Origin of the sequence: Vibrio mimicus CAIM 602, from assembly GCF_000338875.1 — a bacterium.
Classification (GTDB): domain Bacteria; phylum Pseudomonadota; class Gammaproteobacteria; order Enterobacterales; family Vibrionaceae; genus Vibrio; species Vibrio mimicus.
Map to the genome: position 1 here is coordinate 115,343 of NZ_AOMO01000033.1, position 50,236 is coordinate 165,578.

General features: G+C 48.8%; 34 protein-coding genes, 6 tRNA genes, 1 rRNA gene and 5 pseudogenes. 18 read left to right on the top strand and 28 right to left on the bottom strand.

Features of this window, described 5'->3' with window-relative positions; all coding sequences use genetic code 11:
• Positions 1-27 precede the first annotated feature (27 nt).
• Positions 28-168, bottom strand: a complete 141-nt coding sequence (locus D908_RS20490; RefSeq protein WP_080551398.1) for a lipid A biosynthesis lauroyl acyltransferase — start codon at positions 166-168, stop codon at positions 28-30.
• Between D908_RS20490 and slmA the strand changes: the two are divergent.
• The 3 genes and pseudogenes from slmA (at position 124) to lpxN (ending at position 2,662) form a co-directional block, all read left to right on the top strand.
• Positions 124-713 (top strand): annotated as a pseudogene (gene slmA / locus D908_RS0119470) (nucleoid occlusion factor SlmA). The gene D908_RS20490 and the pseudogene slmA sit on opposite strands and share 45 nt — an antisense overlap.
• A 5-nt stretch (positions 714-718) precedes the next feature.
• A complete protein-coding gene (gene lpxL / locus D908_RS08315; RefSeq protein WP_005524905.1) occupies positions 719-1,666 on the top strand; it encodes an LpxL/LpxP family Kdo(2)-lipid IV(A) lauroyl/palmitoleoyl acyltransferase in 948 nt (315 codons plus the stop codon).
• 18 nt (positions 1,667-1,684) lie between these two features.
• The gene (lpxN, locus tag D908_RS08310; protein ID WP_005524906.1) at positions 1,685-2,662 is read left to right on the top strand and encodes a lipid A biosynthesis myristoyltransferase LpxN; all 978 of its coding nucleotides are present in this window, start codon (positions 1,685-1,687) and stop codon (positions 2,660-2,662) included.
• 85 nt (positions 2,663-2,747) lie between these two features.
• Here lpxN and pyrE read toward each other — a convergent pair whose 3' ends face one another.
• Positions 2,748-3,389, bottom strand: coding sequence for an orotate phosphoribosyltransferase (pyrE, locus tag D908_RS08305; protein ID WP_005524907.1), 642 nt, complete (start codon positions 3,387-3,389; stop codon positions 2,748-2,750).
• 198 nt (positions 3,390-3,587) lie between these two features.
• Positions 3,588-4,304 (bottom strand): ribonuclease PH, encoded by a 717-nt coding sequence (gene rph / locus D908_RS08300; protein ID WP_001247181.1) that lies wholly within the window; start codon positions 4,302-4,304, stop codon positions 3,588-3,590.
• A 163-nt stretch (positions 4,305-4,467) separates the two neighbouring features.
• On the opposite strand from rph, the gene D908_RS08295 reads away from it, so the two are divergent.
• Both D908_RS08295 and D908_RS08290 read left to right on the top strand, forming a co-directional pair.
• A complete protein-coding gene (locus D908_RS08295) occupies positions 4,468-5,334 on the top strand; it encodes a YicC/YloC family endoribonuclease (RefSeq protein WP_005524909.1) in 867 nt (288 codons plus the stop codon).
• Between the two features lie 65 nt (positions 5,335-5,399).
• Entirely contained in the window at positions 5,400-5,888 is a 489-nt protein-coding gene (locus D908_RS08290; RefSeq protein WP_000440283.1) for a TIGR00645 family protein, read from the top strand.
• A 141-nt stretch (positions 5,889-6,029) separates the two neighbouring features.
• Here D908_RS08290 and murP read toward each other — a convergent pair whose 3' ends face one another.
• Together murP and murQ are read right to left on the bottom strand one after the other, a co-directional pair.
• The gene (gene murP / locus D908_RS08285) at positions 6,030-7,475 is read right to left on the bottom strand and encodes a PTS N-acetylmuramic acid transporter subunit IIBC (RefSeq protein ID WP_005524913.1); all 1,446 of its coding nucleotides are present in this window, start codon (positions 7,473-7,475) and stop codon (positions 6,030-6,032) included.
• Between the two features lie 30 nt (positions 7,476-7,505).
• A pseudogene (gene murQ, locus D908_RS0119475) lies at positions 7,506-8,407 on the bottom strand (N-acetylmuramic acid 6-phosphate etherase).
• Positions 8,408-8,636: 229 nt separating this feature from the next.
• Here murQ and D908_RS08280 point away from each other — a divergent pair.
• Complete coding sequence (locus D908_RS08280; protein WP_005524914.1) at positions 8,637-9,485, top strand: MurR/RpiR family transcriptional regulator; 849 nt, start codon at positions 8,637-8,639, stop codon at positions 9,483-9,485.
• Between the two features lie 27 nt (positions 9,486-9,512).
• On the opposite strand, the pseudogene fhuB reads toward D908_RS08280, so the two are convergent.
• The 7 genes and pseudogenes from fhuB to recQ form a co-directional block, all read right to left on the bottom strand.
• Positions 9,513-11,473 (bottom strand): annotated as a pseudogene (gene fhuB / locus D908_RS0119485) (Fe(3+)-hydroxamate ABC transporter permease FhuB).
• Positions 11,470-12,429 (bottom strand): iron-siderophore ABC transporter substrate-binding protein, encoded by a 960-nt coding sequence (locus tag D908_RS08275; protein WP_005524915.1) that lies wholly within the window; start codon positions 12,427-12,429, stop codon positions 11,470-11,472. Before D908_RS08275 ends, fhuB begins: the two are co-directional and overlap by 4 nt.
• Complete coding sequence (locus D908_RS08270) at positions 12,420-13,205, bottom strand: ABC transporter ATP-binding protein (RefSeq protein WP_005524916.1); 786 nt, start codon at positions 13,203-13,205, stop codon at positions 12,420-12,422. Before D908_RS08270 ends, D908_RS08275 begins: the two co-directional genes overlap by 10 nt.
• Before the next feature lie 138 nt (positions 13,206-13,343).
• A pseudogene (gene fhuA / locus D908_RS0119490) lies at positions 13,344-15,442 on the bottom strand (TonB-dependent siderophore receptor FhuA).
• A gap of 278 nt (positions 15,443-15,720) precedes the next feature.
• Positions 15,721-16,296, bottom strand: a complete 576-nt coding sequence (locus tag D908_RS08265) for an MSMEG_1061 family FMN-dependent PPOX-type flavoprotein (protein WP_000078445.1) — start codon at positions 16,294-16,296, stop codon at positions 15,721-15,723.
• Between the two features lie 160 nt (positions 16,297-16,456).
• Entirely contained in the window at positions 16,457-16,756 is a 300-nt protein-coding gene (locus D908_RS08260; protein ID WP_005524920.1) for a DUF3630 family protein, read from the bottom strand.
• Positions 16,749-18,585, bottom strand: a pseudogene (recQ, locus tag D908_RS0119495) (ATP-dependent DNA helicase RecQ). Before recQ ends, D908_RS08260 begins: the two are co-directional and overlap by 8 nt.
• A gap of 167 nt (positions 18,586-18,752) precedes the next feature.
• Between recQ and rarD the strand changes: the two are divergent.
• The 4 genes from rarD (at position 18,753) to D908_RS08240 (ending at position 23,329) form a co-directional block, all read left to right on the top strand.
• The gene (rarD, locus tag D908_RS08255) at positions 18,753-19,661 is read left to right on the top strand and encodes an EamA family transporter RarD (RefSeq protein ID WP_005524922.1); all 909 of its coding nucleotides are present in this window, start codon (positions 18,753-18,755) and stop codon (positions 19,659-19,661) included.
• Between the two features lie 184 nt (positions 19,662-19,845).
• Positions 19,846-21,600 (top strand): gamma-glutamyltransferase, encoded by a 1,755-nt coding sequence (gene ggt / locus D908_RS08250; protein ID WP_005524923.1) that lies wholly within the window; start codon positions 19,846-19,848, stop codon positions 21,598-21,600.
• Positions 21,601-21,770: 170 nt separating this feature from the next.
• Positions 21,771-22,574, top strand: a complete 804-nt coding sequence (locus D908_RS08245; protein ID WP_005524924.1) for an AraC family transcriptional regulator — start codon at positions 21,771-21,773, stop codon at positions 22,572-22,574.
• Between the two features lie 74 nt (positions 22,575-22,648).
• Positions 22,649-23,329: a LysE family translocator gene (locus tag D908_RS08240; RefSeq protein ID WP_005524925.1), complete on the top strand. Its 681-nt coding sequence runs from the start codon at positions 22,649-22,651 to the stop codon at positions 23,327-23,329.
• Positions 23,330-24,045: 716 nt separating this feature from the next.
• Here D908_RS08240 and uvrD read toward each other — a convergent pair.
• Both uvrD and prlC read right to left on the bottom strand, forming a co-directional pair.
• Positions 24,046-26,217 (bottom strand): DNA helicase II, encoded by a 2,172-nt coding sequence (uvrD, locus tag D908_RS08235; protein WP_005524926.1) that lies wholly within the window; start codon positions 26,215-26,217, stop codon positions 24,046-24,048.
• A gap of 135 nt (positions 26,218-26,352) precedes the next feature.
• Entirely contained in the window at positions 26,353-28,395 is a 2,043-nt protein-coding gene (prlC, locus tag D908_RS08230) for an oligopeptidase A (protein ID WP_005524927.1), read from the bottom strand.
• A 278-nt stretch (positions 28,396-28,673) separates the two neighbouring features.
• On the opposite strand from prlC, the gene D908_RS08225 reads away from it, so the two are divergent.
• Entirely contained in the window at positions 28,674-29,513 is an 840-nt protein-coding gene (locus tag D908_RS08225) for a 23S rRNA (adenine(2030)-N(6))-methyltransferase RlmJ (protein WP_000954218.1), read from the top strand.
• A gap of 105 nt (positions 29,514-29,618) precedes the next feature.
• Positions 29,619-30,974: a glutathione-disulfide reductase gene (gene gorA, locus D908_RS08220; protein WP_005524928.1), complete on the top strand. Its 1,356-nt coding sequence runs from the start codon at positions 29,619-29,621 to the stop codon at positions 30,972-30,974.
• Positions 30,975-31,053: 79 nt separating this feature from the next.
• Here gorA and D908_RS08215 read toward each other — a convergent pair whose 3' ends face one another.
• From D908_RS08215 to D908_RS08170, 10 genes are all read right to left on the bottom strand, one after another.
• Positions 31,054-31,998, bottom strand: coding sequence for a hypothetical protein (locus D908_RS08215; RefSeq protein ID WP_005524929.1), 945 nt, complete (start codon positions 31,996-31,998; stop codon positions 31,054-31,056).
• 175 nt (positions 31,999-32,173) lie between these two features.
• Positions 32,174-33,112, bottom strand: coding sequence for an ABC transporter permease (locus tag D908_RS08210; protein WP_001277190.1), 939 nt, complete (start codon positions 33,110-33,112; stop codon positions 32,174-32,176).
• 2 nt (positions 33,113-33,114) lie between these two features.
• Positions 33,115-34,092: an ABC transporter permease gene (locus D908_RS08205; RefSeq protein ID WP_000490814.1), complete on the bottom strand. Its 978-nt coding sequence runs from the start codon at positions 34,090-34,092 to the stop codon at positions 33,115-33,117.
• 155 nt (positions 34,093-34,247) lie between these two features.
• Positions 34,248-35,804, bottom strand: a complete 1,557-nt coding sequence (locus D908_RS08200; RefSeq protein WP_005524930.1) for an ABC transporter substrate-binding protein — start codon at positions 35,802-35,804, stop codon at positions 34,248-34,250.
• A gap of 93 nt (positions 35,805-35,897) precedes the next feature.
• Positions 35,898-37,613 carry a dipeptide ABC transporter ATP-binding protein gene (locus tag D908_RS08195; protein ID WP_005524932.1) on the bottom strand — a complete coding sequence of 572 codons (1,716 nt, stop codon included), beginning with the start codon at positions 37,611-37,613 and terminating at the stop codon, positions 35,898-35,900.
• A 740-nt stretch (positions 37,614-38,353) separates the two neighbouring features.
• Positions 38,354-38,430 (bottom strand) — tRNA-Pro (locus tag D908_RS08190).
• A gap of 61 nt (positions 38,431-38,491) precedes the next feature.
• Positions 38,492-38,567, bottom strand: a tRNA-His gene (locus D908_RS08185).
• Between the two features lie 71 nt (positions 38,568-38,638).
• A tRNA-Pro gene (locus D908_RS08180) sits at positions 38,639-38,715 on the bottom strand.
• Between the two features lie 62 nt (positions 38,716-38,777).
• Positions 38,778-38,853, bottom strand: a tRNA-His gene (locus tag D908_RS08175).
• 36 nt (positions 38,854-38,889) lie between these two features.
• Positions 38,890-38,966 (bottom strand) — tRNA-Arg (locus D908_RS08170).
• A gap of 292 nt (positions 38,967-39,258) precedes the next feature.
• Between D908_RS08170 and D908_RS08165 the strand changes: the two genes are divergently transcribed.
• On the top strand, positions 39,259-39,666 hold the full coding sequence (locus tag D908_RS08165) for a c-type cytochrome (RefSeq protein ID WP_005509770.1): 408 nt from the start codon (positions 39,259-39,261) through the stop codon (positions 39,664-39,666).
• 61 nt (positions 39,667-39,727) lie between these two features.
• Here the strand turns inward: D908_RS08165 and rep are convergent, their stop codons facing one another.
• Positions 39,728-41,743, bottom strand: a complete 2,016-nt coding sequence (gene rep, locus D908_RS08160) for a DNA helicase Rep (RefSeq protein ID WP_005524938.1) — start codon at positions 41,741-41,743, stop codon at positions 39,728-39,730.
• A gap of 170 nt (positions 41,744-41,913) precedes the next feature.
• Between rep and vexR the strand changes: the two genes are divergently transcribed.
• The 4 genes from vexR to ubiK all read left to right on the top strand — a co-directional run bounded on the left by vexR (position 41,914) and on the right by ubiK (position 47,103).
• The gene (gene vexR, locus D908_RS08155; protein WP_000929643.1) at positions 41,914-42,486 is read left to right on the top strand and encodes a TetR family transcriptional regulator VexR; all 573 of its coding nucleotides are present in this window, start codon (positions 41,914-41,916) and stop codon (positions 42,484-42,486) included.
• Positions 42,487-42,504: 18 nt separating this feature from the next.
• Positions 42,505-43,611, top strand: coding sequence for a multidrug efflux RND transporter periplasmic adaptor subunit VexA (gene vexA / locus D908_RS08150; RefSeq protein ID WP_000759343.1), 1,107 nt, complete (start codon positions 42,505-42,507; stop codon positions 43,609-43,611).
• A gap of 11 nt (positions 43,612-43,622) precedes the next feature.
• Positions 43,623-46,733: a multidrug efflux RND transporter permease subunit VexB gene (vexB, locus tag D908_RS08145; RefSeq protein ID WP_001212856.1), complete on the top strand. Its 3,111-nt coding sequence runs from the start codon at positions 43,623-43,625 to the stop codon at positions 46,731-46,733.
• A 118-nt stretch (positions 46,734-46,851) separates the two neighbouring features.
• Positions 46,852-47,103, top strand: coding sequence for a ubiquinone biosynthesis accessory factor UbiK (gene ubiK, locus D908_RS08140; protein ID WP_000458935.1), 252 nt, complete (start codon positions 46,852-46,854; stop codon positions 47,101-47,103).
• A 140-nt stretch (positions 47,104-47,243) separates the two neighbouring features.
• Here ubiK and ilvC read toward each other — a convergent pair whose 3' ends face one another.
• Positions 47,244-48,728, bottom strand: coding sequence for a ketol-acid reductoisomerase (ilvC, locus tag D908_RS08135; RefSeq protein ID WP_005524939.1), 1,485 nt, complete (start codon positions 48,726-48,728; stop codon positions 47,244-47,246).
• 138 nt (positions 48,729-48,866) lie between these two features.
• On the opposite strand from ilvC, the gene ilvY reads away from it, so the two are divergent.
• Positions 48,867-49,763, top strand: a complete 897-nt coding sequence (ilvY, locus tag D908_RS08130; protein ID WP_001022802.1) for an HTH-type transcriptional activator IlvY — start codon at positions 48,867-48,869, stop codon at positions 49,761-49,763.
• A gap of 111 nt (positions 49,764-49,874) precedes the next feature.
• Here the strand turns inward: ilvY and D908_RS08125 are convergent.
• Both D908_RS08125 and rrf read right to left on the bottom strand, forming a co-directional pair.
• A tRNA-Ser gene (locus D908_RS08125) sits at positions 49,875-49,965 on the bottom strand.
• 47 nt (positions 49,966-50,012) lie between these two features.
• A 5S ribosomal RNA gene (gene rrf, locus D908_RS08120) occupies positions 50,013-50,128 on the bottom strand.
• Positions 50,129-50,236: the final 108 nt, after the last annotated feature.

The window sequence follows — 50,236 nt, forward strand, 5'->3', positions numbered from 1 at the left end:
CACGCTTCGAACAACCTCTGAGCTTAGTTAAACTTGAAGGGTTTCATCTCCGTCGCAGACTTTCTGGCTGCGGCGGCGTATTTTTTGTTCATCAGCAGTGATAACCAAAAGGAAAGACGGGGCATGGCCGGCAATAAGAAAATCAACCGACGCGAAGAAATCCTGCAAGCTCTGGCAGAAATGCTTGAATCCAATGAAGGGGCTTCGCGCATTACTACCGCAAAACTGGCCAAACAGGTTGGCGTTTCAGAAGCAGCGCTCTACCGCCACTTCCCCAGCAAAGCTCGTATGTTTGAAGGCTGATTGAGTTTATTGAAGAGTCGCTGATGTCGCGCATCAACCGTATCTTTGATGAAGAAAAAGACACGCTCAATCGCATTCGTTTGGTGATGCAACTCTTGCTCGCCTTTGCAGAACGTAACCCTGGCTTGACACGCATTCTCTCAGGACATGCTTTAATGTTTGAGAATGAACGCTTGCGCGATCGCATCAACCAGTTGTTTGAACGCATTGAAACTTCTTTGCGCCAAATTCTGCGCGAACGTAAAATCCGCGAAGGAAAATCCTTCCCGGTCGATGAAAACATTCTTGCCGCGCAATTGCTCGGTCAGGTGGAAGGCAGTCTGAACCGCTTCGTGCGTTCCGATTTCAAATATCTGCCGACCGCCAATTTTGATGAGTACTGGGCACTGCTGAGTGCACAGATTAAGTGAGAACAATGAGTCAAGAAAAATACAGCAAACCTGCATTCACACTCTCTTTATTGCACCCTAAACATTGGGGTGTCTGGTTTGGTTTTGGCTTGTTAGCCCTGTTGGTTAACCTACTTCCTTACCCTGTTTTGCTAAAAATCGGCCGCGGCTTAGGCCAATTTTCGATGCGTTTCGGTAAAAAACGCGTTCATATTGCCAAACGCAATCTGGAATTGGCTTTCCCGACCATGAGCCAAAGCGAGATCGACGCTTTTGTGCTGGAAAACTTCAAAAATACTGGCGCGGCTCTGATTGAAACTGGGATCACTTGGTTCTGGCCAACCTGGCGCTTTAAGCGCATTTTGATTGATAAAGATACCCAAGCGATTCGCCAACATTCCGAAGCAGGCAAAGGGGTTTTGCTCTGTTGCGTGCATGCGCTCAATCTGGAAATTACCGCGCGCGCTTTTGCTGTGCTAGGCATCGGTGGCTATGGCGTGTATCGTCCGCACAGTAATCCTGCCTATGAATTCATCCAGTACCGTGGTCGGACACGCAATGGCAATAAGCTTATCAACCGAACCGATATTAAGCAGATGATCCGCGTGTTACGCCAAGGCGAGCGTCTGTTCTATTTGCCGGACCAAGACTATGGCCACAACAAATCGGTGTTTGTGCCTTTCTTTGCGGTACAAGAGGCGTGCACCACAACAGGCACCAGCATTTTGGCTTACACCAGCCACTGCGCGATTGTGATTGGTTCTGGCTTCCGTAACGCTGAAGGGCGCTATGAGATCATGGCCGATAAATCAATTGAAGCGGACTACCCACAAAAAGATGAAACCGCAGCCGCGGCTTACATGAATAAATTTGTCGAAGAGATTATACTGCGCGCCCCCGAGCAATGGATGTGGCTGCACAAACGCTTCAAATCCTTGCCGGACATTGAACTGACTAACTCGCGCTATCAGTAAAGCAGTAAAGGTGAATTTGTGAGCGATCAAGACAACGGCGTGACTCGCCATCTACATAACCCGCAATTTGAGTGGCGCTTTTTGCATCCAAAACATTGGGGGACTTGGATTGGCATCGCTTTCGCGGCACTGTTGGCCTTTATTCCTTGGCGCTTGCGTGATCGACTGGCGAAACCTTTGGTGCCACTCATCATCAAGAAAAATGGCCGCGTAGTACGCCGCGCTCAGGTTAACCTCGCCTACTGCTTTCCAGAGAAAAGTGAGCAAGAGCGCGAGCAGATCCTGCATGATACTTTTGTGAAAGCCTCGCAGTTTATGCTCGGTTATTCAGAGCTGTTGGTGCGTTCAACTCGCTACAATAACTCGCGTGGCGAACTGATTGGCGAAGAGAACTTGCTGCCGCTGCTGGATAGCGGTGAGCGCGTGATTTTGTTAGTCCCACACTCTTGGGCGATCGATTATGCCGCCGTCATGCTGGCAGCTCGTGGCTATAAAGTCGCGAACATCATGAAGCCACAGCGCAACCCGATTGCCGATTGGCTAATGCACGTCCAGCGCATGCAGTATGGTGGCCGTATTTTTACTCGCGAATCTGGCATCAAACCTTTCTTGCGTTCGATTCAATCTGGCTATGTTGGCTACTGGGTGCCGGATGAAGACCACGGCCCGCAAAACTCAGTATTTGTACCGTTTTTTGCTACCGAAAAAGCCACGCTCAAAGGTTTTGGCAAAATGGCTAAGCTGTGCAAAGCGCACGTGGTGCCTTTAATGTCATGCTACAACAGTGACTCAGGCCGTTATGAAGTGCACATTTTGCCTGCGCTGCAAAACTTCCCAACCGGCGATGAAGAAGCCGATGCACTGGCGATGAACCGAGCGATTGAAGCGCTGGTCACACCGCAGCCTGAGCAGTACATGTGGAACTTGTCTTTGCTGAAAACTCAGCGTGATGGCAGTGAAATTTACGACAACTCCCACCATGGCGATCAAAGCTAAGCGTTTTGTTCTTGAGCTTAGTGCTAAAAAAACAGCCTCAATTGAGGCTGTTTTTTCGTTTTAGGCTTGGGTTGGATGAATGCGCTTAAATGCCGTACTGTGCGCGGTACGCTTTCACCGCCTCTAGATGCTCAGTGTTGTTACCTTGCTGTTCAAGATAAGTGATGAGATCCGTCAGGCTCACAATCGAAATCACCGCACAACCGAAATCACGTTCCACTTCTTGAATCGCAGACAGCTCTCCCTTGCCTTTCTCTTGGCGATCAATCGCCACTAGCACACCGGCTAAATCGGCGTGGTTGGCTTGGATAAGCTCCATCGATTCACGAATTGCAGTACCGGCAGTGATCACATCATCCACCAGCATAATACGGCCTTCTAACTTGCTGCCAACCAGATTACCGCCTTCGCCGTGATTTTTGGCCTCTTTGCGGTTAAAGCAGTATGGCGTATCCACATCGTGGTGATCCGCCAACGCGACTGCTGTGGTGGTAGCAATCGGAATGCCTTTGTAAGCAGGGCCAAACAGCACATCAAACTCAATACCTGAATCAACTAACGCTGCAGCGTAAAAACGGCCCAAGCGCGCTAAATCACGGCCAGTATTAAACAGACCAGCGTTAAAGAAATAAGGACTTTTACGGCCTGATTTCAAAGTAAATTCGCCAAACTTCAGCACCTGTTTCTCTAGGGCAAACTCAATAAATTCACGCTGGTACGCTTTCATCACATCTTCTCTAATTTACGATTTAAGAACAATTCATCTTCTAAGATATTGCCGTGAGGGCAAGGCAGCAAAACTTTGAGTCCCTAGGAGCTTACTGAAGTAAGTGACTAGTGCAAAAAGTACTTGCTAACGCAGCCATCGCGTCAATATCGACGAAGATGAGGGCAAAAAAATAGCCCCCAATTGGGAGCTACTTGATCAATCTAATAACGATGCCTTCTGCACCGCGACAATATCCGCAATGCCTTTTTTGGCCACGGCCAACAATTCCAGCAACTGCTCATGACTGAACGGCTCACCTTCGGCGGTGCCTTGGATTTCAATCATCTTGCCTTCTTCGGTCATTACCACGTTCATATCCGTGTCAGCGGCTGAATCTTCAACGTATTCCAGATCGCACAGCACGTCTTCACCCAAGATACCAACCGAAACCGCAGCCACATGGCCTTTCATCGGGTTCTTCTTCAGTTGGCCTTTAGCCATCAAATGAGCAAAAGCATCAGCCAGCGCCACGCTTGCACCGGTAATCGAAGCAGTACGCGTACCGCCATCGGCTTGAATCACATCACAATCAACCGTGATCATGATTTCGCTCATCGCTTCCAGATCCACCACCGCACGTAGGCTGCGCGCGATCAGACGTTGGATTTCCATGGTACGACCGCCTTGCTTACCATTGGTCGCTTCACGGCGCGTGCGTGAATGGGTTGCGCGTGGCAACATGCCGTATTCCGCGGTGACCCAGCCTTTACCTTGGCCTTTTAACCAACGTGGCACACCTTCTTCAATGCTGGCATTACACAACACTTTGGTGTTGCCAAATTCCACCAACACCGAGCCTTCTGCGTATGCAGTGTAGTTGCGGGTGATTTTGATGGGGCGAACTTGGTCCGCAGCGCGGTTATCTGGACGCATAGGGTCTCGACCTTCTCGTGGCTGTATCAATTCGGTTGGGGCGAGATTATAGCCCAAAGCCCCTACAGGCGCTAGGTTAACGAATTCAGCACGGTAGCGCCGTTTTGCCTGCTTTGCTACTATTAGCGCCAGTCACAAAGAGATGAAAGCAAAGGACATCCTGATGATTTACAGCATGACTGCGTACGCACGCAAAGAAGTCAAAGGCGATTGGGGCAGCGCCGTGTGGGAAATTCGCTCGGTTAACCAACGTTATTTAGAAACGTACTTCCGCCTGCCTGAGCAGTTCCGTGGTTTAGAGCCACTGCTGCGCGAGCGTTTTCGTCAACGCCTGTCACGCGGTAAAATCGAGTGTCATTTGCGCTTTGAAGCCAATTCAGCCGCGCAAAGCCATCTCACCATCAATGAAGCACTTGCACAGCAAGTGATTAATGCAGCAAGCCAAATCATGCACATGACTGGTGAACTCAGCCGCATTAACCCATTCCAAGTGATGCAGTGGCCGGGCGTGATGGAAACCCCAGAGCAAGATATGGATGCCATCAACCAAGCGCTACTCAGTGCGTTTGATGAGGGTGTGGATGAGTTTATCGCCGCGCGTGGCCGTGAAGGCGACAACATGAAAGCGCTGATTGAGCAACGTTTGGAAGCAATCAGCGCCGAAGTGGTCAAAGTGCGTGCACGTATGCCAGAAATTCTCGAGTGGCAACGCGAGCGTCTATTCAGCAAATTTGAAGAAGCGAAAATCGAGCTCGATGCGAGCCGTGTAGAGCAAGAGCTGATCCTGCTGGCTCAGAAGTCAGATGTGGCCGAAGAGCTGGATCGCCTCGACTCTCATGTCAAAGAAGCGCGTGAAGTGCTGAAAAAAGGCGGCTCATGTGGCCGCAAACTTGATTTCATGATGCAAGAATTCAACCGTGAGTCGAACACGTTGGCCTCGAAATCCATCTCGACCGATATCACTGCCTCCGGTGTGGAGCTGAAAGTGCTTATCGAACAGATGCGCGAGCAGATCCAAAACATCGAATAATCCTAAAGCCTCGTTGATTCGAGGCTTTTATCTAATGTCCTTTACCTCTTATTGATTGGAACCCCATGGAACGACTCATAGAAAAGCTTCTCTACTCTGCACGTTGGATTATGGCGCCGATTTATCTTGGTTTAAGCCTGATCCTGCTTGCGTTGGGTATTAAATTTTTCCAAGAGATTTTTCACCTACTGCCGAATATTTTTACCATCAAAGAAGTCGATTTGATCCTGATTGCGCTCTCGTTGATTGACGTGTCACTGGTCGGCGGTTTGATTGTGATGGTGATGTTTTCGGGCTATGAAAACTTCGTCTCTAAGCTCGATATCGATGAGGGTGAGGACAAACTCGGCTGGCTAGGCAAGCTCGATACCAGTTCGCTGAAAAACAAGGTTTCCGCTTCAATTGTGGCGATCTCTTCGATTCATCTGCTCAAGGTGTTTATGAACACTGAAAACATCGCCAGTGACAAAATCAAATGGTACTTGCTGCTGCACATTACCTTTGTATTGTCGGCTTTTGCGATGGGCTACCTAGACAAGCTCACCAAGAAATAAGCTGATTTCGAGTATCGACATGCAAAGAAAACGCCCTCATTGAAGGGCGTTTTGACTATACCGAAACAACGCTTTGTCGCTGGTATGAAAGGGCATCCTCTTCCTCGAATGAATAAGAGGATAACCTATAGGGTTCAACGGTCAGCTTAGATCGACGTCTTTGCAACCAAAGAAGTAAGTGGTGATGAAGCCGACAGCATAGGAGATGAGCAGGCCACCGACAAACACCGCCATACCAGCAAAAATACCTTCGGCTGAAGTCATCAGAGGGATCGCCACTACACCGGATGGGCCAAACACGGTATTGAGGCCAACCGGCAAACCCAAATAAGAGATGAGGCCAATAAAGAACCCGCCCGCCGCACCACCGATACAAGCGGTGACAAAAGGTTTCACGCGCGGTAGCGTCACACCATAAATCAGCGGTTCACCGATGCCAAGAATCCCCGGGATGATCGCTCCTTTAATTTGGGTACGAATCGTTGTCTCTTTTTTGGCTCTGGCATACAGCGCCAGTGATGCGCCTACTTGCCCAGCCCCCGCCATCGCAAGGATTGGGAATAGTGAGTTAAAGCCTTGCGCTTCCATCAACGCAAAATACACAGGCACAAAACCTTGGTGAATACCAAACACGACCGCAATCAAAAACAACCCAGCCAAAATCGCTGCACCTAACGGGTTATCGTTGAGATTTAAGAACAACCATGACATGCCTTTAAACAGCTCACCACCGATTGGCATGATGATAAGGAAAGTCACAGCGCCCATGATCAGCAAAGTCACAACGGAAGTCAGGATCATGTCCAAATCATCCGGCATGTATTCACGGACTTTACGCTCCACTTGCGTACCTAAAATCGCCGCCAGTAGTACACCGATAATGTTGCCACGCGGGTCAATCGCAAAACCAAAGAACTCACTCATGCCGGAGTAGAAACCTTTGGTTGCCTCTGGATCATAACCGAGCACAAACAGCGAAGCCAGAATCGCCCCGTTCACACCGGAACCGCCAAATGCCTGCTGAGCGTTATAACCAATCAAGATGCTGAGAAACGCAAACAGTCCTTTGCCAAACACCTTGAGATAAGCGATCAAATCGACCATAAACACACTCGGTGTTTGCCCGACAACAAAGATTTGCTCTAACAAAGTGGCAATGCCCAACATTAAACCCGCAGCAATAAATCCGGGGATCAGCGGGGTAAAAATGGTGGCAAACTTGCTCAAAAAGCGTTGTACCGCGCTGGTTTGCTTGCTCTTCATCTGCTTTTTCTGCTCCGCGGCAATCGTGGAGAGATCGGCATCCGTCGCCGCTGGCGCAATATTTTCGCCCGATTCAATCAAGGCATTCATCATATCCGCTGCGGTTTGCGCTTTACCGGGACCGAGGATGATTTGCAATTGGGCATCGCTCTCAACCACCCCCATTACCCCCGCGATTTGTTTCAGGGCGGCGTGATCGGCCAACGCAGAATTATTCAGCGTTAAACGAAGACGGGTCATACAGTTTCCACATTTGGCGACGTTACCACTGCCGCCCACCAGTGACAGCACTTGTGCCATCATGGTTTGGGTTATTTTGGCCATAGCTGGCTCCTTGTGTTGTCTCTTCCTGTTTTATTCTTGGTTGAGCGCGGCACGGATAAAGCCTTGGTGCTGCACCAGTTTTTGAGCCGCTTGCTCTGCCGTAAAGCCACCCAAAATCATCAAAATTGCAGTCTTACAGTGGCGATTACAGGCGGCTAATGCGGCTTCGGCTTGCTCAACACTCACGCCTGTGGCTTCCACTACAATATTGGTTTGACGCTGGATGAGTTTGGCGTTGGTTGCCTCTACATCCACCATCAGGTTGCCAAATACTTTGCCGCTTTTGATCATCGCGCCCGTGGTCAGCATATTGAGTACCAATTTCTGCGCAGTACCAGCTTTCATGCGTGATGAGCCCGTTACGACTTCGGCACCGACCACTGGTGTAATCACAATATCGGCGCACGCTCCATTGGGCAGCCCGGATTGCACGCCAGTGAAACCACGGTGGCACCAACCGAGCGCGCGTATTCCATTCCCGCAATCACATACGGTGTGCGGCCACTAGCAGCGATACCGACGACGGCATCCTGCGCCGTCACATTCAGTGCTTGTAGATCGCGCATGCCTAATTCGCGATTGTCTTCGGCATTTTCGACCGCTTTCAAAATCGCAGTGTGTCCACCCGCAATCAAGCCAATCACTTGCTCAGGCTTACTGCCGTATGTCGGTGGGCATTCGCTCGCGTCCAAAATCCCTAAACGGCCAGACGTGCCTGCGCCCATATAAATCAAGCGTCCACCTTGGGCAAAAGCGGTCGCGATCGCCTCCACCGCTTGCGCCACTTGCGGCAAAGTCTCTGCGACCGCAAGTGCGACCGTTTGATCTTGCTGATTAATCACTCGCAGCATTTCGAGAGTTGGCAAGGTATCAATCTGTTCGCTGGCTGGGTTACGGCTTTCAGTCACTAAGCGAGTTAAATCGATCTTCATAGGGGTTCTCATGCAATTTCGAATTGAGGTGATTCTATGGAATAAAATATTCCACTTTGGTGATAATAATCACAGTTAAGGTTATTCTTTAATCAGTCATTTTTTGGAATAATTGCCGAAACGCACTAAAAAATTAGAGCAAGCTCGATTAATTCATTGATAGACAAAGTATCAACAATGAGGCTCATTATTCTGGCTTTGGAATATTTTATTCATGGAGAATGTAAAAATGTCAGTCCTACAACGCATCGTCAGCCGTCGAACCCAACTTTCGGAGAGTGGACGCCAAATTGGCGATTGGGTACTGGCTAACGCCACACAAGCTGCGGCGATGACCAGTCAGGATTTAGCCGCGTGGGCCAATGTCAGCCAATCGAGCATAGTCAAATTCACGCAACGACTTGGTTTTAAAGGCTACAGCGAATTTAAACTCGCTCTCACTGAAGAACTTGGTCGCAAACAAGCTATGGCTGGGCAACCCTTGCACAGTAATATTTTGGCTGATGATCCCGTCGCTGTAATTGCGCAAAAACTGGTACAAACCAAAACCGATGCCATGTTACACACCACCAACACACTGCGTTTTGATGAATTTAGTGAGGCGATCAACTGGATTCAACAAGCGGTTCGGGTGCAGATCATCGGGCTTGGTGGCTCCGCACTGACTGGGAAAGATCTGGCGTTTAAGCTGCTCAAACTCGGCATTACGGCATTAACCGAACAAGATAGCCATGTGCAAATCGCCACCGCCCGCACGTTAAACAGCCAAGATGTGCTGATTGCGATTTCATTTTCGGGAGAAAAGCGGGAAATTCTGATTGCGGCGGAAGCGGCCAAACAGCAAGGCGCGAAAGTGATTGCCCTGACCACACCAAACAAAAATCGCTTACGCGAGCTGGCTGATCTGGCGCTCGATACCATTGCTGATGAAAGCCAACATCGCAGCTCTGCGATTGCTTCACGAACTGCGCAAAACGTGCTGACCGACCTGATTTTCATCACTCTCGCTCAGCAACGTGAGACTTCCGCACGACAATTAATCGATACTATCTCTTCCGACATTCGCCAGATGCGTTGAGAGGTAACCTCCTCTCAACGCTGAGGTTTATCGTGCACGCTGACTGAGTAACAGCAGCAGAAAGTAGCTGCCGCCAATGATCGCGACCAACGTGCCTGCGGCGATCTGAGCGGGGAATAACAAGGCTTGCCCCAACCAGTCCGCCCATAGCATCAAGGTACCACCGACCAACGCCGCGAGCAGAAGTTGAGATGGAGCGCGCTGCGCGCCGATCATCATAGCCATGTGTGGCGCAATCAAGCTACAAAGCTCACAGGTCCCATGGTGGCTGTGACCAAGGCGCACAAAGCTGCCACTAAGATCAATAGCACCAAGCTGGCGCGACTTGCACTCAAGCCGCGGGCAGCAGCAAAACCACGCCCAATCGAGATCAGGGTAAGCCAACGTGACAAGCCAAGCGCCAACAGTACTAACCCCACCACACCCACGCTGAGTAGCAGCGCTTGATCGCCAGTGACACGATAAGTTGAGCCCGATAGCCACAGCAAAATCTGATAGCTGTCGCCCGTTCCTTTGGCCAAGGTAAATTGCACCAAGGCTTCTAACAGTGCGGTAATGGCAATTCCAGTCAAAATCAGGCTAGAAGGCGCGTAATGATGACGTCGCCCAAGCAGCAATAGCGTCACCAATACCACAGCGCTGCCAAACAGCGCCGTCATCCAGTGCGTGCTCTGTAAACTTTGCCCAAGAAACAAGCTGGCAAACACCAACGCAAAAGTGGCACCAGAAGACACGCCCAAAATATCAGGGCTGGCTAACGGGTTATAAATCAGCCGTTGCAATAAGGTGCCTGCGATCGCCAATCCCACACCGGCAAACAGCGCAGTGAGCATACGCGGCCAACGTAGCGGCCATTGAAACTCACTCGGCAGCGCCCAGCTTGCACTTTCCATCTGCCAACCAATATGTAAACCCAGAGCCAAAAATAAAGCCGCCGCAATGAGCATCACCGCCCATCGAGAAGGCGAACGGCGATGTGAAGACAAGGAGATAGAGAGCGAATCCTGCGCTTGGAGCGGACGGCGACTAAACCAGATCAGCGCCGGAGCGCCAATCACTGCGGCGGTAATGCCGCTGGGCACCACTTCCTCCGCCCACACACTGAGCCCCATCGCCAGTATATCGGTAGCGAGCAGCAGCAACGCGCCAAGCAGCGCACTGCTGTACAACTCCATTTTTGGGGTGCGCGCCCCCAGTGAACGGGCGATATTCGGGGTTAACAAACCAATAAAACCGATCACCCCAACGGCGGTGATGGATGCAGAGACCAACCAAATCCCACCCGCCATCAAAAGTAAAAAGGCAGGCAATACCGCTAAACCACGTGCCGCCGCACCTTCATGGCCGAGTCGCAACAAAGTCAGCACTCGCGGTGCAAACAGCAGTAACGGGAGCACCAAAGCCAAACGCGGCAGCAACCAACTGAGCCACTCCCAGCCGTTTTGCGCTAAATCGCCCGCGCCCCACATAAACACATTCTGGGCGAACTCTTCGTTCAGCAGCACCAACGCCGTGGCAATTGAACCCAGCAAAATGTTCACCACCATGCCGGAAACCACCAGCGGTAGTCCGGTGAGATTGCGTAACCCCGCGATCGAAATAATCAGCGCGAAAGCGAGCAGCGCTCCGGCCATCGCAGCCAATGCGCTGTGATCAGCCACCCAATCACTGAACCAGATATTGACGATAATCAGCCCCAACCAAGCACCGGATGAAGTCCCCAACGTCAGCGGTGAGGTAAGTCGGTTTTGGGTCAACTGCTGCATCAAGCTGCCCACCAAACCAAGCACAGCGCCCACCACTATGGCCATCACCGCACGTGGCAGTTGTGCGTAGACAAAATTCACCTGCGCAAAATTTTGCGCGGCTTGGTTACCTAGCACCAGTTGCCACTGCTCATTGAGGGTTAAACTGTGCCCCCACTGTAAGCTAACGAGCGCCAACAGCAGAGTCAGCGCTCCCAAACAGGCTAAACGCAGAACGCTCATGATTGCGGAGCCACCGCCAGCAAGCTTTCGGTGATCGCTTCTGCGCTATAACGCAGTGACATCGCCCCGCCATAACTCCACACTGAACGCACTGAATTGACACGCCCCGCTTGGACAAACGGCATCGCTCGCCACAACAACGATTTCTGCACTTTTTTCTCTTCCGCAAACGGTAAGAAATAGAGCACATACCCTTGCACAACATGCTGCAACTCACTCAAGCGTTTTTGCACTATGCCCCACTCTTTTGGCGGCTGAGGCAGCGCTGACGACAAACCGAGTTGCTCTAGCACGTACTGCGGCGTGGAGTTTTCGGTATATAAAAACGCCGAGGTTGGGTTGGCAAAACGCAGCGTCACCACCGAAGGTAAAGTGTCACCAAAGGCGTGCTGTAGCGAGGCTTTCAGCTCAGCAAAACGAGCAAACATCGCCTCCAGTTTTTGCTGTGCCACCGCCTCTTTGCCAAATAAAGTGGCTAGGGTTTTAAAGTGGGAAATCGCCACTTGGGCAGCGTTATCTTGCTCGGAAAAATTGGGTAGATACACCACAGGAGCAATGCGCCCTAAGGTGGCCAGCAAATCTTGTTGCGGCCCTGCGGCTAAAATGACATCCGGTTTGAGCGCAGCAATTTTCTCTAAATTTGGCTCCGTACGAGTGCCAATATCTTGCACCGAACTTGGCAGAGCAGGTTGCACAACCCACTGCGCGTAAGAGCTCAATTCTGGCGCGCCCACTGGCTGAATGCCAAGTTCTAGCACTTGCTCAAGCAGATCCCAGTTCAGCACCACCACTCGCTGTGGAACCTCAGCAAAAGTGTGCGCACCTTGGCTATCTGTCACCACAATTTGTGCTTGCACTGGCAGTGCGAATAGGCAAAGCGCGGCAAGCCAGCCGAAAACCGTCTTCGATCGGCAAATGTTCCGTAGACGAACACTCCATAGACTCATCAAGCACATACGATCGCAACCTTATTAGTAGAGGAGTGGGAAATGGGATTCGGGTGATCAATCAAACGAATCGGTGAGTGATACAGATCCGACAGCCGCTGCTCATCGAGCAGCAACTCAGCACCGCCTTCAAAAGCGATCTGCCCCTGCTTAAGCGCCACAATGTGGGTCGCGTACCGCAGCGCCAAATTGAGATCATGCAAAATCACGATAATGCCCACACCTTGGGTTTGATTGAGCTCCGCGAGCAGCGCCATCAATTGATATTGGTGATGCACATCAAGCGCTGAAGTCGGCTCATCCAAAATCAGCACCGGAGATTGCTGCGCAAGCAGCATCGCCACCCAAGCACGTTGACGCTCACCGCCGGAAAGCTCATCCGCCAGGTTATGCGCAAAACCACTCACACCCGTTTTTTCGAGTGCAGCATCGATAATCAGCTCATCTTCCTTGCGCCAACGGCCCAAGGTGCCACGCCACGGAAAGCGCCCTAAACGCACCAACTCACGCACGATCAATCCAGCACTGGTCGGCAATTTCTGCGGTAAAAATGCCACCGCCTTGGCGAGCGTTTTACTCGGCAGCGATGAGAGTGATTGACCATTGAGGGTCACTTGACCGCAATCGGGCGACTGTTGGCCCGACAGTAAACTGACTAAGGTGGATTTGCCGGAACCGTTGTGACCGAGCACGACTGTCAGCTCATGGGTTGGAATGGTCAAATGATCGATCGCCAAAATGGCGCGCCCACCGCGAACCATTTGAATATCAGCCAACTGAAACATTGATCCCCCTAATAACTTGCACTCAATAAAAACAACAAATCCCGCCAGAAGCGGGAGTTGAACTACAACCACTCACCCTTGAGTGTGGGTGAGTGGCTGCCGCCAAAAAGCGGGATAAATCGTAAGGACAATCACGGATTACCAGCGATAGTTCGCACTGAGCACAGCACTGCGTGATTGGCCGTAGTAACACCAGTAATCACACCCAGAAACAAATTCGCGATCAAACAGGTTGTTGATGTTGAGCTGCGCTTGCCAGTTTTCTGTGATTTCATAGCCCGCCATCAGATCGACCAAGGTTACACTCGGCACAGTACGATCGCTCGAACGCGGGTTATCTTTTGACTCACCGACATAACGTACGCCGGAGCCAAACGTCCAGCCTTGTAGGCCAAGCTGCGCCGCATCGTAATCCAGCCACGCTGACGCTTGATGTTTCGGGATCAAACCGGCTTGTTGCGTACCCTTGCCACCCGTTTCATCGGTTTTGGCATCCGTGAAGGTGTAGCTGGCGGTCAGTTTCAAGCTATCGGTGACATAACCCACGCTTTCTACTTCAATGCCTTGGGCGGTCATTTCGCCCGTTTGCGTCGCAACAAAAGTGTCCGGATTTGTAACCAGCGCATTTTGTTGGGTGATATCAAACCAAGCCAGGTTGATGTAACCGTCATAAAACTCTGGCTGATACTTCACGCCCACCTCGGTTTGTTCCCCTTTCAGTGCTTATACAACTCACCCGTCGCGCTATCGATGGTGCTTAGAACATCAAACGATTGTGAATAACTGAGGTAAGGCGATACACCATTGCTGGCCAGATACATCAAACCGGCATTGAATGAAAACTCCGCATCGCTGCGGCTTTTACGCTGCATGTTCTTTTGGCTTTCGTTTTCGGTATCGACCCAATCCATGCGCCCACCAATCAGACCAATCCACTGCTGATCCAGCTTGATTTGGTACTGCGCGTACAGGCTCGCTTGCTCTTTGGTAATAGTGCGATCCGCTGCGGAAGATTCATCGATAGGCGTGTAATTGCCATAGATCGGGTTGAACGGATTGATGGTGCCGAAGCTGTAGTTATCTAACTCAACACCTTGAGTTTGATGGCGTTGCAGCTCTAAGCCCATCAACAGCGTGTTTTCAAGACGGGCAGAATCCCACTTCGCCACTGCTTTGTTATCCAAACTCAGGCTTTCGATTGAACCATCACGAAACACAATACCTTGGGTTAGAGTGTCTTTGCTTGGTTTGTCATTAGAAAAAGCATAACTACTGCGTAGATAGAGATCGTTATCGCCGTAATTGAAGGTCTGTGACAGCGCCCAGACATCATTGAGATCATGTTCGAACAAGTAACCTAGTGACACCTGACGACGCTCATACTTGTCGTAATCCGGTTGTCCTAAGTTGGTGGAGGGATCGATATGGCCAAAGTTGGAATCGATTAAGGTTCCCGCCGCAGGGAAAAATGGGTTAGTCGGCACACCGCTGTCTTCCAAAAAGCTCGCCAACAGCGTTAAACGGGTTTGCTCAGAAATATCGATGCTGAGACTTGGCGCAAGATAGTTGCGGCTGGTTTGCGTGCCATTTAGCTGACCATCATTCTCTTTCATCATCGCGACTAAACGGTAACGCACGGAACCTTCTTGGTTCGCGTAATCGGAGATGTCTAAGGTTAAGGTGCGCAGCGCATCATTACCCACTTGTAGACCAACCTCACCTTGTGGAATGTCGGTCGGTTTCTTCTGTACCGCATTGACCACCCCACCCGGAGGCGCCTCACCATACAAAATCGAAGCAGGACCTTTCAGCACTTCAATGCGCTCTAAAGCATAAGGCTCGACCAACCACGTGTAGTAACCATCACGGAACAGGCGGCTGCCATCTTGGTAGGTAGCAGCATCAAAGCCACGCACTTTGAGCCAATCAGTATCATTGTCCGCACCATAAGGTTGAGCCGTCACGCCAGAGGTATAACGCAGCGCTTCATCCAATTTTTGTGGCGCGCGAGCCACAATATCTTCTTGAGTGACAATCGATAGCGCTTTTGGCGTTTCTTGCGCTGGCGTTTCGACTTTTAATGCTGATGCGGTAACCACTAGGGTTTCTAGCTGTTGAGTATCTTGTTCTGTGTTGGCCATGGCCGTTGGAGCAACGACCAAAACCGCTGGAATGAAGTGCAAGCGAAGCGCACGACGGATGTATTGTCCGAGTTGGCTCGGGCGAATATCAGCCATGATAGAAAACCTCTTCTGTGAATTATGAGAATTATTATGATTACTATTTCTTCGGCTGGATTTTACTGACAATTTGATTGATTACAAGAAAAATGAAAACAGTTATCAATTACATTTAAAGAGTAATTTTTATTGTTGAAGTGCTTTGCTCAAACAGGAAATGACGCCGTAGAGATCACTCTAAAGTCGAAAGGAAATGAGACTAGACTTGGGAAGGAGTGAATAATCGAAGGATTAAATATCCCTCAATTATCCATTTAAGTTAGCAAAGTGCCCTTTTAATTCTGGTTACGCGCTTGTTTCTCGGCTTGCTGATCTTTAATGATGCTGAGCAAAGGGGGTAAAAAGCTTCGTTCGTTGTGAGCCGCTGAATCCCAGATTTTGGAAAGCATAAGAGCTTTAGGACAGTGGAATAACAACGACTCCACCTCAATTTTTACCACTAATTTTGGTTTGGTTTTCCCATCGAGACACTGCTCTCGGCTGCTTTCATCAATGTGCAATGAAGCTTTGCCTTTGATTCTGGCTACATCTTCAATACCAGGCACCACAAACAACATACCGACATTTGGGTTAGCCAGTACGTTGGTTAACGTGTCTAAGCGGTTATTTCCCGGGCTATCTGGAAAGGCAAGGGTTTTATCATCTAACACTTTCACAAATCCCGCTTCACCACCTCGTGGTGAAATATCGAAAAATCCATCCGAATTTTGAGAGGCGAGGAAGAACAAAGTGCTGGTTTCGATAAATTTTTTTGTGTGTTTATCAATATGATAAACATCTTTAGTTGTCACTAAAGGAGCTGGCATGCTGTATATTTCCCGGAGTTGCTCCAGGGTTGTAATTTGCGACATGGTGAGCTTCTCTTTGTCTGTCGTGATTGGAACGTAAACTTACAAAAATGTAAATAAGAAACGTTATAAATTGAAAGTGGTTCACATTATCACAATTTCAATCATGACGCAGAGCTTATTGCAGATGCCAGATGCTCCTAGAATGGAGAAAGAATTAAGTTCAGCCTCGACGCAGGAGCTGAGCAATAAACGCCAGCTCCTCATCACCTTGACCAGCTGTGAGCGTTTCTAGCCACAGTGATTGGCTGTAATGCTCGCCGCGCAGCAGTAAATGACAACCTTCGAAATCAACCAACCAAGTGTGCAGATCTGCATCGCACTGCTTTTCCAACACCCGAGCGGAAAGTAGGGCCACCAAACGCTGACCTATCTCAGAAAAAGCATCAAAATCGAAGTTTTCTACGCGCACAATCAAGCGCCCTTCGGCGGCAAGGTATTCGCTTAAGCCAAACTCAGCCATGGTAAGTCAAATGCTCCTGAATCAGATCCAAAAACGGGTCGGCATATTTTTCCAACTTACGCTGCCCTACCCCGTTCACCGCAAGCATCTCGCCATAGGAGGTCGGCAAGATCTCCGCCATATCAATTAAGGTCGCGTCACTGAACACCACATAAGGCGGTAAGCCTTCCTCATCGGCGATCGATTTACGCAGCTTACGCAGTTTGGCAAACAGCTTTTTGTCGTAGTTTTTGCCCGACAATTTGTCGGATTTCGCCGCGCGCGCCGCGGTATCTAAACGCGGTACCGCCAGCTCAATATTCATCTCACCGCGCAGCAGTGGGCGTGCTTCTTCAGTCAGTTGCAGAGTCGAGTTACGCGTGATGTTTTGGTAGAGCATGCCTTTGTGGATCAGTTGGCGGAAAATACTCACCCAGTAATCGTGGCTGTGATCGCGGCCAATCCCATAAGTGGTAATTTTGTCGTGACCATGTTCGCGAATGCGGATGTTCTGCATACCACGCAACACTTCCACCACATAGCCAATCCCGAAGTTTTGATTGACGCGATACACACACGACAACGCTTTGCGCGCCTCTTCAGTGGCATCAAAACGCTTGGGCGGATCGAGGCAGATATCGCAGTTGCCACACGGCTTATCGCGATATTCGCCGAAATAATTGAGCAGCACCTGACGGCGACAAGTTTGCGCTTCAGCAAACGCGCCCATCGCGGTTAGCTTGTGGCTTTCTACTTGCTTTTGCGCGCCATCGGGTTTTTCATCCAGCATGCGGCGCAGCCAGTTCATGTCAGCGGGGTCGTACAACATCATAGCTTCAGCAGGCAGACCATCGCGCCCTGCGCGGCCGGTTTCCTGATAGTAGGACTCGATGTTGCGTGGAATATCAAAATGCACCACAAAGCGCACGTTGGGTTTATTAATCCCCATGCCAAACGCCACAGTCGCCACCACAATTTGCAGGTCATCACGCTGAAACGCCTCTTGTACCCAAGCGCGTTCATCGGCGTCCATCCCCGCATGGTAACTGGCAGCACGAATGTGGTTGCCGCACAGCTTTTCGGTGAGCATTTCCACTTTTTTACGGCTGCCACAATAAATGATGCCGCACTGCCCGCGCTGAGTTTCCAAATAACGGATCACTTGCGAAACTGGCTTGTGCTTTTCCACCAGCATGTAGCGAATATTCGGGCGATCAAAACTGCCCAGATACTGATGTGGCTCATTGAGCTGCAAACGCTGCATGATGTCGTGACGCGTCGCGTCATCAGCTGTCGCAGTAAGTGCCATCACAGGGATATTGGGGAAACGCTGCTTAAGCTGGCCTAGCGATGCGTATTCGGGACGAAAATCGTGTCCCCATTGCGAAATACAGTGCGCTTCATCGACCGCAATCATGGCTAAAGGCAGATTGCTGAGACGCTCGATAAACTCTGCCGTCAGCACTCGCTCCGGCGACACATACAGCAGCTTGAGCTGCCCAGCGTGCATGCGGTTGTAAATCGCGATCAGCTCTTCGCGCGCCAAAGTAGAATTCACACACTCTGCCGCCACACCGTTGGCTTTGAGTTGGTCAACCTGATCTTTCATCAGAGAAATCAGGGGAGAAATGACTAAATGTGACCCCTTCACGCACTAGCGCAGGGATCTGATAGCAGAGTGATTTTCCGCCGCCGGTGGGCATGATGACTAAGCTATCACACCCCGCCAACGCCGCCTCAATCACCTCTTGCTGACCGACGCGAAATTGCTGATAGCCAAACACCTCGTGCAAAACACGTTCGGTTGTGACAGGGAGAGCAGGAGTTTCAGCCATTAAGGTTGCGGTCATATCGGTAGAATGCAAAGTGTGTGTCATGGGGTAGCCAACGAGCTGGCTATTGTAGAGGGGTTGCCCGGTGAATAAAACCGCAAAATACGTACAGGTTGTGATTCTCAGGTTATAATCCGATCCCGCCGCAACCAAAGCGGCCATAAAGATCACAAGAGAAGCCGTCGATGACTCCCGATCAACACAACGCCAGAAAAGGTATCTTGCTTGCGATTAGCGCCTACACCATGTGGGGTGTAGCACCGATTTATTTCAAAGCGCTTGGAACTATATCCGCACCAGAAATCCTCAGTCACCGTGTACTGTGGTCGTTTATTTTACTGGCGGTGCTGATCCATTTTGGTCGTCGCTGGCGCAACGTGGTCAACGTGGTACAAGCACGACGCAAGTTTTGGCTCTTATTGCTCACTGCCCTATTAGTTGGCGGTAACTGGTTGCTTTTTATCTGGTCAATCAACGCCAATCATATGCTGGATGCCAGCTTAGGCTACTACATCAATCCACTGCTCAACGTGCTGCTCGGCATGCTGTTTTTGGGCGAGCGACTGCGTAAATTACAGTGGTTTGCAGTAGCGCTTGCGGCTATCGGGGTCGGTGTTCAGCTGGTGGTGTTTGGTTCAGTACCTATCGTGGCAATTGCCCTTGCCACCACTTTCGGCTTTTACGGTTTGCTGCGTAAGAAAATCCAAGTGGATGCGCAAACAGGACTGTTTCTGGAAACGCTGTTCATGCTCCCTGCGGCAGCCATTTATCTGTTTTGGTTCGCCGACAGCGCCACCAGCAATATGATGCTCAATGATTGGCAACTCAATCTACTGCTGGTATCAGCGGGGGTAGTCACGACTTTACCTTTACTCTGCTTTACCGGAGCTGCAGCACACCTCAAACTCTCTACGTTAGGGTTTTTCCAATACATTGGCCCAAGTTTGATGTTTTTACTGGCAGTGTTGGTTTATGGCGAAGCTTTCACCAGCGATAAAGCCATCACCTTTGCCTTTATTTGGAGCGCTCTTGCGGTGTTCAGTTTTGATGGTTTAAAAGCCGGGCGAGCAGCTCGCCGCGCGCAACAAAATTAAGTCACATGAGGTAAGCAATCTCTTGCTTACCTCCCCTTTCCCTCGAAAAACATCATCAATTCCAAGCTCATTCAATCCTGAGACATTGCTGCATAAATCGTCGATTTAACCAACAACCCTCTAGAACCATGCTTTAACCTCCCGTTAACATAAACGCTTCATTACAACCAAAATGGAGATGGGCATGAATTGGACTCATACACCATTGGCGCTTCCTGCGCTGATTTTTGCCATTGCTGCACAAGCTACACCCAATCAAACCACGGATGCTGTTGCGCCAGAACAAGCCACCGGCTTTGAGTACAAACAGTTAGTCAAAGCCAAAAACTGGATGGTCACGGCGGCTAACCCACTAGCGACCGAAGCGGGGGCTTCGATTTTACGCCAAGGCGGTAATGCGATTGATGCCATGGTGACGACACAATTGATGCTGGGATTGGTTGAACCACAATCGTCCGGCATTGGTGGTGGATCATTTTTGGTCTACTGGGATGCCAAGAAAAAAGCCCTAACTACCTACGATGGCCGTGAAACTGCACCACTGAACGCCACGCCTGAACTGTTTCTGGATAATGCTGGCCAGCCAATGAAATTCTACGATGCCGTGGTAGGCGGTCGCTCGGTAGGCACACCCGGCACGGTAAAACTGCTTTGGGAAACCCATCGCCAATATGGCAAGCTGGAATGGGCACACCTGATTGAACCCGTAGCAAAACTCGCCGAGCAAGGATTTGAGGTGAGTCCTCGCCTCGCCACACTCATTGCGGAAGATAAAGAGCGTTTAGGCCGTTTTCCTGCCACCAAAGCGTATTTCTTCGATGCGCAGGGAGAACCACTTAAAGCGGGCACCTTACTGAAAAATCCTGAGTACGCTGCCACTCTCAAAGCCATAGCACAGAAAGGAGCCTCGGCTTTCTATCAAGGTGATATTGCCAAAGACATCATCGCGACGGTACAAAATGCTCCGGGCAACCCTGGTGTGATCGCTCAACAAGATTTTGATACGTACCAAGTCAAACAGCGTGCGCCAGTGTGCGCGGCTTACCAAACTTACCAAGTCTGCGGCATGGGTTTACCCAGCTCAGGCGGTTTGACGGTGGGACAAATTCTGGCACTCACCGAGCAGTATGATCTCAAAGGTTGGGGCGCTCAGGATGTGAAATCATGGCAAGTACTGGGTGATGCGTCACAACTGGCGTTTGCCGATCGCGGCTTGTACATGGCGGATCAAGATTATGTGCCCGTCCCGACCCAAGGCTTATTGGATAAAGCCTATTTGGCCGAACGCGCCAAGCTGATCCAACCCGGTAAAGCGCTGACCAGTGCTCCGGCAGGCACCCCGCCTTGGTATCATGCGCAACTACGCAGCCCAGATCAGTCGATTGAACTGCCCTCCACCAGCCACTTTAATATTGTCGACCGTGATGGCAATGTAGTGTCGTACACCACGTCTATCGAAAACGCGTTCGGTTCACGCTTGTTTGTGCGCGGCTTTTTGCTCAACAACGAACTGACCGACTTCTCGTTTGCTACGCAAAGTGAAGGTCGCCCAATTGCCAATCGCCTAGAGCCGGGCAAACGCCCACGTTCATCGATGGCACCCACCATTGTCTTGCAAGATAACCAACCCTATCTGGCGATTGGTTCACCCGGTGGCAGCCGAATTATTGGCTATGTCGCTCAAGCGATCGTTGCTCACACCCAATGGGACATGGACATTCAAGCCGCGATCAATCAACCGCATGTGCTGAATCGTTTTGGGGAGATGGAACTAGAACAAGGTACGCCAGCCGAGCAGCTCAAGCCAGCGCTAGAAAGCTTGGGGGCGAAAGTGGGGATCAAAGAACTCAACTCCGGCCTACACGCCATCCGTATTACTGCGCAAGGTCTTGAAGGGGCAGCCGACCCTCGCCGTGAAGGCATCGCCGTCGGCGAGTAACCCTTCTTAAACATAAGATAGCGATGAGGTTTCCCCCATCGCTATCTACTCATACTTAGCACCGTGAATACACATCAACCAGAACCAAGACTCGTGATCATTTTTTGCAAGACAGTCGCAACAAGGCTGGATAAACTCGTGTTAATGATGACCTTAGTGCCCTCAACTTTATGGATAAAGTGACCTATACCCAAACAGCCAATCCGGCGATCAGTTTGATTGATGCAGACTATCGCCAGTTTGCGTTTGAGCGTCACTATCATCTGGATATCCATATTGGCCTTATCACTCAAGGCACCCAACGCTTTTATCACCAAGGCACTTGGCATCAAGTGGGGCAAGGCGGCGTGGTGTTGATGTCTCCCGATGAACTGCATGATGGGCAAGCACATAATGAATCCGGTTATCAAGTTCAGGTGTTTTCGATTGAACCCACTTGGCTACAACAAACCTTAGAGGCTCATCGCATTGAACAGGTGATCGCCTTTAAGCAGTTAGTGATTGATGATGTCACGCTCTTCCACCCCCTACTTCAGTTACACCACACGATGAAGCAGGAAAACCTCAGCCAGCTCGCTAAAGATTGCTTACCGTTTCAGGGGTTCGCGCCTTTATTAGAGCGCTACAGCCATTTAACCCCACCCGCCGTTAAACCCTTGGGTAAACACAACCTCGCTTTGCTCAAAGAGTTTGTGTTAAGTCAGCTTGACCAACCCATTCGCTTAGAACAATTAGCACAGCTATGCCAACTCTCTCCCACCCAATTTCAACGCCATTTTAAAGCGCAAACGGGCATTACACCTTATGCTTGGCTGATGCGGTTGCGGCTGGAACAAGCGATGAAGCTATTGCAAAGCGGAACCTCAGGTACCGATGTTGCCCACCAAGTTGGCTTTTATGATCAAGCCCATTTCAGCAAAGCGTTCAAAGCCACTTTTGGCCTTTCTCCCTCTTTAATCCATCGTTTTTCTTAAAGGCACTGTCAGAAATTTACAAGCTCATCACTCTCACCACGCGGCATACTGTGCCAACAACGTGAGGAGAAAGCATGAACGAAGTATCCATCTTAGCCACCTTAGCAGGGGTGCATTTTATTGCCTTATTAAGCCCGGGACCGGATGTTGCTTTGGTGGTACAAAACGCCACTCAGCGCGGCCGTAAAACCGGAGTCATGATTGCTTTGGGATTATCGTGCGGGATTTTAATCCATTTGATCTTGAGCCTGACTGGCATCAGTTACTTGGTCAAACAACAGCCATTGCTGTTTAACCTGTTACAGCTCGCGGGTGGTAGTTATTTGTTTTATCTGGGAATCGGAGCTTTGAAAGCCGTCATGGAGACTAAAGCCTGCACTAAGGCCAGTGTTGAGCCATCAAGCAATCCAGCCATTCCGTTACTGGGAAATCGACGTCAAGCCTTTGCCAAAGGCATGATGACCAACTTACTCAACCCAAAAGCATTAGTGTTTTTCGTCAGCTTGTTATCCAGTCTTATCCCGGCCAGCATGTCGGTTTCAGGCAAAATCAGTGCCGCACTGATTTTGGTGAGTTTATCGCTGATTTGGTTCTCAAGCTTAGCTTGGTTGCTCACCACCCCAGCGATGCAACAACGCATGCAGCGCATTACTCGAACGGTAGATGGCATCTGCGCACTGGTCTTTATTTTGGCGGGCGGCACGATTTTATGGCAAGCCAGCCGAGCGATTGCACTATCGATGGACATAGTGTGAGCCTACTTTTACCCGTCAGCGTGTGAGAGATCTCTTACAAAGCGGTAGGACAATTTCGATTTTTTTTGCAAGAAACACTGACAGATTAAATATAACTCTTTGTTTTTAATGAAAACAAATAAGGATTTATTCTTAAGTCGAGAAAGAAATCGATTTCATTTGCTTGTTCAGAAAATTCATCTTAGTAAGATGAATCTCGTCGGAAGGATACTGACACGGAACAGGAAAGCACCACGGATTGGTGATCTTCAGGAAGAAGAGTCGGACATTCAGGATGAATGCTCGGCAAGGAAAGCGAAACAGGACATTGAACGGACGCAATCGTTGCTAGGATGGTAACGACAAGGATGGGAAATGGACACCTCTGGACGAGGCACGGACTGAACATCAGGATGATGACAGGGACACCGCTCAGGGAACAAGTGATGTGAACTCACGAGGATTGTGAGTCGTAATGGATGACACAGGACACCGCTAGGAAGGCGATGCAAGGATTGAGCTGACGGATTTCAGCGTACTATCAAGGATTTGATGCATGGAGCACCTTTAGTAGCTGGAATGCTGCGAGTAAGACTCTAACCCCGGTGGGCTTGCCCCCGGGGTTTTCTTTTATAGTCGTTTTTACATACCGAACAATGGAAACTAATAGATATTGCCCCTTTGCAGAGAGGCAATGAAAAGATGCTATGAAATAAAAAGAAGCGACGAAAAGTGGCTTACACCTTCTCTAATCTTGCGTAAGCCGTAACTAACCATTTAATGCCTTCGCCATTAAACGCAACCTGCACTCGGCTTTGTGGGCCACTGCCTTCAAAGTTAATGATGGTGCCTTCACCAAATTTCGGGTGACGTACCCGTGAACCCAAACTAAAACCAGTTTCGTTAAAACTCTCTTTAACCACCGTTTGGCTAAAGCGTCCCGTGCTGGTTGGGCGGCTGACTTGTGCTTTCATGCGCACTTCATCCAAACAACCTTCTGGCAGTTCACGAATAAAGCGTGAGGGTTTGTGATACTTGTCTTGCCCGTACAAGCGGCGCATCTCAGCGTAAGTGATGTACAACTTTTGCATCGCACGTGTCATGCCGACATAACACAGGCGGCGCTCTTCTTCGAGGCGACCCGCTTCTTCGGCAGACATTTGGCTGGGGAACATCCCCTCTTCCACACCCACCATAAACACCAGCGGGAACTCCAACCCTTTGGCGCTATGCAAGGTCATCAGCTGTACCGCATCATCATGTTCATCGGCTTGGCCTTCACCCGCTTCCAGTGCCGCATGGGTCAAAAACGCGGTCAGCATAGTCATATCCTGCGCTTCTTCTGGCTTTTCAAACTGGCGCGTTGCCGTCACCAGCTCTTCCAAGTTTTCAATTCGCGCTTTGGATTTTTCGCCTTTCTCCTGCTGATACATCTCAAACAGACCAGAGGTTTTCACCGCATGGTCAGTCAGCACATGCATCGGCATGTCGATGCCTTCCTCTTCCAAGGCATTGATCAGCTCAACAAAGCGACTCAGCGCGCCAGCGGCACGCCCCGTTAGCACTTGGTCATTGAGCAGACCGATACTGGCATCCCACAAGGTGCAACCGCGATCACGCGCCGCAAAACGAATGGTATCGAGCGTTTTATCACCCAAACCACGAGGCGGTGTATTAATCACCCGCTCAAACGCCGTATCGTCATTGCGGTTGGCAATCAAGCGCAGATAACTCAGTGCATCTTTGATCTCTTGGCGCTCGAAAAAGCGCATCCCGCCATAAATGCGGTAGGCCAGGTTGGCTTGCAAGAGTGCCTCTTCCAGTACCCGCGACTGGGCGTTGTTACGGTACAAAATCGCACAATCGGTCAGTGTGCCGCCCTGTTCCTGCCAGCCTTTGATCTTGCTGACTACAAAGCGCGCTTCATCCAACTCGTTATACGCCGAGTAAACCGAAATGGGCTCACCGACCAAACCTTCGGTCCAAAGCTGTTTACCCATCCGCTCGCTGTTATTGGCAATCAACGTGTTCGAGGCTTCCAGAATGGTTTTGGTGGAACGGTAGTTTTGTTCCAGTCGAATGGTATTCACGCTTGGAAACTCGAGGGTAAATTTCTCGATGTTTTCCACTCGCGCACCACGCCAGCCGTAAATCGACTGGTCATCATCACCAACGATCATTACGTTCGACTGTGCGCCTGCCATCATGCGTAGCCAAGCGTACTGAATCGCGTTGGTATCTTGGAATTCGTCGACCAAAATGTGCTTAAAGCGCGCCTGATAATGCTCACGAATATGCTGATTACCACGCAGTAGCTCTAAAGTACGCAGCAAAATCTCCGCGAAATCGACCAAGCCGGCGCGATCGCACGCTTCTTGGTAAGCGGTGTAGAGCTTGAGGTAAGTTTGAGTAACCGGATCAAACGCATTGATATGCGCTGGGCGCAGACCTTCATCTTTTTGATTGTTGATCCACCACGCCACTTGGCGTGCCGGCCACTGTTTGTCATCCAAATTATGCGCCTTGATAAGGCGTTTAAGCAGACGCTGCTGATCATCACTGTCGATAATCTGGAAATCTTCCAGCAACTTAGCGTCCAGATAATGAGCGCGCAAGATACGGTGGCAAATGCCGTGGAAAGTGCCACACCACATGCCAGAGGCGGTGCCATGCATCAACTCTTCAATTCGGCCGCGCATTTCGGCTGCGGCTTTGTTGGTAAAGGTCACCGCCATCACCGAAAACGGCGAGGCCTCTTCCACCGACATCAACCACGCAATCCGGTGTACCAGCACGCGGGTTTTACCACTGCCGGCACCGGCCAAAATCAGTAAGTTTTCCAGTGGCGCTGCCACCGCTTCGCGTTGTTTATCGTTGAGACCGTCGAGCAATAGAGAGGGATCGATCATGACTTCGCCACTGGTTATTTATACATAGTGGCGGCGATTATAACCCCAAGTGCAGCATATACCCAAACGTCTTAAATCGGCGAAGCTGTTGCCGGAAAAATTTCAGCCCACACAAGGTGGGCTGAATAGGTTGGATTAAGCAGCAATCCCCGCGTGACGCAGCAAAGCATCGATTTGCGGCTCACGGCCACGGAAGCGCTTAAACAGCTCCATAGGCTCTTCACTGCCACCCATTTCAAGGATGTTGTTGAGGAAGCTCAGCCCCGTTTCGTGGTTGAAAATGCCTTCTTCTTCAAAGCGTGAGAACGCATCCGCCGAAAGCACTTCGGCCCACAAGTAACTGTAGTAACCAGCACTATAGCCACCAGCAAAAATATGGCTAAAGCTGTGCGAGAAGCGGTTCCACTCCAAGCCCGGCAGCACAGCCACTTTCTTTTTCACTTCTGCCAAGGTTTCCAGCACTTTCGGCCCTACTTCTGGGTCGTAAGTCGTGTGCAGAGTGAAGTCGAACAATCCGAACTCCAACTGGCGCAGAATAAACATCGCCGATTGGAAGTTTTTCGCCGCCAGCATTTTATCCAGCATAGCTTTCGGCAGTGGCTCACCCGTTTGGTAATGACCGGAAATAAACGCCAGCGCCTCTTCTTGCCAACACCAGTTTTCCAAGAATTGGCTTGGCAGCTCGACCGCATCCCAAGGCACACCATTGATACCCGACACCGCGCCCACTTCCACTTGCGTCAGCATATGATGAATGCCGTGGCCAAATTCGTGGAACAGAGTCGTTACTTCATCGTGGGTAAACAGCGCAGGCTTATCACCCACTGGGCGGTTGAAGTTACAAGTCAGGTAAGCCACCGGCGTTTGCAGTGCGCCATTGTCGGTGCTGCGACGCACACGGCACTCATCCATCCACGCGCCGCCGCGTTTGTGTTCACGCGCATACAGGTCGAGATAGAAGCTGCCACGCAGCGTTCCTTTTTCGTCAAAAATATCGAAAAAGCGCACTGATTCGTGCCATACATCAACCCCTTGGCGCTCTTTGACTTGCATACCAAACAAGCGGTTCAGCACTTCAAACAGGCCATTCACTACCTTGTGCTCAGGGAAGTAAGGACGCAGCTCTTCATCGGAGATTTCAAACAGATACTGCTTTTGCTTTTCGCTGTAGTAAGCAATATCCCACAGCTCAAGCTGCTTCACTCCAAACTCACTTTCCGCAAATTGGCGTAGCTCTTCCACTTCGCGCTCACCTTGTGGTTTGGCTTTGCTGGCAAGATCATTTAAGAAACCAAGCACTTGATCAGTGGTTTCGGCCATTTTAGTGGCCAGCGATTTTTCGCTGTAAGTGCTAAAGCCGAGCATACGGGCAATTTCATGGCGCAGTTTCAGTTGCTCAGCAATGATTTCGCTGTTATCCCACTTACCCGCATTCGGGCCACGATCCGAAGCACGTGTCACATACGCTTCATACACTTCTTTGCGCAGCGCTTGGTTATCACAGTAAGTCATCACTGGTAGGTAAGATGGAATGTCTAACGTCAGCAGATAACCGTCTAAACCTTTACCTTGGGCTGCCGCTTCTGCCGCCGCTAACGCAGACTCCGGCATGCCCGCCAGTTCGTTCACATCCGTAATGTGCTTGGTCCAACCCATAGTGGCATCCAGCACGTTGTTAGAGAACTTAGAGCCAAGCTCAGACATACGCTTGCTGATTTCGCCATAGCGCTTTTGCTCTTGCGCTGGCAAGCCAATGCCTGACAACTCAAAATCACGCAGACTGTCAGTGATGGTTTTTTGCTGCGCACGCGTTAATGCAGCAAAGCCTTCGCTCTCTTTTAAGGTTTTGTACGCTTCAAACAGGCCTTTGTGCTGACCAACCCAAGTGCCATATTCAGAAAGCAGCGGCAGGCAGCTTTCATACGCTTCACGCAGTTCATCGCTGTTCACAACAGAGTTCATGTGGCTGACTGGTGACCAGATGCGGCTTAGGCGATCATCCACCGCTTCAATCGGGGCAATCACGGTTTCCCAACTCGGCTGTGGGTTATCGGCCAGAACCTGATCTATGGTGTGGCGACAATCCGCTATCGCCTGTTCAACCGCTGGCTTTACGTGCTCCGGTTTAATCGCAGAAAACGGCGGCAGATCCGTAAAGGTAAGAAGTGGGTTTGACATAAAAAGATTCCTTTTCATCATAGAGACAGGCCGAATTTTGACCTGGGAGTTATGCTAGTAAATATAGGTAGCAGAATGATTTTTCAATAGGAGGCGGTAGGAAAAGCGTTGCAAAATACGACTCAGTCGCGCCTTTCGCTACACAAAAAACCGCGGCTTTACGCTGCGCTCTGCGCCATAAATCGGTATATAATCAAGCCAATATTTTTATTTCTATTACTAGCGGCAGGCTGAACAGCCTCTAGTACAGCGCCCCTTGAAGGGTTTGAGAGTCTATTTTGTTAAGTTACCGACACAGTTTCCATGCGGGCAACCATGCGGATGTGCTGAAGCATATCGTGCAGAGCCTGATCCTCAATTCTCTGCAACAAAAAGAGAAACCTTTCGTCTACCATGATACCCACTCCGGTGTCGGACGTTACGATCTGACTCATGAATGGTCGGAGAAAACCGGCGAATACAAACAAGGGATTGCAAGAGTCTGGCAACAAGACAAGATTCCAGCGGAGCTCGATAGCTATCTGGATGCGATTCGCCAGCTCAATCAAGGAGAGACTCTGCGTTACTACCCAGGTTCACCCCGTGTGGCACGTGCCCATCTGCGTGAGCAGGATCGTATGGTGCTGACCGAACTCCACCCAAGCGATTACCCATTGCTGGAGCAAGAGTTCCATCGTGACCGCCAAGTCTCTATTTATAAAGAAGATGGCTTCGCGCGCCTGAAAGCCAGTTTGCCGCCGCAAGAGCGCCGCGGCTTAGTGCTGATTGACCCGCCTTATGAGCTCGCCAAAGAGTATCGCGACGTAGTGCAAGCGATCGCTCAGAGTTACAAACGCTGGGCAACCGGCATCTATGCAATTTGGTATCCGGTGGTCAATCGCTGCGATATCGATGACATGCTAGAAGGCTTACAAGGTTTAGGGATTCGCAAAATCTTACAAATTGAGCTTGGTGTCTCTCCCGATACTAACGAACGCGGCATGACGGCTTCCGGCATGATTGTAGTGAACCCGCCATGGACGCTGGAAAGCCAGATGCAGACCATTTTGCCTTTCCTCAAACAGGCGATTGCCCCTGCAACGGGACATTACAAAGTTGAATGGGTCGTGCCTGAATAATCGGCTTTTTCATCAAGGCAGGTGGATTCTGACGCACTTGCCCTGATATAAGGAATACAAGAAAAGAGCGAAGAGCATCTTCGCCAGACATAATTGGAGAAAGTAATGGCAACACATTTTGACTACCTGTGTATTGGTGGCGGCAGCGGCGGTATCGCTTCAGCCAACCGCGCGGCTATGTATGGCGCGAAAGTCGCTCTAATCGAAGCCAAAGATTTAGGCGGTACTTGTGTCAACGTTGGCTGCGTACCGAAAAAGGTGATGTGGCACGGCGCGCAAATCGCAGAAGCGATGCACCTTTATGCGGAAGATTACGGCTTCGATGTCGATGTGAAGAACTTCAACTGGGCAAAACTGATTGAAAGCCGCCAAGCCTACATTGGCCGCATCCATCAATCTTACGATCGTGTTCTGGGCAACAATAAAGTTCAGGTGATCAAAGGTTTTGCGAAATTTGTTGATGCGAAAACCGTCGAAGTGAATGGCGAGCTTTACACGGCTGACCATATTCTGATTGCCGTAGGTGGTCGCCCAAGCATTCCAAATATTCCAGGCGCAGAATACGGCATCGACTCGAACGGCTTTTTTGAGCTGAGCGAGCAGCCAAAACGCGTTGCCGTGATCGGTGCTGGCTATATCGCAGTAGAAATTGCGGGCGTGCTGAATGCGCTAGGTACCGAAACTCACCTGTTCTGCCGCAAAGAGTCACCACTGCGTAGCTTCGACCCAATGATCATCGAAACCTTAGTGGAAGTGATGAACAGCGAAGGGCCACAACTGCACACCCATAGCGTGCCAAAACAAGTGGTGAAAGAAGCGGATGGTAGCCTGACGCTGCATCTGGAAAATGGTCAGACGTACAACGTTGATACCCTAATTTGGGCCATCGGTCGCCACCCAGCCACCGATGCGATCAACCTTGCTGCAACGGGCGTTGCTACGAATGAGCAAGGCTACATCAAGGTCGATGAGTTCCAAAACACCAACGTAGCAGGCATCTACTGTGTCGGTGACATCATGGAAGGCGGCATTGAGCTGACTCCCGTTGCCGTAAAAGCGGGACGTCAACTTTCTGAGCGCCTGTTTAACAACAAACTGAACGCTAAGATGGATTACCAGTTGGTTCCAACCGTGGTGTTTAGCCACCCACCGATCGGCACCATTGGCCTGACGGAGCCACAAGCGATTGCTCAGTACGGCGCAGAGAACGTGAAAGTGTACAAATCCAGCTTCACCGCTATGTACACCGCCGTCACCTCTCACCGTCAGCCATGCAAAATGAAGCTGGTTTGTGCTGGCCCTGAAGAAACCGTGGTTGGTCTACACGGCATCGGTTTTGCGGTTGATGAGATGATCCAAGGTTTTGGTGTCGCGATGAAAATGGGCGCTACCAAAGCCGATTTCGATTCCGTGGTCGCAATTCACCCAACGGGTTCAGAAGAATTCGTCACGATGCGCTAGCAGCATCGACACTCTATTCTGTTCAATAAAGAAAGCGGCTCATAGCCGCTTTCTTTTTATCAAATCATTTAGAAACGTTTTACTTCACACACACCACATTGAGCAGTGATGCACCTTTTAGGCTGTTAACTTTACCTGTGGTGAACAATCCTTTACGCCCTTCTCCCCAATAAGGCAGTTGAACTGGCCATTGATGTTGCTGCATCTGTTTGGAACTCAGTAATGCCGACCACTCTTGCTCAGTGACCAGTCGCATGCCGAGATTTCGGCACACGATTTGCGCAGCATCATAATCCAGACGATTCCACGCCACATCATGCTCCATGTAAAACTGCACCTTAGGGTTTTCGGTAAATGGTAGAGCAAAAGTTTGGCTCCCCACTTTCACTTGCTGACGCAGGACAAAATCACCATTCCCAGTTGATTTAGGCACGCTATTAAGTGTTGCGGCAGGTTTAGGTTTGGTAGCGGCAGTCACAGGTGCTGATTTTTCCACGACTTTGGGAGGGCTAACCGATTTTGTCACCGGAGCGACAGAGTTTGCTACCGTAGTGGTGGGGGCAACCGCCGTTGTAGTGGGTTTGGACTTCATCACCGGTTGTTTAGCGGACTTTTTTACCACTTGGCGAATAAATGCCTGCTCAAAGGTGGAAAGTTGCTTCACCTTTTTCAACTCTTTGCTGGCAACAGAGAAATCTGTGTATGGGCCAATCAAACAGCGCGAACCTTTCGGTTCTGGTTTCACCCAAATGTCGGTCGAAATATGCTGGTAGATAGCTTTAACCGTCGAGAGTGGCATCGGCTTACTCAGCATGCCGCACTGGATCCAAAACAGAGAATCACCCGACTTCGGTTTTTTCCCCCACAAACCATCACCAATTGGGCAAGCTGCATCCAACACAGGTAATTGATCGACCGCCGCTTGCTGTGCATCGCACAAATAATCGGTAGTCGCGGCTGACGTGATTGGAGAGAGCAACAGCAAAACCACACTCAGGTTGCAGCATAGAATCCATTTTGGCATCCGCTTGTCTCCTTAATTCTCTGTGACTGAAATCAGGGTTCGAGTGAGGCGATTTCATCCTGCGTCGAACACTTATTGGGATCCGGTATAGCAAAAATAAATGCCAAAAAAGAGCCGCATTCGAATACGGCTCTTAGTTTATGGAGAGTTTGTGAAGCAAATCAATCAGATTCGCTTACCCTTTGTAAATTTTCGGGTTAAACACATCACGCAACCAATCGCCGAGCAGGTTAATTACCAGAACGAGCAATACCAACACGATACCGGGAAACGCGGTGATCCACCAAGCACCGGAGAAAATGTAGGTAAAGCCAATACTAATCAGTGAACCGAGTGACGGTTGATCCACAGGCAAACCTAAGCCGAGGAACGACAGTGCCGCTTCCGACATAATCGCGTTGGCGACTTGTACAGTGGAAATAACCAAGATTGGTGATAAACAGTTAGGCAGAATATGGCGAAACATGATGCGTGGTGCTTTAAAACCCATCACGCGAGCTGCTTCTACATACTCTTTTTTCTTTTCCGCCAACACAGAGGCACGCACAGTACGCGCGTATTGCGGCCACTCGGCCACACCGATAATCACCACCAACATCACGACGGCGTATTGGCTGAAAAACTCACCACCAAAGCTGGCTTTAAAAATCGCCGAAACAATGATCGCCACCATCATGGTCGAGAATGAGAGCTGAATATCAGCAAAACGCATCAAAAAGCTATCAATTCGGCCACCAAAATAGCCCGCCGACAAACCAATCACGATCCCCAAAATAAGCTGTAAACCAACAGCCAAAAAGCCGATGGTCAAAGAGAGACGTGAGCCGTACAAAATCGTCGAGAAAATGTCGCGCCCTTGTTCATCAGTTCCTAACAGAAAATGCTCATTCCCACCTTCCATCCATGAGGGAGGAAGCTCCGCATCCATAATATCAATCGAAGAGAGATCATACGGGTTTGTGGGTGCAATCCATGGCGAGCTGATCGCCACAATCACAAACAACAGAAACACCGCAAAGCTGCTCATCGCCACTTTGTCGCGTAGAAAATAATACAGAAAATCCGACTGCTTAAAGCGCTCCCAGCGTGAAGGAGCGGTAGATACTGCACTCATGGTTAAGCTCCTTTGCCAGTAAGGTTGACGGTAGGGTTAATCAGACCATATAAGAGGTCAACTATGGTGTTGGTCACCACAAAAATCAGCCCAACGAAGATGACGTACGCTGTAATAAGCGGGGTATCAACCCGGTTAATCGCCTCCAAAAACAGGAAGCCTGTTCCCGGCCATTGAAAGACGGTTTCCGTCAAAATGGTGTACGCCACCATAGTACCGATTTGCACCCCGCCTACGGTCAATACTGGCAACATGGTGTTTTTCAACGCATGTTGGTAATAGATTTTATTGAGCGGCAAACCTTTCGCTTGTGCAAATTTGATGTACTCCGAACTCAGCACTTCGAGCATTTCAGAACGCACGAGACGGATAAACAGCGGCAACATGATCGATGCCAGAGCAATGGAAGGTAACACCAGATGACGCAAACCATCGAGTGTGAAAAAGCCAGACTCCCAGCCAAGTAAATTGACCGTTTCTCCACGCCCGTAGGAAGGCAACCAGCCAAGCTCAATCGAAAATACGTACATCAACATAATCGCGGTTAAAAACACCGGAATGGAGATACCAATACTACTGCCCGCCATCACTATCTTGGTAAACAAGCTTTTGGGATGAATAGCCGAATAAACGCCGAGCGGTATCGAAAATACAATGATGATCAGCGTAGCGCCAAACACCAGCTCCAGTGTGGCCACCAGCTTATCAAAAATCACTTCCAGCGCAGGGCGCTTGAAGAAATAGGAGGTGCCCAAATCGCCCTGCACGGCGGCAGTTACGAAACGGGTATATTTGGTAATGAAAGGATCATTGAGGCCAAGTTTGTCGCGCAGCGCTTGACGCTCTGCATCCGAAACCGACTGACCGACAAGCTCACGCAGCGGATCACCCAGGTTATCCTGAATGGCGAACGCCACCAAACTGATCACAAACATCACTATCAGTGCCTGATATAGGCGCTTGACCAGAAACGAAAACATTCCTTGCCCCTTAACTTTCCATGTGAATCTGTGCGCGCGATTAAGCGCCAAAACCTTTCAGCCTTAAAAAGGGTACTTTGCCCGACTGAAAGAAAGCAAAGTACCCGAGAACGCACTCTGCGAGTTACTACCCGCAGAGATGAGTCTTTAAAAAATTACTCTTTTACAACCAGATCACCGAAGTATGGGAAGTCCATACCGTTGATGATCGGTGCGATATCCAGAGTATTTTTGGCTGCCCATGATGGATCTTGGAAATGAAGAGGTACAAACGCGGCTTCGTTATACAGAATTTCTTCTACTTTCTTCAGCATAGCGCTACGTTTTTCCAGATCCGTTTCTTCGTTAGCTTGGTGAACTAACTTATCCACTTCCGCATTTGAGTAGTAACCACAGTTGTACTGACCTTTACCTGTTGCCGCATCACGCGTCATAGTCAGGAACTCAGTGAAGTTCGCTGAGTCTTCAGTATCTGGGTGCCAACCGATCATCAGAATGTCTGCCGCACACTTATCAAACTCAGGCCAGTACTGCGCTTTTGGCATAGTTTTCAGGTCAACTTTGATGCCGATTTTCGACAACATTGCCGATGCCGCTTGTGCGATTTTCTCATCGTTCACGTAACGGTTGTTTGGCGCGATCATGGTTAGGTTGAAACCTTTCTCATAACCCGCTTCTTTCATCAGTTGTTTCGCTTTGTTGAGATCAAAGCGTGGTTTGAGGCTCTCATTGTAACCCGCATAGCCAACTGGGCTTTGCTGTGCTGCCGTAGTTGCCGCACCTTTCATAACCTTGTCTACAATCCCTTCATTGTTGATGGCATACACAATCGCTTGGCGCACACGCACATCTTTCAATGCTGGGTTGCTGTTTTGGTTCATCTGGAAGGTAATGACGCGAGTACCCGGCATAGTGAACAGATCCACGCCTTTCGCATCTTGGATACGCTTGTAATCATTTGGAGATACAGGCGCAATCATGTCAACGCCGCCAGACAGCAGAGCTGCAACACGAGTGGCATCTTCTTTGATTACTGCCAGCGTCAGCTTGTCCACGTTACCTTTAGACGCTTTATCCCAGTAATTTGGATTGCGTTGGAATTCGAGCTTCACGCCTTGCTCACGCCCCGCTACCGTAAATGGGCCTGTGCCTGAAATGTGCTCAGAAGCGTAAGAGTTACCGTGCTTAACGATTTCCCCTTTATCTTTGCCATCAGTCGTTGTTCCTGAGTAGAACTTGCTGTCCATTGGGAAGATGTAAGTCGCTACGTTTTCAATCAGTGGATAGGTTCCAGCGGTTTTGATTTCAACGGTGTAATCATCCACCTTGGTCAGTGAAACCAGCGGTTCAAAAATCCCTTTGAAGTCAGGCGATTGTTTCAGACGGTTGAAAGTCCACACCACATCGTCGGCAGTAAAATCGTTACCTGAGTGGAACTTCACTCCTTTGCGTAAAGTGAAACGCATGGTTTCGTTATCAATACGCTGCCAAGATTCTGCCAGACGTGGTTCAAATTCCATTTTTTGTGTAAAGCGAATAAGTGGATCAAAGACCATGTGCGACAGTTGCAGTGTACCGCCAGACAGCTGCTCATGCGGGTCCATTGAGACAGGGTCAGCGTCGTAAGCCACGGTAATGTCCGCTGCCATCGCACCAAAACTCAAGCCAGCCGCTATCAAAGCCAACGCCAGTTTGTTTTTCATGGTTTTCATTGCATAACTCCTTATGCGGGAATCCAGATCCCTAGTTTGTTGTATTTGCTTTTGTAACAATCGCCAACCGGAAAGTTGGTCCATGGTTAACGGCTATGCTGCCGTAGTGCTTTCGCGTAAGCCTGTAAATTCAGGCATTAAGGAAATCAATTTCTTACTGTATTCGTGCTGTGGATCCGTAAAGAGTTGCTCGGTTGGCGCAACTTCTAACAGTGTGCCCATCTGCATCACCCCCACGCGATCACACATCTGGCGGATCACTGGCAAATCATGGCTGATAAACAGCATGGTGAGATTGAGCTCATCTTGCAGATCTTTGAGCAAGTTAAGGATTTGCGCCTGCACCGACACATCCAGCGCCGACGTAGGTTCATCACAAATCAGAAGACGTGGACGGGTGGCGAGCGCACGAGCAATCGAGATCCGTTGACGCTGACCACCTGAGAATTCATGTGGATATTTCACACCGGCCATCTTGCCTAAGCCAACATGCTCAAGCAGATCGTTCACGATTTGCCGCGTTTCACTCTCATTGCGAGTCAGTTTGTGAAAACGGATCGGCTCCGCGATGATGTCGAAAATCTTCATCCGTGGATTCATCGAAGTATATGGGTTTTGGAACACCATCTGCATTTGGCGACGCAGTGGACGGCGTTCATGTTCCGACTTCATCGCGGTTAAATCGATGCCTTCAAAAGTCACTCGACCATCATTAGGTTGATACAAACCGGCAATCACTCGCGCAATAGTGGATTTACCTGAACCCGATTCACCCACCAACCCAAAGGTTTCCCCTTCGTGCACTTCAAAACTCACATTATTCGACGCTTGCACATACTCACGGCGGCTTTCAAACAACGAATCTTTGGTAACGAAGCGTAGATTTACATTTTCCACTTTCAGCAGTGGGCCACTGTATTTGCGGTGATCTTGGCTTTGCCCCAACCAATGGTTCTTCACATCCAAAGGTTTGAGCTCTTTTGCTTCTTCGATATAACTCACCAGAGGAAAACGGTCGAGTTTGCGATCTGAGCGCGGAACCGCAGAAATCAAGCTGCGCGTATAAGGGTGTTCCGGAGTTCCAAGCACTTTCGCTGTTGGGCCAAATTCCACCAAATCACCACGGTACATCACCGCGACACGATCTGTGACATTCGATACCACCCCCATATCGTGGGTAACCAACATGCAACCCACATTATTCTTCTTACATAACTCACGAATAAGATTAAGAATTTGGTCTTGAATTGATACATCGAGTGCCGTGGTTGGCTCATCAGCAATGATCAGATCCGGTTCACCAGCCAGCGCAATTGCAATGACTACGCGTTGACGCATGCCGCCCGAGAATTGGTGAGGGTATTGCTTGAGACGGTTTTCTGGCTGAGGAATGCCTACTTGTTTCATCAGCGATAAAGCACGTTGATACGCCTCTTGCGAACTGGCCTGCATGTTGGCATGAATGGTTTCTGTTAACTGATGTTCAACAGTAAACAACGGGTTCAATGAGGTCATCGGATCTTGGAAAATAAAACCGATTTTACTACCGCGCACTTCACGCATGGCTTGTGGTGACAAACCAGAAATTTTCTCACCGTTTAAATAGACTTCACCACCCGCAATGGTTCCCGGTGGGCTTAATAAATCGATAACCGCATTACCTACGGTTGATTTTCCGGCTCCGGATTCACCAACAACACCGACGATTTCACCACGCTGAATATCCAGCGTGAGCGATTTAACCGCCGCGTGCACACCGTGACGAGAAGGGTATTCAATTCTAAGATTTTTTACTTCTAAAAGTGACATTCCATCAGACCTCTACTGCTGTGGCAGTAACCTGCCCTGTCTGAAGCACATCAGCGAAAAAGACGTGGCTGATGTACATTTTGCATCCGTTCGAATCAGAACAATATTCTGACAATTTATAAGGTTCTCAATTTGGCAAATCTTTCACACAAAAGCAACAAAGAGAGGATAAAAAATCGCCATTAAGCAGAAACAATTTCCAGAAATTGTTCAATATGCAAAAAAATCACATATTTTATTGGTCTTACCATTTTTAATATTTTTAGATCTTCTCCATGAGGTTGGTGTTTGTTGCTGCTAATCATGAAATCCATAACAGGAGATAAAACAATCAACGCATAACTTTTCTTTCTGTAATAAATTAACTTTTAACAACATTAAAACAATTAACCAAGAAACTCCTTCAAAATCCAGAAATTAACCTAGCCAAAAACCAAATAACCAGTTTAAAAATCCGATAATCATCACCAAAGCCAACTTTAATTTCAGAAAAAACCATTGAACCGTACAGAGAATCAAAGTAACCATAGTAGGAAGATTTGGCCTTTGTAGAGGAATAACGATGAAATGCCGATAAGATCGCAATTTCATCATGAACAATCAGAAAAACTGAAAACGGGACAGAGCCAAAAAAGAAGCGGGATACACCAATGTCACGGTAAGAATGAGAGTAGTGGCTGAAAACTCATGCGGGAGACAGAAATGAAAAAAGCCTCAGCGATTGCTGAGGCTTTGAATAGTGGTCGGTGAAGAGGGATTCGAACCCCCGACCCTCTGGTCCCAAACCAGATGCGCTACCAAACTGCGCTATTCACCGACTTGTTTTGCTTAAGAAACTGGTCTTAAGACTGGAGATAATCAATTATCACCGAAATAAATGGGGTGGCTAATGGGACTCGAACCCACGACAACCGGAATCACAATCCGGGGCTCTACCAACTGAGCTATAGCCACCACTGAAACTTGCAATAACCGCTTGTCTGCCGTTATTTCAGACCACGCTAACCGCCTAGTCTTTCAATAAGTGGTCGGTGAAGAGGGATTCGAACCCCCGACCCTCTGGTCCCAAACCAGATGCGCTACCAAACTGCGCTATTCACCGACTTTGTTTTGCTTAAGAAGCTGATCTTAAGACTGGAGATAATCAAATATCACCGAAATAAATGGGGTGGCTAATGGGACTCGAACCCACGACAACCGGAATCACAATCCGGGGCTCTACCAACTGAGCTATAGCCACCACTGAAATTCTTTACCGATATTCCCCAGGCGAATATGGCGCGCCCGAAAGGATTCGAACCTTCGACCTTTGGCTCCGGAGGCCAACGCTCTATCCAGCTGAGCTACGGGCGCATGCCCTATCGGCGGAGTGGAATAATACGTATATCACATTAGGGCGTCTAGTACTTTTTTTTACTTTTTTTTACTGTTTGACGCCTTTTTCATCAGATGCTTGCTACTATTCCCTTATAAAGGATGTGACTCACCGCCGGAAGATCGCAACTTGTTGTTTATTGCAACAACTTCTCAGGATATAATCACCCAAAATTTACATTGATTTAACAGCGGTTACCGTGTGTTAAATTGAAACACTCTAAAAATAAATAGGTAAGCAGCACTTACCTTCGGAATGTAAAGTGAGTTAATGGATATGTCTCGATCACTCTTAAGCGTACTGTTCGCTGCTCTAACATTTTCTACCGCAGCGTTTGCCATCACCGATGCCGATAAAAATGCGATTGCTGAACGCATTAAGCCGGTGGGCAATGTTTATCTTGCTGGTAGCGAGCCAGTTCAAGCGGCTCCGTCAGGTCCTCGTGATGGTGCTACCGTCTACGGTACTTTTTGTACAGCATGTCACTCAGCAGGGATCTCCGGCGCACCAAAAACAGGCAATGCGGCCGATTGGGGACCTCGCATTGCTAAAGGCAAAGACGTGTTGAAAAACCACGCTCTGAATGGCTTCAATGCTATGCCTCCGAAAGGCACCTGTATGGATTGTTCTGAAGACGAGATCGTCGCAGCTATCGAGCACATGATCGCAGGTCTGTAATACACGATACAAATAATAAAGAGAGGCTTGTTACGCGAGCCTCTCTTTATTTTGCAATCTATTACTTCTTAAACATCGCCCGCAAGTTAGCAATATGCGCTTGCCCTTTCACCATACGCTCTTCTTGGCTCACTGGCTTTTTCTTCACTTCCCATTCGATATCATCTTGAGGCAGTTCATCCAAAAAACGGCTCTGCGAGGGTTTGATTAATTCACCAAACTGACGACGCTCTTTACACACCATGAACGTCAGTTCACGCTGCGCCCGAGTGATACCCACATACATTAATCGACGTTCTTCTTCGACATTTTCCTCATCAATACTGGTTTGGTGCGGCAGAATGCCTTCTTCTGCACCGATCAGATACACATAAGGAAATTCCAAGCCTTTCGAAGCGTGCAGTGTCATCAATTGCACCGCATCACTGTCATCGTTCTCTTCACCGCGCTCCATCATGTCACGCAGGGTCAAACGCTGTACCACTTCTTTAAGGGTCTTCTCTTGCTGATCTGGATTATCACCTTCCAAGTCAGCCACAATCCATGAATAGAGATCGGAGACGTTTTTCATGCGCATTTCAGCCGCTTTCGGGCTGGCTGATGTTTCATACAACCAGTCTTCATAGCGAATATCACGTACCAACGAGCGTACAGCTTCAACGGTATTACCTCGTTCAGCATTATCGGCAATCGCCACCAACCATTCAGTGAAATGACGTAAATTATCTAGCCCTCGCCCACTCAAATGCTGCTCTAACCCGAGTTCAAAACTCGCGGCAAATAGGCTTTTTCCACGCATATTGGCGTAACTGCCAAGCTTCTCAAGAGTTGCAGGGCCGATCTCACGCTTTGGGGTATTTACAATACGCAGGAAAGCGTTGTCATCATCCGGGTTCACTAACACACGTAGGTACGCCATGATGTCTTTAATTTCTGCTCGCGCAAAAAAGGAGGTACCACCCGAAAGTTTGTACGGCACACGGTTTTGAGTCAGCGACTTTTCAATCAGCCTCGATTGATGGTTACCACGATATAAAATTGCGTAATCGCGATATTCGGTTCGATTAAGAAACTTATGGGCAATGATTTCCGCGGTCACTCGCTCTGCTTCATCATCTTCATTATTCGCAAGAATAACTTTGAGCTTTTCCCCTTCCGCCAACTCAGAAAACAGCGCTTTTTGATATACGTGGGGGTTATTAGCAATCAAGATGTTCGCAGCACGCAAAATACGGCTCGTGGAACGGTAGTTTTGCTCCAATTTGATGAGTTTTAGATTAGGAAAATCCTCACCCAGCAGCACCAAGTTTTGTGGCTTTGCACCACGCCACGAGTAGATGGATTGATCGTCATCTCCTACCACCGTCAAGCGGCCACGCTCTCCAACCAGAAGTTTTACAAGCTCATATTGACTGGTGTTGGTGTCTTGATATTCGTCCACCAACAAATAGCGGATACGATTTTGCCAACGTTGACGTACCTCTTCACTGCTGCGCAGTAGCAGTACGGGTAGCAAAATCAAATCATCGAAATCGAGCGCGTTGTAAGACTGCATCTGTTTTTGGTATAGCTCGAAACAATGTGCAAAAAGCTGTTGCTGTTCACCTTGCGCCATCGCTTTGGCTTGCTGTGGGGTCAGCATGTCGTTTTTCCAGTTGGAAATGGTGCTGAGTAGCAAACGCAGTAAATCTTTATCACCATCGAGCTGCTTTTCAGTCAACTCTTTGAGAAGAGCCATCTGATCTTGGTCATCAAACAATGAAAAACCCGCTTTGAGGCCAAGCTGTTTGTATTCACGTCGGATGATATTGAGTCCCAAGGTATGAAAAGTCGAAACCATTAACCCACGCGATTCAGCTTTACCCAAGGTCTGAGCAACCCGCTCTTTCATCTCGCGCGCGGCTTTATTGGTGAACGTTACTGCGGCAATATTGCGTGCTTTATAACCACACTGCTGAACCAGATAAGCAATTTTATTGGTGATAACGCGGGTTTTACCCGAACCCGCACCCGCCAGCACCAGACAGGGTCCGGAGACGAATTTGACGGCTTCATCTTGTCTTGGGTTCAGCTTCATTGTGCTCTTAATCCTCTTCATTTCAGCCGCCAATAATAATCTGCCAGCCTTGGATTACCAACAAAGAAACTGCATTTACAAAATTTTACTGCACAAGTGTATTGCAAAACAGGGGGGATTAGCAGCTATAATGAACAAACGTTCATTTTCAGAGAAATGTGATCTCAAAAATGGCTCACTGTGATAAACAGCTCCAGATCCTAATCGCTGCAGAAAAATTGATTGCTGAACAAGGCTTTCAAGGACTCTCAATGCATAAAGTTGCAAAGGAAGCGAATGTGGCGACTGGTACTATTTATCTTTATTTCCGCGATAAAGATCATTTGCTGACCGAAGTACGTTTGCATGTCAGCCAACGAATCGCAGATGCAGTACAAGCCAATATTCAAGATGACATGTCTTTGCAAGAACGCTTCCGTACTATGTGGCTTAATATTTGGACGTTGGCTGGCTCTTCTCGTGACATTATCAGTAATCGGGTGCAGTATGAGTCTTTACCAACAACAACTTGTTGCAATGTAAGGGAACTAGAGCAGAAAATGTTTGCCAAAGTCGAATTACTGTTCGACCAAGGAAAACAGCAGGGACTCTTCAAACCTCTCGACAACCATCTTCTTTCTGCGTTGAGTTTTGAAACCACTGTCACTCTTGCTCGTCAATACACTTTAGGTTTTTATCAACTGGATGACTCAACCCTCGATGCGATGATTCAAGCCAGTTGGGATGCCATTACTCAACACTAATTTGGAGTTCGCACCAGAATGAAAAAGTGGACATTCTTTATGTTGCTTATCGCCATCCTGCTGTTTGGCAGTGTGATAGGCTTCAATCTTTTCAAACAAAAGAAAATTGCCGAGTATCTCGCCAATCGTCCTGAACCTGAGTTTCCGGTGACAGTTACTTCTGTCAATCCAGTTGATTGGGTACCAGTGATTGAAGCGATCGGTTTTATTGAGCCGAATCAAGGGGTGACTTTGACCAGTGAAACCTCTGGTGTAATTGATCAAATCTCCTTTGAATCAGGCACTCAAGTATCAAAAGACCAGCCACTGGTACTACTCGATTCTGCGGTAGAAAAGGCCAACTTAAAGAGTTCTGAAGCTCGCCTACCAGCCGCTAAAGCCAAATATGAGCGCTACAAAGGGCTATTTGCTAAAGGCTCTATCTCTAAAGAGTCTTACGATGAAGCGGAAGCAAACTACTATGCTCTGGCAGCAGATATTGAAAGCCTGAAAGCCAGTATTGCGCGCCGTGAAATCAAAGCACCTTTTGCCGGTGTCATCGGTATTCGTAACGTGTTCCTAGGCCAATATCTACAACCAGGTACCGATATTGTGCGTTTGGAAGACACTAGCGTCATGCGCCTACGTTTTACCGTGCCACAAACCGATATTTCGCGAATTTCACTCAATCAGGAAGTCGATATTTTTGTCGATGCCTATCCACAAACCTCATTTAAAGGCTCAATTTCAGCAATTGAACCTGCGGTGAGCGTACAAAGTGGCCTGATCCAAGTGCAAGCGAACATTCCAAATAGTGATGGCAAGCTGCGCAGCGGTATGTTTGCGCGTGCCAACATCATTCTGCCGAAGCTGGAAAACCAAGTAACCCTGCCACAAACCGCTATCACCTACACACTCTATGGCGACAATGTCTTCATTGTGACCGAAGAAAATGGCGAGAAGCGTGTACAGCAACATGTGGTGAAAGTGGGTGAGCGCACCGAATCTATCGCTCACATTCTTGAAGGCGTGAAACCAGGCGATGTTGTTGTCACAACGGGTCAGGTTCGTCTAAGTAATGGTGCTAAAGTTCGTATTGTTGAAAGTGATGCGACTACACCACCAGCAGAAACCCCAATGCTGTAAGCGGAGGCATCATGCGCTTTACTGATGTTTTTATAAAACGTCCGGTTTTAGCGGTATCCATCAGCTTTTTGATCGTACTGCTTGGTTTACAAGCCGTATTCAAAATGCAGGTACGTGAATACCCTGAAATGACCAATACCGTAGTAACGGTAACCACCAGTTACTATGGGGCAAGTGCCGATCTCGTCCAAGGCTTCATTACTCAGCCTTTGGAGCAAGCGGTGGCACAGGCGGATAACATTGATTACATGACGTCACAGTCAGTACTCGGTCGCTCCACCATTACGGTAACCATGAAGCTCAACACCGACCCTAACGCGGCGTTGTCTGATGTACTGGCGAAAACCAATTCGGTTCGTTCGCAATTACCAAAAGAAGCGGAAGACCCAACAGTAACGATGTCGACGGGTTCAACCACTGCGGTTCTGTATATTGGTTTTACCAGTGAAGATTTAGCGTCTAGCCAGATCACTGACTACTTAGAGCGTGTGGTTAATCCACAACTTTACGCGGTCAACGGTGTTTCTAGTATCGATCTGTACGGTGGTATGAAATACGCTCTGCGCGTATGGCTTGATCCTGCCAAAATGGCAGCACTCAATATGTCGGCTTCCGATGTTATGAGCGTTCTCAATGCCAACAACTACCAGTCAGCCACAGGCCAAGCGATCGGTGAGTTCGTACTTTATAACGGTAGTGCCGATACTCAGGTTTCTACGGTTGAAGAACTGGAAAATCTGGTTGTTAAAGCCGAAAAAGGTAATGTCACTCGCTTAGGTGATATTGCTAAAGTTACCTTGGCAAAAAGCCATGATACTTATCGCGCAAGTGCTAACGGCCGTGAAGCTGTGGTAGCGGCTATCAATGCTGCGCCAAGTGCTAACCCGATCAATATCGCGAAAGATGTACTTGAGATGCTGCCAGAGTTGCAGAAGAACATGCCAAGCAACATCAAGATGAACGTGTTGTATGACTCAACGGTCGCGATCAACGAATCTATCCACGAGGTTATCAAAACCATCGTTGAAGCAGCGCTGATCGTTCTGGTGGTAATTACGCTCTTCTTGGGCTCGCTGCGTGCTGTGTTGATCCCGATTGTAACCATCCCACTTTCACTGATTGGTGTGGCAATGGTGATGCAGATGATGGGCTTCTCTTGGAACCTGATGACTCTGCTCGCCATGGTACTCGCCATCGGTCTGGTGGTGGATGATGCGATCGTGGTTCTGGAGAACGTTGACCGTCATATTAAAGAAGGAGAATCACCTTTCCGTGCAGCCATCATTGGTACACGTGAAATCGCCATCCCGGTTATTGCCATGACCCTCACCTTAGGTGCGGTATATGCGCCAATTGCTTTGATGGGCGGTATTACGGGTGCGCTGTTTAAAGAGTTTGCTCTGACACTGGCAGGTTCAGTATTTGTATCCGGTATCATCGCGCTGACTTTGTCACCGATGATGTGTTCAAAAATGCTCAAGGCGAATGAAACGCCGAACAAGTTTGAACTTAAAGTACATCATTTACTGGATCGCATGACAGCTCGCTATGAGCGCATGCTCAGCGCAGTAATGGCGCATCGTCCTGTTGTTATCGCGTTTGCATTTATCGTATTTGCTAGCCTTCCAATGCTGTTTAAGTTCATCCCTAGTGAACTGGCTCCTTCGGAAGATAAAGGGGTAGTCATGTTGATGGGTACTGGCCCTTCCAACGCTAACCTCGACTATCTGGCAAACACCATGGACGATGTGAACCAAATTCTGTCTGATCAGCCAGAAGTACAGTTTGCTCAGGTGTTTACCGGTGTTCCTAACTCGAATCAGGCATTTGGTATTGCCTCTATGGTGCCATGGAGTCAGCGTGAAGCGAGCCAAGAGGAAGTGACTAACCGTGTGGGAACCTTGGTAAAAGAGATCCCAGGTATGGCAGTAACCGCGTTCCAGATGCCAGAGCTACCTGGTGCAGGTTCAGGTCTGCCGATCCAGTTTGTGATCACGACACCAAACAGCTTTGAAAGTCTGTTTACTATCGCGACTGACATTCTGACCGAAGTAAAATCAAGCCCAATGTTCGTGTACTCGGATCTTGACCTCAACTTCGATTCGGCAACGATGAAGATCAATATCGATAAAGACAAAGCCGGTGCTTACGGCGTGACCATGCAAGACATTGGTATCACTCTCAGCACCATGATGGCCGACGGTTATGTTAACCGTATCGACCTCAACGGCCGTTCTTACGAAGTGATCCCACAAGTTGAACGTAAATGGCGTCTCAACCCAGAATCCATGAACAACTATTATGTTCGTGCGGCGGATGGCAAAGTGATTCCATTGGGCAGCCTAATCACGATTGATGTCGTCGCTGAGCCTCGCTCTCTGCCACACTTCAACCAGTTGAACTCTGCAACCGTAGGTGCAGTACCTTCACCGGGTACAGCAATGGGTGATGCCATCAATTGGTTTGAAAACTTGGCAAGCAGCAAACTACCAAAAGGCTACAGCCATGACTACATGGGTGAAGCTCGCCAGTACGTCACTGAAGGTAGCGCACTCTACGCGACGTTTGGTCTGGCATTGGCGATCATCTTCTTGGTTCTAGCGATTCAGTTTGAATCATTGAAAGATCCGCTGGTGATCATGGTGTCTGTACCGCTCGCCGTCTGTGGTGCGTTGATCGCACTGGCTTGGGGTACTGCGACGATGAACATCTATTCGCAAGTAGGTTTGATCACCCTAGTGGGTCTTATCACCAAGCACGGTATTTTGATCTGTGAAGTCGCTAAAGAAGAGCAACTACACAACAAACTCAGTCGTATCGATGCCGTCATGCATGCTGCGAAAGTGCGTCTGCGTCCAATCCTGATGACTACTGCGGCGATGATCGCAGGCCTTATCCCTCTGATGTACGCAACAGGGGCTGGTGCAGCACAGCGCTTCAGTATCGGTATCGTTATCGTCTCTGGTTTGGCGATTGGTACACTGTTTACTCTGTTTGTACTACCTGTGATTTACAGCTACCTCGCAGAGAAACACAAACCACTGCCGGTGTTTGTCGAAGACAAAGATCTGGAGAAGTTGGCACGTATTGACGAAGCGAAAGCCGCTCATCGTCAACTGTAATCCCAGCTCTCAGACTCAATCACAAAAGGCCATTTCGATGGCCTTTTTTATTGCCTAATCTAACGACATCACCAGCTGAATTGCATAGAATGTTGACAACTTAACAGGAGTAATAACTATGTTTGATGCAAAGAAACTCGAGCAGATCGCCAAGCAAATCCATGAAGCCATGCCACAACCCGTGAAAGAACTGGGTGCTGATGTAGAACAGAAAGTGCGTCAGGTCATTCAAGGCCAACTCAATAAACTGGATGTGGTAAGCCGTGAAGAGTTTGATGTTCAGACCCAAGTTTTATTACGTACTCGCCAGAAGCTGACCGAATTAGAACAGAAAATGGCCGAACTCGAAGCCAAGTTAGCAGATAAATAAGCACTAGAGTCATACACTAAACACGTAAGTGCTCAGTCGCTTAGTGACCCAATAAAGAAAGGCTTAGTCATTCGACTAAGCCTTCTTGGTTTTTATTATATTGTGTTGTTGTGCTTGCTTTGGAAAACTAAATTAAGGAATTAATCACCCACCGCGATACGCTTCATATCTTTCATATAGCCACGCAATTCTTCGCCAATGTACTCCACTGGATGGTTGCGGATGATGCTGTTCACTTCGATAAGCGTTGCGTTATCCACTTGATTAGATAGCGCACCCAAACCTTTGCCAATAACATCCGTGCCTACTTTCGGCATGAACTTTTCACGCAGCAGCGGCACAGCAACATTCGCAAACAGGTAGTTACCGTACTCAGCCGTGTCAGAAATCACCACGTTCATTTCATACAGACGTTTACGAGCCACAGTATTCGCAATCAGTGGTAACTCATGCAGTGATTCATAGTAAGCGGATTCATCGATGATGCCTGATGCAGTCATTGCTTCAAACGCTAGCTCAACCCCAGCGCGCACCATTGCAATCATTAGAATACCGTTGTCAAAGTATTCTTGTTCTGCAATTTTCACATCTGTTGTTGGGTAGTTCTCGAATGCAGTCTCAGCCGTTTCTGCACGCCAGCCAAACAGATCTTTATCGTCATTCGCCCAGTCAGCCATCATGGTGCTTGAGAAATGGCCAGAGATGATGTCATCCATATGCTTGTTGTACAGAGGACGCATCAAATCTTTCAGCTCTTCAGACAACTCAAATGCTCTGATTTTGGCAGGGTTAGAGAGGCGATCCATCATATGCGTGATACCACCAAACTTCAGTGCTTCAGTCACGGTTTCCCAACCAAATTGTAGAAGCTTACCTGCATAACCAGGATCGATACCATCAGCAACCATCTTCTCGTAACAGACGATAGAACCCGCTTGCAGCATGCCACACAAAATGGTTTGCTCGCCCATCAGATCAGATTTTACTTCCGCAACAAAAGAAGAAGCCAAACAACCTGCGCGATGGCCACCTGTTGCAGCTGCCCACGCTTTAGCAATTTCCCAACCTTCACCTTGTGGATCATTTTCTGGGTGAACTGCGATCAGCGTCGGAACACCAAAACCACGTTTATATTCTTCACGAACTTCCGTACCAGGGCATTTGGGTGCCACCATCACTACCGTGATGTCTTTACGGATCTGCATGCCCTCTTCAACGATATTAAAACCGTGTGAGTAACCTAGCGCTGCACCTTGCTTCATCAGTGGCATAACGGCATTAACAACACTGGTATGCTGCTTATCAGGAGTCAGGTTAACCACCAAATCCGCCGTCGGAATGAGTTGCTCATAACTGCCAACGTTAAAACCATTGTTTTTTGCATTTTTGAATGACTGACGCTGTTCATCAATCGCAGCCTGACGCAAAGCGTAAGAAACATCTAAACCAGAATCACGCATGTTTAGGCCTTGGTTCAGGCCTTGAGCACCACAGCCCACGATCACCACTTTCTTACCTTTTAGGTAGTCAGCTTCGGTTGCAAACTCTTCACGCGCCATAAAACGGCAACGACCAAGTTGATCCAACTGTTCACGCAAGTTGAGCGTATTGAAATAATTCGCCATGTGGGTGCTCCTTTATAAGTGATTCCGTTAAGTCGGTGCGACGTGACCGAATAAGCTCATACTAAGCCAGAGACAAAATTGCGCAAAGTGATATATTCACAACTAGTTATTGCAATAAATGCAACATAGGACTCTTTTGTGAACATCAAAACCTTGCAGATATTCATCCATCTTTGTGACTGCAAAAACTTCAGTAAAACGGCGGCGGCGATGCATCTCAGCCCTTCCGCTCTAAGTCGACAAATACAGAAGCTTGAGCAGGACTTAGGCCACACGCTATTTCTGCGCGATAATCGCAGTGTCGAATTGACACCAGCCGCTCATCGATTACTTCCTGTCGCGGCACGCATTATTAACGATTGGCGACAACTCACTACTGAACTCAATGACCATAGCCAAGAGCTGCGCGGTGAGATAAAACTATTCTGTTCCGTTACCGCCAGCTATAGCCATCTACCAGAGTTACTCAGTTCATTTCGCCTCAAACACCCGTATATCGAATTCAAATTGCTGACTGGTGATCCTGCGCAAGCGATCGATAAGATTCTGCAAGACGAAGCCGATATTGCGATTTCGGCTATGCCAGAACAACTGCCGAGCCGCATCGAGTTCGCCACTATCAGCGAGATTCCGTTGTCAGTCATTGCACCGCTTGGGATCAGCAGCTTTGTCGATGAACTACAAAAAGATCAGCCCAATTGGAATGAAATTCCGTTTATTGTCCCAGAGTCAGGTACTGCACGAGATAGAGCCAATACTTGGTTTAAGCAGATGAAGATTAAACCCAATATCTACGCCCAGATCGCAGGGCATGAAGCGATAGTCAGTTTAGTCGCTCTAGGATGTGGGGTAGGGATTGCTCCGGATGTGGTTATCAACAATAGTCCAGTTCGTGAGAAGGTTCAGCGCTTAAACTTCATGCCGATAAAACCCTTTCAACTAGGTGTTTGTTGTAAACGTTCACAACTAGACAACCCACTTGTCCAAGCTCTGTGGCGGGTTGTTTCTATAAAGAAAAGCGTTGTTGATAAATAAAGAACTTTAGAAAAATAGGTTATCGCTACTTTATTGATAACCTAGATATCGAAAATCAAAATTACAGAAATGCAAAAAGGCCGCTGAATTATCAGCGGCCTTTCTTAATAGTGGCGGAGAGATAGGGATTTGAACCCTAGGATAGCTATTAACCATCGCCGGTTTTCAAGACCGGTGCTTTCAACCACTCAGCCATCTCTCCGCAAATTGTGTGCTAATAGCGTGGTGACACTATCAGCGAGATTAAAAGCCTGGCGATGTTCTACTCTCACATGGGGAGACCCCACACTACCATCGACGCTGTTTCGTTTCACTTCTGAGTTCGGGATGGAATCAGGTGGGTCCAAAACGCTATGGTCGCCAAGCAAATTCTTAAAATTCGGAAAGCTGTTTTCATTCTCACACACATTCTTATGCGCTTAGCTATTGAGTCCACTACAAAACCCCTTGGGTGTTGTATGGTTAAGCCTCAC

Bases quoted from the DNA above. Each gene is read 5' to 3' on its own strand.
- lpxL (WP_005524905.1), top strand. From the start codon at position 719: ATGAGTCAAGAAAAATACAGCAAACCTGCATTCACACTCTCTTTATTG.
- pyrE (WP_005524907.1), bottom strand. From the start codon at position 3,389: ATGAAAGCGTACCAGCGTGAATTTATTGAGTTTGCCCTAGAGAAACAG.
- rph (WP_001247181.1), bottom strand. From the start codon at position 4,304: ATGCGTCCAGATAACCGCGCTGCGGACCAAGTTCGCCCCATCAAAATC.
- D908_RS08295 (WP_005524909.1), top strand. From the start codon at position 4,468: ATGATTTACAGCATGACTGCGTACGCACGCAAAGAAGTCAAAGGCGAT.
- D908_RS08290 (WP_000440283.1), top strand. From the start codon at position 5,400: ATGGAACGACTCATAGAAAAGCTTCTCTACTCTGCACGTTGGATTATG.
- murP (WP_005524913.1), bottom strand. From the start codon at position 7,475: ATGGCCAAAATAACCCAAACCATGATGGCACAAGTGCTGTCACTGGTG.
- D908_RS08280 (WP_005524914.1), top strand. From the start codon at position 8,637: ATGTCAGTCCTACAACGCATCGTCAGCCGTCGAACCCAACTTTCGGAG.
- D908_RS08275 (WP_005524915.1), bottom strand. From the start codon at position 12,429: ATGTGCTTGATGAGTCTATGGAGTGTTCGTCTACGGAACATTTGCCGA.
- D908_RS08270 (WP_005524916.1), bottom strand. From the start codon at position 13,205: ATGTTTCAGTTGGCTGATATTCAAATGGTTCGCGGTGGGCGCGCCATT.
- D908_RS08265 (WP_000078445.1), bottom strand. From the start codon at position 16,296: ATGTCGCAAATTACAACCCTGGAGCAACTCCGGGAAATATACAGCATG.
- D908_RS08260 (WP_005524920.1), bottom strand. From the start codon at position 16,756: ATGGCTGAGTTTGGCTTAAGCGAATACCTTGCCGCCGAAGGGCGCTTG.
- rarD (WP_005524922.1), top strand. From the start codon at position 18,753: ATGACTCCCGATCAACACAACGCCAGAAAAGGTATCTTGCTTGCGATT.
- ggt (WP_005524923.1), top strand. From the start codon at position 19,846: ATGAATTGGACTCATACACCATTGGCGCTTCCTGCGCTGATTTTTGCC.
- D908_RS08245 (WP_005524924.1), top strand. From the start codon at position 21,771: ATGGATAAAGTGACCTATACCCAAACAGCCAATCCGGCGATCAGTTTG.
- D908_RS08240 (WP_005524925.1), top strand. From the start codon at position 22,649: ATGAACGAAGTATCCATCTTAGCCACCTTAGCAGGGGTGCATTTTATT.
- uvrD (WP_005524926.1), bottom strand. From the start codon at position 26,217: ATGATCGATCCCTCTCTATTGCTCGACGGTCTCAACGATAAACAACGC.
- prlC (WP_005524927.1), bottom strand. From the start codon at position 28,395: ATGTCAAACCCACTTCTTACCTTTACGGATCTGCCGCCGTTTTCTGCG.
- gorA (WP_005524928.1), top strand. From the start codon at position 29,619: ATGGCAACACATTTTGACTACCTGTGTATTGGTGGCGGCAGCGGCGGT.
- D908_RS08215 (WP_005524929.1), bottom strand. From the start codon at position 31,998: ATGCCAAAATGGATTCTATGCTGCAACCTGAGTGTGGTTTTGCTGTTG.
- D908_RS08210 (WP_001277190.1), bottom strand. From the start codon at position 33,112: ATGAGTGCAGTATCTACCGCTCCTTCACGCTGGGAGCGCTTTAAGCAG.
- D908_RS08205 (WP_000490814.1), bottom strand. From the start codon at position 34,092: ATGTTTTCGTTTCTGGTCAAGCGCCTATATCAGGCACTGATAGTGATG.
- D908_RS08200 (WP_005524930.1), bottom strand. From the start codon at position 35,804: ATGAAAACCATGAAAAACAAACTGGCGTTGGCTTTGATAGCGGCTGGC.
- D908_RS08195 (WP_005524932.1), bottom strand. From the start codon at position 37,613: ATGTCACTTTTAGAAGTAAAAAATCTTAGAATTGAATACCCTTCTCGT.
- D908_RS08165 (WP_005509770.1), top strand. From the start codon at position 39,259: ATGGATATGTCTCGATCACTCTTAAGCGTACTGTTCGCTGCTCTAACA.
- rep (WP_005524938.1), bottom strand. From the start codon at position 41,743: ATGAAGCTGAACCCAAGACAAGATGAAGCCGTCAAATTCGTCTCCGGA.
- vexR (WP_000929643.1), top strand. From the start codon at position 41,914: ATGGCTCACTGTGATAAACAGCTCCAGATCCTAATCGCTGCAGAAAAA.
- vexA (WP_000759343.1), top strand. From the start codon at position 42,505: ATGAAAAAGTGGACATTCTTTATGTTGCTTATCGCCATCCTGCTGTTT.
- vexB (WP_001212856.1), top strand. From the start codon at position 43,623: ATGCGCTTTACTGATGTTTTTATAAAACGTCCGGTTTTAGCGGTATCC.
- ubiK (WP_000458935.1), top strand. From the start codon at position 46,852: ATGTTTGATGCAAAGAAACTCGAGCAGATCGCCAAGCAAATCCATGAA.
- ilvC (WP_005524939.1), bottom strand. From the start codon at position 48,728: ATGGCGAATTATTTCAATACGCTCAACTTGCGTGAACAGTTGGATCAA.